The sequence below is a fragment of the Rhodococcus sp. WY5 genome (genome assembly GCF_018588185.1).
Taxonomy (GTDB): Bacteria; Actinomycetota; Actinomycetes; order Mycobacteriales; family Mycobacteriaceae; genus Rhodococcus_F; species Rhodococcus_F qingshengii.
In genome coordinates this window covers 1-57,671 of the sequence record NZ_JAAMPR010000004.1, presented here as the reverse complement: position 1 = coordinate 57,671, position 57,671 = coordinate 1, and the positions used below count along the sequence as shown (strand labels likewise).

Sequence of the window (57,671 nt, the reverse complement as noted above, 5' to 3'; positions counted from 1 at the left end):
TCTGTTCTGCCAACGTCGTCACTCGGGGGTCGATACCGTCTTTGGAGAGGAGCATGTCGCTCATCTGGACGGCCTGACTGTGATGCGGGATCATCTGCTCGGCGAATGTCACATCTGCCTGATTGTGAGTGCTCGCGTTCGCCGATGAACTGGATTCGGCACTCATTGACGTTGGCGTGGAGGTAGTTTCATCGGTATTGGAGCTGTTACATGCGGTGAGGACGAATAGTGCTGCAGTTGCTGCAGCACTGATTGCGAGGACCTTCTTCATATCGGGGAATCCCTTTCGCTGGGAGATCGGTTGTCGGGTCATGAGACGTTCTGTGAGGTGGACTTCGTAGTGCTGGGTGAAGGCCGGTGTTGATCTGGGGGAGAAGGGAGGCGTAGCCGCTTCAGCAGTAGTGCATTGACTGCGACGATGAAGCTGGACCCGGACATCGACAGCGCCGCGATCTCGGGGCGAAGTACAAGTCCGAGGGAGGGTTCGAAGACTCCAGCGGCGATGGGGAGGGCGATGACGTTGTACCCGACTGCCCATCCGAGGTTCTGTCTCATCTTGCGGAGGGTGCCTCGCCCGATTTGTAGAGCGACCGGTACGTCGAGTGGGTCCGACCGCATCAGCACGAGGTCCGCTGTTTCGATTGCGACGTCGGTACCTGCGCCGATGGCGATACCGAGGTCCGCTTGTGCGAGCGCGGGAGCATCGTTGACTCCGTCCCCGACCATCGCAACCTTTTTGCCGGCATTTTGCAGCTCGACGATCTTGGCGGCTTTGTCGCCGGGGAGCACTTCCGCGATGACGGTATCGATACCGAGCTGGCCCGCGATGCGCTGTGCGGTGGCTTCGTTGTCGCCGCTGAGCATGACGACTTCGACGCCCAAGTCGTGCAGCGCCGCCACTGCGGCGGCGGAAGTCTCTCGGACAGCGTCGGCGAGTGCGATCACCCCGACGCCCTGTCCGTCGACGGCAACGAGTACTGCTGTGCGCCCGCTGGCCGCGAGGTCGTCGCGTGTACCCATCAATGTGCCGAAGTCGACGTTTTCGGCGATCATCAGTTTGCGGTTGCCCACCGCCACTCGACGACCGTCCACCTCCGCAGCCGCACCATGACCTGGCACATTACGGAAATTTGTGAGGGGAAACTCCGGGGCGCCGCGTTCGGTCGCGTAGCGGACGATCGCGCCGGCGAGGGGGTGTTCGGACTCGCGTTCGACCGCCGCGACGAGGGAAAGGAGTTCATCGGTGCCGATACCGTCGACGACGACGTCGGTGACTTCGGGTTCACCCTTGGTGAGGGTGCCGGTCTTGTCCATCACTACCGTCTCGATGCGCGCCGAGGATTCCAGCGCGGTGGCATTTTTGAACAACACTCCTCGTTGAGCTCCGAGTCCGGTGCCGACCATGATGGCGGTGGGCGTGGCCAAACCGAGAGCGTCGGGGCAGGTGATGACAACGACGGTGATCGCGAACAGAAGCGCGGTCTGCACTCCTGCACCCGCCGCCCACCAGACGAGGAAGGTGCCGGTGCCGCCGATCAAAGCAACAAGGACGAGCCAGAACGCGGCCCGATCAGCGAACCGTTGCCCCGGCGCTTTCGAGTTCTGCGCTTCCTGGACCAACGCCACTATTTGGGACAGGGCGGTGTCGGCACCGACTTTGGTTGCTCGGACGCGAAGTGTGCCCGTCGTGTTGATGGAAGCCCCGATGACTGCGGATCCCGGTTCTTTGGATACGGGAAGGCTTTCCCCGGTCACCATTGACTCGTCGACTTCGGAAGTTCCGCTCTCGACCGTTCCATCGACAGGGACTTTGCCGCCTGGTCGGATCAGTAACAGGTCTCCGACGACAACGTCGGCGGTGGGAACTTCGACGGGTTCGCCGTCTCTCAACACGATTGCCAATGGCGGGGTCAGTTCGAGCAGTGTGCGAATCGCGTCGTTGGCTCCACCTCTGGCTCGCATCTCGAACCAATGTCCGAGCAGGACGAAAGCCGTCAGCACCGACGCGGCCTCGTAGAAGACCTCGCCGCCGCCGGTGAAGGTGACGGCGACGCTGTAGAGCCAACCCGCCCCGACGGCGACGGCAACGAGGACCATCATGTCGAGGGTGCGGGCCTTCAGAGCCCGATAAGCGCCGTCGAAAAAGATCCAGGCCGAGTAGAACACCACTGGCAAGCTCAGTATCAGGGTGAATACGTCGTCGCGGAGTCCGAACGGGGCGGGAACTGTGAATCCGAACATGTCGCGCCCCATCGGGGACCACAGCATGATCGGAATGGACAGAACGAGAGCGACGAGAAAGCGATTTCGCATGTCCCGGACCATGTCGTCCATCGACATTCCGGCGTGGGCGCCTCCGTGCCCCATCATGTCCTGTGCAGAGTGTTGAGCATGTGGTTCGTGCGCTGTGTGTTCGCCGTGAGGAGATTCGCCGGGGTGTTCGACCGGTGCGTCGGTTGATGTGTCGGCGTGGTCTGAATGAACGTGGTATTCAGAGGGCGTGGCGCTGGTGCTGTCGTTTGGTTCGGAGAGGGGGTCGCAGCTGTGGGAGGGCACTGATCGCCCTGCGCAGTGATAGCCGCAGTCCCGGATCCATTGGGACAGTTCGGGTATCGAGGTTGCAGCCGGGTCGTAGGTGACCGTGGCAGTTTGGTTGAGGACGTTGGCCTCAGCAGAGACGACGCCACGTCGGCGAAGGAGAGTTGATTCGACTGCGGCTTTCGATGTCGCCCACTGCAATCCTTGTACTTCGAGAACGGTGGTTCGATTCATCTCTGCGCCCTCTCGTTGTGACCGCCATTCTTGCGGCAGCGACTGTGCGGATACCTCGGTGGCATGTTCCCGTGTTGTGGCAGATCGTCGGCACCTCTGGGGCGTGATGTTGTGGGGTCCACGTGTGTCTCAATACTGAGCCTGCCGGTGGCGGATATGCCTTGGTTAGATGTTTGGTGAAGATTCGATGAAGGACCATGGTGTCCCAAGCAGTCGACGACTGCCCTCGTCCGTGATGGTGGTCGTCGTGAAGTGAAACCTTTGGATTCGTTGCGGGTGGACAGTGGGACCTCTCCCGCACATCGCGTCCGAAGAGTTCAGGGCAGACGGAAGGTCATCGGGGCAGTCGAATTCGGGATCAAATCAGTGATCGGAGCTTGTGGCATGACTGGTGAATCGTCGTAGGCGCAAACTGTTCGTGACGACGAAGATGGAGCTGAAAGCCATGGCAGCGCCGGCGATCAGCGGGTTCAACAACCCCAGCGCCGCCAGAGGCAACGCCGCCACGTTGTAGGCGAAGGCCCAGAAAAGGTTCCCTTTGATGGTTTTCAACGTCGAGCGCGACAGACGGATCGCATCTGCGGCGGAGCGCAGGTCGCCTCGGACAAGGGTGAGATCGGAGGCTTCGATGGCGACATCGCTGCCGGTGCCCATGGCCAGACCTAAGTCTGCTTGTGCCAGAGCAGCGGCGTCGTTGACACCGTCACCGACCATAGCGACTGTATACCCACGGCTTTGGAGGTCTTTGACGGCGCTTACTTTGTCCGCGGGCAAGACTTCGGCGATGACATCGGCGGCTTCGATCCCCACTTGTTTTGCGACGGCGACGGCGGCGCGAGCATTATCGCCGGTCAACAGGATGGGACGTAGTCCCAAGGATGCTCTCCTGAGAGTCAAGCTGCTTTTCGATGGTGTCGGGTGTTCGGGGTGATGGTCTGCGGTCCAGGGTTGAGGAGGTAGTAGACCTCGCGAGCCAGGTAGCGTTTCAGGCACCGAATGGTTTCCAGTTTCGAGTGGCCTTCGCTGGTTTTCTTCTCTACGTAGGCCTGGGTTTTCGGGTCGAGTCGAATGCGGCCGATGACGGCCAGATGCAAGGCTCGGTTGGCTTGGCGGTCACCGCCGCGATTGAGGCGGTGGCGTTGGGTCATGCCAGAAGATGCGGGTAGCGGCGCGACACCGCATAGCATCGCGAACGCGGCTTCGGATTTCATTCGATCGGAATTGTCGCCGGCGGTGACAAGCATTTGTCCGGCGACTTCGATACCGATTCCGACGCGCTCGAGTAGTTGAGGTGCGAGGGCTTTCACGATCGGGTTGATCAGTTCGTCGAGATCGGCGATCTCGTCGGTCAATTCGAGATAGCGGCGAGCCAGGGATTTCAGCGAAACCCGGTAGGCGGTCACAGGATCGGTAGCGTTCGAGACATCCGGCCGCCACGCGGCGAGGAGGCGTATCAGCTGCATCCGCGTCAGATCGCGGACCTGCTCGCGCAGCTCGTCGGGAGCGGAGATGATCGTCATCCGCAATAGTTGCAGCGCACTGCGCCGCTCTCGTACCGAATGGGCTCGGGTCACCCTCAACACACGAAGTGACTCGACGGCACCGTCTTTCGATTTCGGGGTGGTGGTGCGCCGGTTGGTTTTGGCTGCACGCGCTGCGTTAATGGCATCGAGGTCGTCGTTTTTGCCCTTACGGCGGCGGTCCGAGCGATCGGGGCGGTCCACCTCGAGTACCGTCACGCCGGCTTTCGCGAGGTGGCGGGTCAGCCCAGCTCCGTAGGAGCCAGTGCCCTCAATACCGATCCGGATCAGATTGCCGTACTCGCCGATCCAGGTCAGCATGGTTCGATACCCGTTTCGGGTGGTCGGAAAACTGCGAGTTCCGAGGACGTTGTCGTCGGTATCGATCACCGCGGCGACGTGCAGTTCTTTGTGGGTATCGACTCCGGCGAACACTTCCCGGTCTTGATCGAGATCGGCTTTGTCAGGCATCCTTGTCATGTCGCTTTCCTCTCCGTTGACCGATGAGCAAGGCGGCGCCGCGCATCGACCGAACCGGCGGACAAGACAGTGATGAGCACCTGGTGGTGCAGGCTCTCCTCAGGTCACCCCGACGGTGAGGCGTAGCGCCTCACCGGGGGTTCCCAGGAACCGACAAATCCAAGGAAAGACATACGATCGTCGATCGGAGTGCGGGTCAGGAACACTGGGAACTCCCGGCACCAGCATTCTCTCGTCTCCATGCGTTAACGGTCAGGAAATCCGAAAACACCGGCACAAACAGTCTCACTGTTCGGAATGCAGTGATGGCCTCTTTCGAGGTGTCCTTGACAGTGTCCGACACGACCACGATTCCGCGGATCGAACCGTCCCACGCAACCCACACCGGGGACTTTCCGTCGGCTTCCGCGTCGTGTGCGGCCACTTCCAGATTCTTGGGTGCGACGAGAGACCAGTCCTGCTCCAACCAGGTTCGCCGACCTATAGCAACGGCTCGGCCGTCTACGACACCGGAGACGCCTCGGCCGTCGTGGTTGGAGAAACCTTCGATTCTCGGCAACGGCCGGCCGTCAGCCCGAGCTGCAAGAGTGATGGCCTGCGCGATCGGGTGTTCGGAGCCGTCCTCCAACGCTCCTGCGACAAAAAGTAATTCGTCGATATTCTCGCCATCTGCGCCGACTGTCGAATCGACACTCATGCGCCCGGTGGTGACGGTCCCGGTCTTGTCGAGCACGATGGTGTCGACCTGACGGGTGGATTCGAGAACCTGGGGGCCTTTGATGAGAATCCCCAACTGGGCGCCGCGGCCCGTTCCGACCATCAGCGCCGTCGGTGTTGCCAACCCCAATGCACAGGGGCACGCGATGATCAGCACGGCAACGGCGGCGGTGAACGCCGTCACCATCGAGTGACCGGTCAAAAGCCACGCACCCAACGTCATCAGTGAGAGAACGATGACGACCGGGACGAAGATTCCGGAGATGCGGTCGGCGAGACGTTGGACCTGAGCCTTGCCGTTCTGTGCATCTTCGACCAGTCGTGCCATCTGAGCGAGCTGAGTGTCGGCGCCGATACGAGTTGCTCGAACGAGGAGTCGCCCTCCAGCGTTGACGGTGGCGCCGACAACGGCGTCGCCAGGGCGCACTTCGACTGGCACGGATTCGCCGGTCAGCATGGAGGCGTCCACCGCAGATGTGCCGTCGGTGACGATGCCGTCGGTCGCGATCTTTTCGCCGGGGCGTACGACGAAGATGTCACCGACCACCAATTGTTCGGTGGGAATTCGGATCTCGGTGTGTTCCCTCAACACCGCTACGTCTTTGGCTCCCATGTCCATCAGTGCGCGTAGGGCTGCACCCGACTGCTTCTTGGCGCGGGCTTCGAAATATCGCCCCGCCAGTATGAAGACGGTGACCGCAGCAGCGACTTCCAGATAGATGTGGTCCGCTCCGCCCTCCTGCTGTGGGAACAGGCTGAACTCCATCTTCATGCCGGCCATTCCGGCATGACCGAAGAACAACGCCCACAGTGACCACAGGTAGGCCGCCGACACCCCCACCGAGATCAGAGTGTCCATTGTTGCCGCGCCGTGTCGGGCATTCGTCAGTGCAGCGCGGTGGAAGGGGAGTGCGCCCCAGACGACGACGGGAGATGCGAGCGTCAAGGCCAGCCACTGCCAGTTCGTGAACTGCAATGGCGGGATCATCGACAATGCGACCACAGGCACAGTCAATGCGAGCGAGACGAGCAGTCGGGTCCGCAGTTGCGAAGCCTCGTCCTGGATTCGGGCGTCCACCCCGTCGGTAGTGCCGACCTCCCCGGACGAGCCCTTGGGGGCAGGCAAGGTGGCGGTGTATCCCGTTGCCTCGACGGTGGAGATCAAGTCTTCAGGTGCTACCGCACCCGTGAAATCGACCTTCGCCTTTTCGGTCGCGTAGTTCACTGTCGCGGTGACGCCGTCGATCTTGTTGAGCTTCTTTTCGATTCGCGCGGCGCAGGAGGCGCAGGTCATGCCGCCGATGACCAGTTCGACACTGTGTGCGGACTCGGCAGCGACGGTCGTGTTGTCCAGGGTGCTCATCAGATGTACCTCTCCTGACCTGCCTACGCTGGCGGTGTGGGCGCCCGGTCAGATGTTCGCGAGATGATAGTTGCCGGCTTCGTCGAGCGCGGCAGTTACTTGTTCCTCGGTCAGTGGCGCTGAAGCTGTGACGGTCACGGTGGAGACTCCTCCGGCGACGAGATCGATCTCGACCTCGCTCACTCCGGGGAGGGCGCGCAGCTCGTCCGTGACGGCGCCGACGCAATGCCCGCAGGTGAGGCCGGTGACCGCGAACGTGTTGTTGGTTGCAGACATGATGTCCTCCGTAGGGGTGGGCGCGGATGTCGTGGGTGATTTCTTCGTCGAGTTGCATCCACAGCCGCGTTGCGTCTTATCGAGTAGATTCGGCTGCGAGTTAGTCTGACCGCTCATGATTCCCTTCCCGTCTGGTACCCCAGGGGGGTACCTGTTTCTACTATACTCGCGTTAGGAGAAGGTGAGTCAAGGCTGCGCCTCGACTACTTCCGTCGGACATTTGGTCGGATTCTCCCTCGTGTATTCGCCCGCGCAGAGAACGTCGAATTTCGAGCGCCCGTGGAGTGTCGCCAGGTGTACACCGGAGCCATGGGCAGTTGCGCCGTTCGCGGGATTTCGATCCCAGTCCAGCGGCAGGGCAGAGGCCGGGGATTCCGGGACGCTGACCCGATGCCGGGGCGGCCACAATCTCACCTCGCCGAACGGGGTAGGAAGAGGCATCGAATGAGATGCCGGCCCAATCAGGTCGCGCCTCCCGTGCTGGTGTGATCGTGTGTTCGGACGTCTCCACGTGTCAGACGATGTAGCCCAAGCGGGTCATCATACCCGACTCCTGGTGATATCCGTTGTGGCAGTGGAGCATCCAGTCGCCCGGGTTGTCGGCGATGAGATCGACAGCGACAGATTCCATCGGACGAACGATGACTGTGTCCTTACGAGGGCCGACACCGCCGTCACCTTTGACCACTTGGAACGTATGCCCGTGCAGATGCATGGGATGCCACATCATCGTCATGTTGGTGAACGTGAGCCGGGCTCGGTCCCCTTCTTTGACGGTCAGAGGTTCGGTTTGGTCGTAGTTCCGACCGTTGATCGTCCATTGGTAGCTCATCATGTCCCCCCCGAGGTCTGCCACGAGATCGACACCGGTGCCATCGCTTCGCGGCAGAACGACACTTTCGGCTGCAGTGAACGACTCGACCGTGCCCACTCGACCTGCCAATTCCCGAGGGAGGAACGACGCGTCGGGCGCAGCGCCCGAGCCTGTACGCAGCAGCGTCCGAGCCTGAGCGTTCTTACCCTCGGCCGCGGCGACGAGCGGGAATACACCGTCCTTGACCGTGACGATCACGTCGTAGCGCTCACCCATGCCGAGGAGAAGCGCATCGACTTCTGTCGGTACGACCGGAAAACCGTCCGTATGGGTCACGGACATCACGTGATCGGCAAGGGCGACTCGAAAAGCGGTATCCGCACCCGCGTTGATGATGCGAATACGCACACGCTGACCGGGAGCGGCCGAGAAAGTTGTCGGTGCAGAAGCTATCCGCCCGTTGATCAGATAGTACGGATAGCTGACGTCACCCGCGTCCCCACCGAGCAGAGCGCTTGATTCTACCGAGTTAGGGCCACCCGAGGTGGCGGGCAGCGTGGTTTCGGCCGACCCGTGGTTCATTCCACCCATGCCAGGCATGTTGCCCATCCCGGATCCGCCCATCGAACCCATGCCGTTTCCGGACTGAAGGTCGGAGAGGATCTGTTGCGGACTCGTGCCGACTCCATCCGTCCAGTCGTCGAGAACCACGATCCATTCGGCGTCGTAGTCGACGGGCTCGCGGGGGTCGTCGACGACGATGGGGAGATACAGGCCGTAGTCGGTGTCGAGACCGACATGCGGGTGAGCCCAATACGTTCCCGAATGAGGTACTGAGAACCGGTATGTGAAGTTCTGCCCCGATTCGATGTTCGGGCTTGCCGGCATGGCGCCGTCCATGTCGTTGCGAAGCGCGATGCCGTGCCAATGCACCGATGTCTGATGATCGAGTCCGTTGTTGACGGTGATCGCCAACTCGTCACCGACATTCGCGCGAATCAACGGACCGGGAACACTGTCGCCGTATGCCAGAGTGCGCACCGTGATGCCGCCGAGATCGATATCGGCACCCTGCGGATTGAGCGTGTAGTCCACGGTGCGACCGGTATGCGGGCGCGCTGCCTCAGCGGACGTGATGGCATTCTTGTCGAACGGCGGGGGGTTCGGGTTGGACGATCCGCTGGTGGTGCATGCGGTCAACGCCAGGCCACCCGCCCCCGCCGCCGTGGCGGCGAGAAACGTACGTCGACTGAAAGCCGATCCTGTGAACGGCGCAATAGCCATGATTGTGATTGTCCTTGTCTAGTCGTTGTGGAGAAACGGAACTGATACGCCACCGAGCCCGGGGCGCGCGTGCGGCAGAGGTCAACGACTCTCGTGTCGACGAGAGGATCGATCCAAAGCTTCACTGCGGGAGCGATACTCGTCATCGTCGATCTCGCCGCGGGCGTAGCGCTCATCCAACAGATGCTGCGCATTCGTACCACGGAGTTCGCTGCGGGTACTGCGCCTGGGACGAAACAAAGCAAGTAGGGCCGCAATGACCAACCCCCAAAATGCGATCATCGCCAGCGCCATCAGAATCCAGCTGACCCAACCCATTCCATAACCCGAATTCTCGCTCCACCACATCATGTCCGTTCACTCTCCTCACCTTCGACAGTGCTCGCCGAACCCTCTGGGATCGGTGTGCTTTCTATGAAGATTCGCTGAAGAGGTGACCGCATACCGTGTATCGCGTGCGCAGCGGCGACTGAGCAGTCCACGATGGTGGCATGGACAGTACGTCAACACGGTCAACCGACGGGTACGCAGGTTTTCGGGCACTGGTCGTCGACGACGAACGCCCACTGGCCTCGATCATCTCGAGTTACCTCGAACGAGAGTCATTCGAGGTGAGTGTGGCCTACAACGGTTTCGACGCTCTCGCCCTGGCACGTGAGGTCGATCCTGATGTGGTGGTCCTCGATCTCGGGTTGCCCGGTATCGACGGCATCGAGGTATGCCGGGAACTTCGTACATTTTCGGATGCATACGTGGTGATGCTGACTGCTCGCAGTGAGGAAGTGGACACCATCGTCGGGCTTTCTGTCGGTGCCGATGATTACATGAGCAAGCCGTTCAGCCCCCGAGAGTTGGTAGCGAGGATCCGCGCGATGATGCGCAGACCCCGCAGCGGAGTCGCGCACGGTACAACTGCGAGAGCGGTAACCCGAGACGAGGAGAGTCCGCCAATGACGTTCGGGGTGCTCAGGATCGACGTTGCCGGGCGAGAGGTCTCGGTCGCCGAGAAACCGGTTCTGCTGACTCGGACGGAATTCGACGTGTTGGCGGCATTGGCCGCTCGGCCGGGGATGGCGTTCAGCCGTCGGCAACTGATCGAAGCAGTGTGGGGTCCTGCGTGGACGGGGAACGAACATCTTGTCGATGTTCATATCGGTCATCTGCGCCGCAAACTCGGCGATGATCCCGCCGCGCCTTTGTATGTCAATACCGTGCGCGGCATCGGGTACCGAATGGGTTCCGGAAAATGACTACCCTGGAAGAACTTTCGTCTCATCAGGGGCGTACCCGCCGAGGACTCGGTGTCGGCGTGCGTTTGTTGATGGCCCAAACGCTGGTCTTGGTGGCAGGAGCGGCCACCTCATGGGTCGTTGCAGTCACTGTCGGTCCGAGTTTGTTCCGCGAGCATCTGCGCCGCGCGGGCGTGCCTCCGATGTCTGAGGAGCAAATGCATGCCGAGCAGGCATATCGCTCGGCAACTGCGGTCTCGTTGTCCGTGGCGATCGGCGCAGCTGCGTTGTGCGCGCTGGCTGTGACCTGGTATCTCAGTCGTCGGCTGCAGCGGTCGGTGACTGCGGTGTCAACTGCCGCCACGGCAGTCTCGGCGGGAAACTACGCGGCCAGAGTCCCGCCGCCGCAGCTCGGTGACGACTTCGACGCACTTGCGACGGCCTTCAACGAAATGGCGGTCCGTCTCGAGTCTGCCGAGTCGATGCGTCGACGGTTGCTGGCAGATCTCGCGCACGAGATCCGGACGCCGGTAGCTGTTCTCGAAGCATTCATGGAAGCGCTCGAAGACGGAGTGGAAGCTCTCGATGATCACACCATTGCGATGCTCAGAGATCAGACCCGACGTCTGGCACGGTTTTCCGGCGACGTCTCGGCGCTGTCCGATGCCGAGACGAATCGAGCTGCAATCGAACCGACATGGACCAGACCTGAGGTACTGGTGAGCTCAGCGGTAGCGGCGCACGAAGAACGATACGACACGAAAGCAGTCATTCTGAGCGTGGACGTCCCCGGAAATCTGCCGTCGGTGTGGCTGGACCCGGAGCGCATAGGGCAAGTGTTGAGCAATCTGCTCGACAACGCACTGCGCCACAGTCGATCACAGAGCACAGTGAAGGTGCGGGGACGGGTGAAAGGGGATCGGTTCATCCTCACACTCACCGACGAAGGCGATGGAGTCGCCGCCGAGCACCTCCCCTATCTGTTCGAGCGTTTCTATCGCGCCGACGCAGCACGCGATCGTGCTCACGGAGGGGCAGGGATCGGACTGTCCATCGCGAAAGCACTCGTCGAAGCACACGGTGGACAGATCACCGCCGCGAGTGACGGAGCCGGGCAAGGCACCACCTTCGTTATCGCGTTGCCAGTACATCGTCCGAAAGGGCGGCACATCGACTGCCGGGGAACTGTCGATGCGTGACATTCGACGCGACATTCGAGGTAATGGAAACGCTCCGGGAACACCCACTCACCCCGCCGCTACCGGCACACCTGGTCAAGAACTCGTGAGGTGAACCGATCAATGACGATTCAAGAGACCAGAGCGCAGAGGTGACCCGGCCCGGGGACTTACACTTCGATCGCTGTGACGTAGGCACTCGCGCACACCGAACCCGAGACCAGGAACCAACTACTCAGGCTCTCCCCTGAACTGTGATACCGCACGGTCACGTCGTTTCCCGCGGTGATGGGAGAGCGATATTCGAGAATCGCTCGGTAGGGGAGTGGATTTCGGGGTCCGGCCCAATCTCTGATCAGGTCTTCGACAGGCTGCCAATACGTGGCGTTGTTGACGTGGTTGAACGGATCGATATCGCTCGATCGTAAGACGAATGTCGTTTCCTCCCCATCGCCCGGATGAGCGGTGTGCCAGGGTTTCCACTTCAATCGGTGATCGTTGGCGGTCGAACCGAGTCCGGCCATGAAACTCTCTTCGATCCTGGAAGGCATCCCGTTGACCGGATTGAGATTTATCCAGAATCCTTCGGTCTCGATCAAGCCGCCGCCGTCGGATTCGATGCGGACACGCATCGTGCACCACCTGCTCGACAACCCCGAGCACCATCTGCGCATGCGCACACGAGCCGGCCAGCTGACCGGACGAATGACATCGATGACTGTGCGGCGCACGACCCACACCGGGTGGGCAGCCGCTGCGCCGCTCGCATCGAGATCGTCGAAACCGATGTCCTGCAGATAACGTGCAACGCCATCGAGTCGCACCGTCCCGGAGACGTCGATATCTCCCGTCCGTACCGGCCGAGAGGTTTCGAACACCGCGCCATTGGTCGGCAAATCCACCAGGCGGTGGTTGCGCATCGCGTCAGCTTCCATTTTGCAGATCCCTTAGATGTGATTGTTCGCTTCGATACTTTGCACACCCTTGCTGCAACGTAGTGCGATCCCTACGCCCAGTCCCGCATCAGCCGCCGGGTCTGCCGCAGTCGTACCCAGTAGTCCGTGCCCGGTCTCCGAACATGGTGAACAAGGAGCCTATCCAGTCTCGCAAACTACTACACTGTCCGCGCGATTGCCGGTTGACGTTCGATGTCCTTTCCAGGTCCTTCTTGAGTGTGCCCAAGATCGTTGCGGCACCATGGAATTCCCATATTCCTCGGCTCGGCCTCGAAGCGCCTCGTCTCGCCGCAGTGCCCACCCGCGCGTTCGCGCTCGACCTCTACCTACTATCCAGGTTCGTAGTTCAGCTACTATCGACCTTAGTAGTTCGGTGGGCATCCGCGCCAACCGAGAGATTGGGGCGACGGTGAGCAAAAAATCAACCAAAACCCGCGCGAAACAGCGGTCTACGACGCAGAGTCGAGCCCGACGCGCCACGTCACCGAAGCGGAACCCCACTTCACGACCGCACGACGAAGTCGGCACAACACCCCGTGCTAGGCCCAGTCCGGCCGGTAGTGCCGTGGAAGAACTGGCCGCAGCGGCCGCAGCGGCGTATCTGAGTAAAGCAGCGCCGACGCCAGCCTCGGCCTTGGCTCAAGCACCGCCGGCGCCGGCCATCGCCGAAAAGGCGATGCCCACCAAGCCATCGGGCACTGAACGCGTTGCCCGGCCATTGGGTGACGACGAGTCGACCGCTGCAACGGAACTCGCTGCGCCCGGCGGTGGGTGCGCTGAAGCGTTCACGCAGATAGAACCACAGGGGCTCGCAGCAACGTACTGGGGAGAATCGCCCGAGGTTACTTCCGATCTGTCGATTCTGTTCCGAGGAGCCCGCAACAGCCCGGGCAGCGAACCGGAACGTTTCGAGAGGGTCACCCACGTCAACGGTGTTCCAGCGGGGGAACGCTTCGCGGTGACTGCGAGAATCCGCGGAATCGCCACTGGTAGTTGGACTGTCAGTGCCGAGCGCATCGAAACTCCGGACGACACCACCGGGCAGTTCGACATCGCAGCTCCGCAGACCGCCACGGCCTGGACTACCGCAGCGCCATTGGTGCACGGGCCCGGCGTGCGACTCTGGACGTGGCCGCTGTTGGTCGGTTTGGGTGCAGTGTTCGCCATCGTCATGCAGGCACTGCTCTTGACCCGTATGAGCGAGAACGCCACTGCGGCAGTTCTCATTTCGATCCTCGGCTGCCTTCTCGGCTACGTGGGTGCGAAGCTCTGGTACTTGGCACTTCACCGCCAGAGCCTTCGAAAATTCGTCTCTGCCGGCGCATGCATACAAGGATTTTTGGTGGTGTCGCTCGCGGTATTGGTGCTCGGCGGAGCAGCCTTCGGTCTGGGCGTCGGTGTGTTACTGGACATGACAACGCCCGGGTTGTTTCTCGGGATTGCGATCGGGCGCCCGGGATGCTTTTTGACAGGATGCTGTTCGGGTCGACCTACCAGGTCGAGATGGGGAATGTGGGCTTCGGACCGGACTCTCGCGGTGCGCCGAATCCCCGTGCAACTGATCGAAGCGTTCGCAGGCTTGATCATCGGCCTCGCGACACTGATTTTCGTCCTCTACGGCACCGAAACGCCCTATGACGGAGCAGTATTCGTTGTCGCCGCGGCTATCTACACGTGGGTCCGTCAAGGGTTGTTCCCCTATCGTGCGGACCCTCATACACGGCGCGGGCGGCTTCTGACCAGCGCGGCATGCGGAATTGTCATCGTCGCGACGATTCTGCTGGGCGTGGTGTGATCGTGACCCAGAGTAGTAGCCTTTTGCGCTTTTCTGCCGATGCCACGTGCGCAGAAGGTGAGTCTCACGAAAATTGGGATGGCCACGAATCAAGTTTCGCGCGGGATCTGGCCAATTCGATTGGCGCCGCGTTCGGTGCATGAGGCCGGTTCAGTTCGAGGAGGGGGTGAACCGGCCTTGAGCACTGGCCCCCTGCGGGCCGGACTCCTTGTTCGTCCACGACCCGGTTTCGCACTGTTTCAAGCACCTGCTGCGCATGAAGCCATCGCCATCGCACCCAGTAGCGCCAGAAGAGGCGCCGCAGGTAGGACGATCGCCGTTCCGCAGGCAGCAAGGGTGCGGAGGTAGCGAATGGGCGCCGGGTGGTGGGTGCGGTGGGAGGACAGACGATCAAGTCGCAACGCCAGGCAATCCTGCGCTATTCCCAGAGCCGCCACGGGCACCTCGTGAGGTGTCATACTGCAGAGTGCGCGGTGCACGGATTCGCGCCCATGCTGACGAACGGCTCGGGAGTCGGCTTCGATTTCCACCAACGCACGGACCAATGGGGGCGAAGATCGCATGATCGGAAGCCACGGAAACGCGTAGGCGAGCGTTTGAGCTGCGCTGACGAGCAGATGGTGCCGCCCCGTGATGTGTGCTCGTTCATGTGCGAGTACTGCAGCAAGAGCCTCGGTGTCGAGTTGATCTCTCAATCCGTCGCTCGCAACTACAAGCGCGGGGCGCCCAGCGATACTGTAGGCGAAGGGCACAGAAACCGGGAGCCAGAGCAGTGACGAGGACCGTGCACCCCCCAGAATGCGCAGCAACCCGAGGTGCTGCTGGTGTAGCTCGCGGCGAGTGCGGGAGAAGCTGAACAGATGGACGGTGCCTCGCACCGCCCCGATGACCAGGGCTGACCCACCGAGTACACCCACCGCCGTCTCGAGCCTGGCCGGCGCGTCGTCGTGAAGGGCGAGCCAACAGCTGTGGGCGAATTCGATCAGCGACGAGACACCACCGTGACTGGGTAAAAGGCTCAAGATCACCGGGACACTGATACTCACTACAGTTCCGAGTGCCAGAGCGCCCCACAAGACGAGGACGACATGCGGATCAACGCCGCGACGCATCATCGATCCGAGGAACAGCGGGGAGAGTGCGGCAACGAGAAGGCCACCGACCGCCCACGCGAGGACGGCTGTCACTTCTTGCCTCGTTCACGCAATCCACGCGCCAGGATCTTCGATTCGACGTCGGATGTCCCGCGAACAAAATGCAACAGGACCCCGGTCGGGTCTCCGGTGGATTCGAGAAGTGCGCGCAACCCGTCAGCTGCCGCTTCCTCGCGGCTTCGCGTGGCTTCGTACCAGTACGCGCGCCCGTTTCGCTGACGATGCACCCAACCTTTGCGATGAAGATTGTCCATGACGGTCATCACCGTCGTGTACGCCGGTTCACGGTCGTCATCGAGGCCGTCGATGACGTCGCGCACACGGACCGGTTCGGTGGAGCGCCACAGCACATCCATCACCAGCGCCTCGAGCTCTCCCAGACCTTGCATTTTTCCTCCTCGTAGAGCTGCATTCGTCACCGCACCGTGCGAGTGCCCAACCTGCAACCTCCGTCGCTTTCGTACGGGGCCCAACCAGCGCTGTCGGTGATTCGTCGGTCACAGTGATGTGGGACCGCTCGATGAGGGTGTCGTGTCGACTCTGCACGCTGGAGGTTGCCGAGACGGCGAACCGAAGCCCTGTAGAAATACTATCTGTTCTGCTTCCCGTCGCCGCCCCGATACGGCGGCGGTGTCTGGCGACCTCCTCCCGTGACGATCTGCCGAACCCCTGTCAGCTCTGACAGTGTCAAAAGGTTTATCCAGCACTTTCGCGTCGACTACGGGAGAACGTCTCGCGCGGAGCTTCTGTTTGCGATTCAGCATCGTTTGCCGGCAGGGCGACAGGTCTTACAGCGCGCTGCCTTCCGACCATCGGTCCCACGGCACACTCCAGTCGCCGTTCTGCCACAATTCGAGAGGGGCGCCGCCGGTATTGCGTATCTCCACGACATCTCCGGGAAGCGAAAAATCATAGAACCATTGAGCATTGGCGCGACTGAGGTTCAAGCAGCCGTGTGAAACATTGGTATTGCCTTGCGCCCAGACTGTGTCTTCGAGTTCGTGAAGGTAAATTCCGTCGGTGCTTATTCGGGTGGCGTAGTTGATTTTTTCCTTGTACCCCAGCCGGGAATTGACGGGAAGTCCGTAGGTCGACGAGTCCATGATCACGGGGTTGGCCTGATCGAGGACGGTGTAAATGCCTGGTTGGGTCCAGAAGGAGATCGTTTGGCCGTTGACGAGCTCGGTTCCTCCCATGCCCATCGATGTCGGCATAGTGCGCACAGTTTTGCCGTTGCTCGTGACCGTCACTTGCTTGGTCGTATCGTCGGCGACGGCGATATGCGAGTCGCCGATGGTGAATGCAGTCGTGGCGTCTTCCTGTCCGAACAGTCCGCCACCGAGCGGGACGCCGAAGACCGCAGCCCGGACCGTGACCTCGGTGCCGGGGGGATAGTACGCACGAGGTCGCCAGTGAACATTCTGGTCATCCACCCAGTACCACGAGCCTTCGAGCGGCACCGACGTTTGCACAGTCAGGCTTTTCTCCGCCGCTGCACGATCGAGGATCGGCTCGTCGAAATGCGTGACAATAACGATCCCTACCCCGAAAGTGCCACCATCTGTGAGGAGGTTACCCCCGGCCGTCACGAAGGATGGTTTGGTCAGGTTCCGCGGCTTGACTGTGGAGAAGGTGCTGGACTGATCGAGACGTGAGCCATCGTTTTGGGTGGCTGACGCTGTCATCGTGTAGGTCTTCCCGTAGTCCAAGGACGCGCCGGGTTTCCACACCTGCCGGTCAGGGGTGAAGATGCCATCGACCACAGCCCCGCCCACTTCGGTGAGCACTACCGAGTCGAGCCTCCCGCCAACAGATTCCACCGTGACCGGATCAAGGGGGTTGACGGTATCTGTCCCCCCGGAAGGAGTCATCACCAGCGCGGAGACAGGAGAGTCGTTCTCGGCGGGCGCACCCGTGTCACTCGGTGCGGACTGCGGTGCTGTGGAGGTGCATCCTGTCAGCGTTGCGACCATAAGGACAAGGACGACTAACCCTGTATGCCGTGTTGAGGCCATAATTGTTCCTTCACGTCAGTGGGTGGGGAGCGCCGACGAAGACAGTGATTCGCAAGGGACGCAAGTAATCAGATGGAAGATCAGAGCGGACAACGAGAAGAGAGGCTTCGACGGACAGGCCTAGCCACTCGCCAGTTTCCGGATCAGTTCTGTTGCAAAAGTGCTTGCATCGCGGTGATCTCGGACTGCTGTGCGGCGATGATATCGGTAGCCAATTGCTTGGCGTCGGCGTTGTCGCCATCGGATAGTTCCGATTGGGCCGTCGCGATCGCGCCGGAGTGATGTTCGATCATCATCTTCAGCCACGCGGTGTCGAAGTCCCCATCGCGCAGTCCCTCCAATTGAGCGATCTGCTGCTGGGACATCATTCCTGAATCAACCCCGCCGTGGTCCATTTCATCCATGGAGTCCACAGGGGAGGTGGCGTCGGACGTAGGTTGACCCCATTGTTCGATGAGCGCTGCAATCTGATCCATTTCGGGCCCGCGAGCGGTTTGGATCGAAGCGGCGAGTTCGAGTATTCGAGGATTGGTGGTGCGACTGTCAACCATCTTTGCAATCTCGACGGCCTGTGCGTGATGTGGATACATCATCGCGACGAACTGCATATCCGCGCTGTTGGCGCCGTTGGGCTGCGAGGCCGCGGAGGAGTTGGACATGTTTCCGCTGTCGTTGCTCGACATTTGGCTCATGTCATGGCCGCCGCAGCCGGCGATCAGCATCAGACCGGCGGCAGACCCCGCTGAGACTGCGATACGTGTGGAAACAGCACGTGTAAGCATCATATTTTTCTCCTGGAATGTGTTGTTGTGCAAAAAATTCTTCTGGGGAGGGGCCGTCGACTCGGATGGTCAGTAGTTCCGCTATGAGCGTCTGTCGTATCCGCAGCGCCGACAGTTGGTTGTGTAGGGGCAAGGTGTCGTGCACGATGCACGTCTGCGGCAACAGGGGAACGTGCAACCCTCCACTCACGCGTGCCGGTATGATCCTTGTCTTCGCGCTCGATGACGACTGTCGCGGTGATCAGCGTGGTGTCGTGCGCGCCGGGCAGGACCAGCGAGGTGACGGTGGAACCTGCAATCAGAAGGTTGCGGTGATCAAGACAAGCGACAGCAGGGGATGAGTGGTTGAACAGACTGCAGGCCAGAGCCACCGCTACCGGTTCGTCACCCTGCGTATGCCGTAGGAATTTCGAAGGCCTGGGCGCGGCCAGTGCGCGGGTGCGACAGAACTGGCAGGGGTGAATGAACGAGTAAGGGGAGATCATCGCAGCTTCCGTTCCTATTGCACGGTGACAGTTCACTGTGGACGTGAATATCTCGTCAGTTCTCCCCCATCAGTTCACTTCGGGGTAGACGAAGGTGCGGGTGATGAGATGTTTTGCATCGCTTAGTGTTTCGGAAACTATTCGTCCAGTTTGGTCGAGGTCGAGCAGTACGTTCATACCCGCAGCCGGATAGCCCAATGCCAGACGGAGTTGCCGTCCGGCGCTGGGTAAGCGCACCGCGATGGGCGCAGTCCCGTCCGCATACGGCTCCTGGGCGAGGAAGAACTCGCTGGACAGACTTAGTTGCTGAGGTTCGGGTCCGACGTTTGCGGCATCACTGGTCACCGATTCGTAAAAGGTCAGATTCTTCTGAGTGCGGGTGATATCTACGGCTCGAGCGAGATCGGTGTCCCCGGACTGAACAGGCCATGGAATTAACATGCTGACCGTCCCGCCCAGCCACCCTGTCGCCGCGGCCTCGAGCGTGAGCATGCTTTCACCCAGTGGCCAATCGGCTTGCGCCACGAAGCATCCGGATCCGCACCCGCGCAAGGGAAGGGAAGTGTTCTGCCCGCTCGCCCGCAGTGCGCCGATCAAGGTGTATTCCTGGTCCGGTTCCTGAGCGTAGTAGTCGACGCGGCGCGGAGTCGACAGTCGAACCACCAGCTGCCCTTCGCTGGCGGCGACGCTCACCCCAATCTGTCCAGCCAATGTTCCCAGCGGCAGAACCGGACCGATGGCTGCAGGTGGTCCCGGCTGGGCGGGTGAATTGGCAGGCGCCGTCGAGACTAATGCAGCACTGATGGCGAGCACGGAGATCAGGAGGATGCTCTCGATACGAATCTGATTGCGCAGTTTGCCCACTTGTTCAGTTCTGCGCATCGTCCGCCGTGCAGATATCGCCACACCCGAGGCGGCGATGACGAAGAGTAGTTTGACCGTCAGAAGTTGCCCGTACGGGGTGGAAAACATTGCGGCAACGGGGATCAGCAACAATGCCGAGATCGTACCGGTGGTCACGACGACGATGAAGGTCCACAGCGCAAGTCGTGTGTAACCGGCCACGACCCACCGAACCGGGGCATGCTGACCCCGCCACGCGAATGCAGTGCGAACCGTGTGGAGCAAAGCGCCGACCCAGATTGCCGCTGCCGCGAGATGAACGGCGGTGAGAAACGCGCCCCATCCGGGAGCGACGACGTTTGCGTGCGAGCGCAGCCCTTCGGCGGCAATGACCAGCAGAAGGGCTGCGCTCGCAAGTCTGGGGCTCCCCGCGGCTTTCAGCGCCAAGGCCAACATGAGCCCACACGTCTCTACGAGCAAGATGATGCCCGCACGTTCTTGCCATAGCGCAGCAACGCTGGACGAAGCGGCGAGCGAAACCATAAGGCCTGCAACACCTACCAAAGCAATACAAGCGCCGGCCGGAAACCAGGTGCGCAACTTCTTCAACGAAGGGTTCTCGGCGTGCGGTACAGACGACAATCTCTCCGCGACAAGTGTCCCGAGCGCGAGGGCGAACCCGACGAACAGCAGCCACCGGAGCACGGTTTCCGTCCACGAGGTCGAGGCGCTGTCGTCGCCACCGCCACCGCCGCTGTCGGTCAAAGCGAGGCCGACGGCAAACCGAAAGTCTTCCTCGACGAGGTCACCATCTGCGCCGATCACTTGCCACCGGACGGTGTAGGTGCCCGGCGACGGAGCATCCGAGAGCCGGGAAGTGATTGCACGGCCACCTTTGGACGACTCTGCTGCCTCCATCGGGCTCTCACGGCCTGCGCCGTCCAGGACTTTGATCGCATCGGTCCCGGCGGTGACTTGTTCGTTGAAGATCAGGGTGATGGCTTGCGGAGGCTCGGAAACGGCAGTCTCCGAGCCAGGTTCGGTAAAGAGCAGCGTGGGGTGAGCGTTGGCGATGCCGGCGCCCAGAACCACAAGGACTCCCGCAACGAGCACAAGTGTGATGCTCTGGAACATTCGAACGAACAACGACATGTTCAGGTCAGTTCAAGGCATACAGAGACTGAGAAGTCGCCGCGTACGCGCTGTCGTAACTCGCCGCAGTCAACGCTTCGACTGCTCCGACATTAGCGCGCTTCTCCCAGCCTTTTCCCTCCCTGCTCCGCCAGGCGAATCCATCTTGATCGACCCCCCACAGTGCATCCGAGGAGCCCGCGATCAGCACCATGGACGGCGCTCCAGCGAACTTTGTGAAGGTGCGCCCGTCGTCGCTGCTGTACTGCAGCCCTGACGAGGTGACAGCCCATGTCCCACTCTCGGTGAGAGCGAGGGACGCCACACCCAGGGCACCGCCGGATTCCCACGACTTTCCCTGATCCTTCGACACCGTGACACCTCTGGCCCCGTCGAAGCCGACGAGTGTCGTGCCATCTGTAACCAGAGAATGAAAGTCGACCTGTCCCGCGAGCGAGCTATCCGTCCAGGTTCGGCCGCCGTCGTTGCTGGTGCGTAGGCCAAGTGGGTTGGCTGCGGTACTGGACGGTCCCGGGTGCCCTGAGGAAAAGAGCGTGTCACTGCCCGCCACGCCCGCCAACCCCATCAAATCGTCGTCGGAATCACCCACTCGCACTGTGTCGCCCGAATCTCCGATCGCGAACAGTCCGCGATGCGTACCCGCCAAGATGGTGCCATCGGCGTTGATATGCAACCCGTGCAGATGGTCAAGTTCGGGTGTGAGCTCCACCCCTGGTATGGGCGGGACGATGGACTGGCCGGCCTTGTCGTCGTTTCCCTGCGTCGAACAAGCCGCAAGAGAAACGGCGATGAGAGCGGCGCCGACGAGCCCCACGATTGGGGACGTTCGCGCACGACGACTATTGGGCATCTGGGTGTCTCGTCCTGTATTCGAAGGGATGGCAACATTTCCGGGCGACTGGTACCTTATCTACTAAGATGCATAGTAGATGAGGGTGTTGGCTGGCTGCGAATTCACCCCCTGCAATGGTCTAGTGCAAGGGAAATGCTCGCCGTCGAAGCCCCTGATCTGATACGGCAGGGAGGTGCAATTGGTCTGGTCCCACGCACGGGTCGACGGGATGACGGCGCATCGCGTCATTGGTGGCGCAACCGGCGGTGGGCAGGAAGTTTGAACACAGGGCGGGTGCAGCGGTACTGCCTAGCCCTGGTGGCAGGAATGATTGAGAGTTCTTCTCGTGTGGTCACTTACCCGGAGATCTTGCAGTTGGCGAAGCGCCCATACAGACGGGATGCTGCTCAACGTGCCTTCGTGTGTGCCACTGCTGCACTACACCGTAGCCAGGGCAGGTCCAATCGATTGTCGCCCACCATGGAGACGACGTGATTTCGCGTCTGGCCCACTACGGGCGACGAGACCAGGGGAATCTCGTGGGCACAACTAATCCGGTTGGTCCAGGCCGTCGTGACTATGCGACCCACGGATACATCAGCGCAAAGGACTTGTACCTCAAACGCCTCAAGCGTATTGAGGGTCAGTCGCGAGGGCTGCAGCGAATGGTTGAAGAAGAAAGGTGCTGCATTGACATCCTTACCCAAATATCGGCGATGAAAAAAGCGCTGCATGCAGTAGCTATGGAATTGCTCGAAGACCATCTCAGTCATTGTGTCGTCGATGCCGCCGCAAGAGGGGGCGCCGAATCCGACGCCAAGATCAGGGAGGCCGCCGAGGCGATCAGACGGCTCGTGAATTCGTGAGGACCCTCCCATCTGATGTCCGAAACGATCTACTAGTCGGTGGGGCGGAATTTCGATGCCGTTTTATCGAAAGTCATTTACTTAGAATGTAGTTACGATCGAATCATGTTTTTTGAATGCGGGAGCGGGCGGCACATAGGGAAGCACTCCGCATGTTCCGTATTCCGGAGCGATTTCTGCTCGCCACAACCGGGATCCGAGGTCCTCGACGGGAATCGAGTTCATGATGAGCGCGTGCGGTGGCAGTCCCCACCGGGTGGGGATCGCCGAAGCATCATGGTGGCGCACCCGGGCTTATCGTGGGCCTGGGGTATCTGACGGTGATGGGCTCGTCGTGGTGGTGCTCGGTGTCGAGGATCCGTCACTTATGTACAGGGTGATGGTGGAGCCCGGAAGTGCCGCTCCCGACGGAGCTGTCGCGGTTGCTGTCCCTCTCGCGCTCGGACTTGACGTGAGGGAGACCGTCACTTTGAACCCGGCGTTCTGCAACAGAGATGTTGCGGCGGACTCGGTCATCCCGACCACGTCGGGTACCTGATCCCCGGCCGAACCGCGAACATATTTCTGGTCCAGCGGGGGTAGCGTGATGGGTCCGAAGTTGCTCGCGATCGGTCCCATCGCGTTGTACCACGTTCGGGCAGGTTCATTGCCGCCGTACAAATCGTCATTGGTGAACTCGTTTCGCTTGTGCACTGGCACCGACACTGAATTACTATCATGCATAGTAATTCATGTTCTCGTTCTTTCACCCCGCCGAACCCGGTACATGCCTCTGAAGAGTGCCGAAGCGGCGAGAGAAAGCACGATCGCAGACAACGCGAGTTCCGGAATCGAACCCACACGTGTTGCCAACGTGAGATCGGAGCGAACGGCGATCTCGTCGGTCAATGCTTGTGCTGTGAAGATCTCGCTCTGTTGACGCACCACACCCGCTGGCGTGATGATTGCGCTGACACCGCTGGTTGCTGCGATCAGCACACTGCGGCCGTGTTCGACCGCCCGCACCCGCGACATGGCCAGCTGCTGAAAGGTCATCTCGGTCCGGCCGAAGGTCGCGTTGTTGGTGGGAACCGCGATGACGGTGGCTCCTGCCTTGACGGACTCGGTCACCAGATCGTCGAAGGCCACCTCGTAACACGTGGCAACAGCTACCTGAATTCCGTTGAGGTCGACGACGCCGTTCCCGTTCCCGGCAACGAAATTGCCCGCAGAATCGGCATATGACGACACCGCACTAACGATCGATCGGAGCGGCAGGTACTCCCCGAAGGGCACAAGCTGCCGCTTGATGTGTTGCTGCCCAGGGCCATCCGTGGGATCCCAGACCATGGCACTGTTGATCGATGTTCCTGGCTCGCCCTGCAGGACCGTACCGACCAGGATCGGGGCGCCGATAGAACGGGCTGCTCGGTCCAGTCGATCCGCCGCATCCCGATTCGTCAAAGGATCTATATCCGAAGCGTTTTCGGGCCAGATGACAAGTCGTGGCCGGGCTGCTCGGCCCGCTGTGACCTCAGCTGCGAGTTGTTCGGTGCGGGCAACATGATTGTCGAGCACAGCTCGGCGTTGGGCGTTGAAATCGAGGCCGAGTCGCGGCACGTTGCCCTGAACGACGGTCGCAGTGACGACCTCGTCAGGGGCGGCACCGGGAGAACCGGTCACCAATGCACTCACAAAGATGAGGACGATGCAAGCGCCACCTTTCGCCAATGCTTGCCATCGAACATTCAAGGGCCCAGCCAGTGACCAGGCGATGAGTGTTCCGATCAGTGCAGTCACGAAGGAAAGACCTGGCGCCCCCGCGATCGAAGCCAACGGCAGCAGCGGGCCGTCTGCCTGCCCGAAGGCCAAACGCCCCCACGGGAAACCGCCGAACGGAACTCGGCTACGAAGTGCTTCTGCGGTGACCCATGCACCCGCAATCCACACCGGGGAAAGCGGAGCGTGGCCGACGGCCACCGCCAGTACGCCGAACACTCCGAACGCGAGCGCTTCAATCGCCGCCAACGCCAACCAAGGCGTTGCACCCACGTACGCTCCGACCCATGGCAGCAAGGGAACGAAGAATCCCAGTCCCGCGGCATAGCCGAATCCGAAACCCGCACGGAGACTGCGCCCCTGGAGAACGACGGTCAGCAGGGCGATGGCTACAGGGGCGAGAAACCACAGCGTGCGCGGCGGAAAGCTGAGAAACAGCAGCCACCCAGCGCCCACCGAAAGAGCGAGACGCAAAGCGATCCCACCGTGGTGCCGTTTGGGGCGACCACTCTTCAGGCATGCATCTAATTCACTGTCGGCAGTGATCGCACGGTCGACCGAAAGGACCCTCACAGGCCCGCTCTCGTAGAAGGAGAACTGCGCTGGTCAGTCAACAATTTCTCACAGAGATCGTCGAATTCGCCGCCCCAGCCGGCATGATCGGTCCGCGCGAGTCCACCGAGTTCGAGATCAGCCTGCTCCGGTCCCGTCCCCGGGCGTAGGCGGATCCACACTCGCCGCCTCCTGATCACGAGCGAGATCAGAAGTCCGAGCATCATCGTGATCGCAAAGACGAGAACCCACTGTTGCGCAGGGTCGTACGACACCTGCAGATTGGCGAATTCCTTGGCGCCGTCGAACCGAACCTGTGTTCCATCGGTGAGAGTCCGCGTCTCTCCAGGGCGGAGGTTCACACGATCTTGTTTGACCAGCCTTCCTTGGTTGATCATTTCCTTGTTCAACGAGAAGATCGATTGCGGGATGCCGGTGTCCAGACCCGTATCGCCCTTGTAGATGTCGATCGCGACCGCAGGATCACGCGCATCGGGAAACGACGAAGTCAGAAGCGTCCCGCTGAAGGAAGCGGTCGGCGCGAAGAGTCCCTCGATGGCGATCTGATTCTTCCGGCGCTCGTCCGGATTCGGAAACGATCCACCTGGCGGATCGAACCGCAACGCCCCACTGCTCAGGAACGTGACCGCATCGTCCGGTTGAAACTGCATCGTCTCGGTACGGGACTGTCCGTCGGGAAAAGTGACGGTGAACTGCGGCGCGTACCCATGGCCGGTCAGATAAACACGGGCACCGTCGGTACGCAGCGGTTCGTTGACCCGAAGACGATAGTCTTTCCAGGTATTGGTCGCGATATCCTGCCCGCTCTGATACGAAATGTTGGAGGTGAACATTTCGGCCTGACCAGTATCGAGATAATCTGCGGAAAAGTCGTTGACCTTGATGCAAAAGGGCGCGAGACCCGTGCCGTCAGTAGCACTTCCCGCGCGGAACGAGTCGTACACGGCAGGTGACGTATTACAGAAACCGGGGCCGCCGTCGGCAATGACGATCACCGAACCCTCGTACCCCACCAACTTGCCGATCGCGACGGTGACGAGCAACCCGATCAGCGAGAAGTGGAACACCAGATTCCCGGCCTCACGCAGATACCCCTTTTCCGCGGAAACCGATACCTCGGAATCCTTTTCGGACCTGACGGCTACCCGCCAGCCCTTGAGCGACTGCCGCACTCTGGTGAGGGCCTCGTCATGCGAGATGTCAACTACGCCGTGGAAATGGTGCGGCAACCTGGACAGATTCCGAGGTGCTCGTACAGGTTGGCTCCGAAGCGCGCCGAGATGCGCCTGCAGGCGTGGAACAAGACAGCCGATGAGAGAGAGAAACAGCAGGACGTAGATCGCAGTGAACCAGAAGCTGGAAAAGACGTCGAACAACTCCAGCTTGTCGAATAGCGGGCCGAGGGTTGGCTGCGCCGCGATGTACTGGGACACTTTCTGCACGTTGAGATTTCGCTGAGGCAGCATTGCTCCGGGAAGTGCTGCGAGTGCCAAGAGGAACAGGAGCACGAGCGCGGTGCTCATCGACGTCAACCGGCGCCAATTGTGGCGCAGTAGTCGAACGCTTTCTCGGATAATCAGTCTCGGGAGGCGGCGGATGCGACCTCCCGCGGTGGCGTTATCTGTCATATCGGCAGCACGACCGAACTGACGAATTCGTTGCGTAACCAGCCGACGAACATGCCCCACACGCCGGTGACCAGTGCGAGCCCGACAGCGACGAGCATTATTCCGCCGACGATCTGAATCGTCCGTGAATGGCGTTTGAGCCACCCGACGCCGCGGAGAGCTTTCGCCGACCCGAACGCAAGCACGATGAACGGCAGTCCCAATCCCAGACAGTAGGCGACAATCAGTATCACGCCCCGCGCTGCTGTCGTGCCTTCAGTTCCGGCCGCCACCGAAATAACTCCGGCGAGGGTGGGGCCGAGACATGGTGTCCAACCCAACGCGAACACGCCCCCCAACAAGGGCGCGCCGGCAAGGGAGGAGATACGCCGCGGGGCGAACCGTGTGTCTTTCTGCAAGGCAGGAATCAAGCCGATGAAGGTCAACCCCATCACGATGGTGATCACACCACCCACCCGTTGGAGCAGGTCTTCGTTGATGCGCAGGGTTCCGATCACCCCGAACACCGACGCGGTGGCGAGAACGAACACCACGGTGAATCCGGCAACGAACATCGTTGCCGCGCCGGTAACCCGCCATCTGCCTGCAGGTTCCGAGGTCTCGTCGCCACGGGTCACCGATGGAGAATCAGCTCCGGAAATGCCGGCTAGATACGACAGATATCCGGGAACGAGCGGCACCACACACGGCGATGCGAACGACACCAGACCGGCCAGAATGCACGCTGCTACGGCGAGCAGTAACGGGCCGCTCGCGGCGGCGGTCTGGAAGCTGGAGCCGACACCTTGGGCGAGTTCGTTCACCGCTCGGCCGCCACGCGCTCGATGACCGGTTGCAGATCCTCGGTGAGAAGTGCGCGAAGAAACACAGCGGCGACGCGCTGTCTGCGATCCAACACCAAGGTGGAGGGAATCACGCTTGTCGGATAGTTTCCGCCGAGCGCTGTCAAAGTTCTCATCGACGGGTCGTAGATCGAGGGGTAGCTGACGTTGTTGTCGACGACGAAGTCCTGGGCTTTGTCTCGTTGAGGATCTCGAACGTTGATCCCGAGAAACTGAACACCGAGACTTTCGGTTGCTTCGTACGCGCGCTCGAGATCGTCGGCCTCGGACCGGCACGGGGCGCACCATTGCCCCCACAGATTGATCACGACGACCTGACCGGCGTAATCAGTGAGTGAAATATCGCTACCGTCGGCCATGAGGTCAGGTCCGGCCAATACACCGATCATGTTTCGCGATTCGGGCGGGTCGTACAAAATATCGGTTTGTCCTCCCGGTGACACGAAATCGAAATTCGCACCCGAAGCGACTGCATCGGTGCCGGTTGCACATCCACTCGCGGCGACGACGATCGCAGTGAGAATAGCGACCAGTGGGAGGATGCGGGTCGGTTTTCCGAGTACGCGTTGTCTCGATTTGCGAGGGAGTGCGGGGGCATTCATTTCATCAACTCACTTACAGCGGAGCGTATTTGGTCAGTGTTTTCGAAAACCATGGGGGTTGTAATCTGTTCGACGGACCCGTCTTGTTGGACGAGAAAGCTCAGCGGCAGAACTGGCGGCGCCGATAGCGCAATTCCGATGTCGTCGACCGCAGCGAACGAGGGATAGTGCACGCCTGCAGCGGTGAGAAGCGCTAGTGCTGTGGACATGTCGTCCTGGACGTTGATCCCGACTACTCGGATGGAGCCCGGAGTACCTGCATAGTCATTCAGGACCGGGATTTCCGATCGGCACGGCCCGCACCACGAGGCCCAGAGGTTGATCAGGGTCGGCTCCCCGGACAGCGCTGCACCGAGGTCGACCACAGTATTCTCGCCAAGACACGTCGCTTTGATTCCCAGGAGTTCTCCTCCAGCGGGCGGTACTGCCGGGGCCACAGGACAGGGAACCGCTGCTGCCGCGGACTTCGAGGAAAACCCCGAGTCGACGCGATCTTCATCTGCCTGGGCGGCCGGAGGCACTTGAGGCCGGGTCGAGGAATGGGTCTCGGTTGACGTTGATCGAGGCCAGATCGCCACGACGAGAAGACCGATCACAACCAGGAAGAGCAGGAACCACCGAGACTGTGCCTGCATGCACTTCCTCCAAGCGTGGTGCGGTGAACCGGGACAACACTGAACTACTATTGTGCATAGTAGACATATGGTTCGTTCTGTCGCCCCCGCCAACCAGAGGCGGGATCCGAACCCGAGAATCGAGCATCGTGAAACGCCAGTCCGCTCCGAAGGGCCGTATCAATCCACCAGTCAGCCCAGAAATTGCGGCACTGGGTGCCCATCAAGCACCGCAGACGCGCGTGGCGCGGATCAACCGTGTAGCACGGTCAAAGCTCGTGCGTCTGGTGATGTACTACACCGCGGTTCGACTCGCCCTGATCGCCGGCCTCGCAGTGATCATCATGGGAATCAACGCCATACTCGAACTCGAAATCCCCGGTGTGTTAGCACTGTTCGGGGCGGTGCTGCTCGGATTCGCCATCTCTGCGATCGCGTTCCGGTCATTGCGCCGCCGGATCAATGAAGAAGTGATGGTCGTAGATGAAAAACGGCGTGCAATGCGCACCCGGTGAAGGGTTCCCTCCGGTTAGGTGCGCGTGAAAGCTCCAGTAACGAAAATGCCCAGCATCGGTGCCACAACCTGTCTTTTTTGGACGTATGACCGCTCAAAGCTGCCTTCCTGGGTGATGCCGAGGGCGCGCGATCATGCATTGATTGGCATTGGGATGAAGATGTCAGGTGACGGGATCAGGTGCGGAGTCGGCGGTATCCGTGGTGGTCTCGAGTTTCGGAATCGGTACAAGCTGCGGGATCAGGCGGACGAGACTCGAGCAGGCGCAGTACGGAGGACCGTTGAGTCAGCTCGCCCTTGTGAGGAACCCCGGGGCTGCTGCTGGAGACGACCCTGTTGGGACCACCGGTGGGTGGCCGATACTTTCACTCATCGCCCTCTACATCAGCTGTGGGCGCAGCCATACCGAACGCACCCCTCAGTGCAGCAACGGTAGGAGCGCCACCGACCTCGCCCGTGGAATCTCGATAGAGCCTGCATGACACGTTGGGGACCTGGTCCGGTTCGGCAAACGGATCGCGGCCGTCGACGAGCAACGTCGGCGATCCGGTCATGCCCGCAAGCCTTGCGGATCGAGGATCGTCGACGATTACGTGGCGCAGTTCCCAATCGATGGACTCCTCCGCGAGAACGTGCTCGATCCGTTGTTCGAGGAGCTGCACGTTCGGGCAGTCCGGGACTTGCAAAATTTCAAGGTGCATCATGGTGTTCCTCCGTCGGCGTGTGGTTTCGAGTATGCGGCAGTGCAGGACAGCTCGCGGTAAACGAAACCCAGGACTGGTAGGTCTGCATTTTCTCGGCAAGATCGTCAGGTATCGGCATCGGTGTCATAAGACCGGCACGAGTTCGTTCGGTGTTGCCCTCCGGATAGCGGCCCAGTGCGGATCCCGGGGCGGCGACGACGATGATGCGAAGAACCTGCCCGACGGCTTCGCGGCAGTCACGCTGATGTAAGGCCAGGGGAGCATGGCGAGGTGGTTTGTGTGGCCATGGACAGGGCTGGGAGAGGACATGTGTGCGTTCGAGGTGATGCCAACGCTGGGTGTCATCGCTGGTGCGGCCGGCTGCGGTCCTCTTTGCGGGCCGAAACGCGACGGCGCTGTGTCGGTCGTGCAAGCGATGCGCTTCGTGTAGACACTGCGCAATTGTGCGAGCATTCGGTTCATCGGATGCAGAGCCGGCGGCAGGTGCTGCAGGTCTTCGCCCATCAGAGCAACATCGGCGGTCTCGATGGCCACGTCGGAACCCATCGCGCCCATGGCAATGCCCAAGTCGGCGGTGGCCAGGGCGGGGGCGTCGTTGACACCGTCCCCGACCATTGCCGTCGGGCGGTTCGCACGCAAGGTTTCCACGATCCGTGCCTTGTCCTCCGGGCGCAGGTCGGCGTGCACGTCGTCGATCCCGACGTCGGCGGCCAGCGCCTGGGCGGTGCGTTCGTTGTCGCCGGTGAGCATCGCGACGGTGTACCCGCCGCGTCGTAGCCCGGCGATCACCTCATGTGCTTCCGGTCGGAGCTCGTCTCGTACGGCGACTGCCCCGATGACGGTTCCGGCGCGCTCGATCCACGCCACGAGTTCCCGAGACCTCTCACCGATGGCGTGGCCGCCGCACCCGGACTGAGTCGTCTCGACGGATGCGCCGACGTGTGCGTCGGCTACCCAGAAAGCGGTACCTCGCCTGGGCACTCGACGACCCGGACGGCCCACCCCCTCGGGTGGGCGCCCGAGAGGAGCGAACGGCCTACCCGAGCGTATACCCCCAGGGGTACTTGCATACCCCCCTGGGTATATGCAACAGTGGGTAGACGCTCGTCAGAAAGGACTGTCTATGTGTTACCCCGTCCCGTGCCCGATATGCGACAAGATCGCGTGGGCAGGTTGCGATCGACATGTCGACGACGTCACGAAGGATGTTTCACGGCCTCGGCAGTGCACCTGCTCTGCTGAGACCGTTGGTCCTATCGATCGGCGCCAGCGCCTCGCGATCGCTGTTTCGCCGCCAATCCCGGTCGCGAGTGCAAGGGCCTAACCTTCCAATTGGGTCAGGTTTACCGAGGTCTAGCTCGCTCATTTGAATACCCCAGCCCGTATTTTAGGAGAAGTTATGTCTGTGCCCGACACCGTGACGGCCACCGGTCGTGACGATCGTGATCGCGTATCTACACCCGGCATACTCGGACGCCTGGGAAGCGCGATGGTCGCACGCCGCCGATGGGTGTTCGGTGTCTGGCTGATCGCGCTTGTCGCGCTCGGATCTGCAGCGCCGTCGGTTTTTTCGTCACTGGCGGGTGCTGGGTGGCAAGCCAACGGATCCGAATCGGTCCAGGTCCGTGAACTCGCGCAACAGCATTTCGGCGGGAACTCCTCGGCCGCGGTTCAGGTGGTGGTCCATTCGGACACCGCGTCGATCGACGATCCCACCGTGCAGCAGAGACTCATCGACGTCACAGCTGTGTTCGACGGTGACACCCGGTTCGGTGCCGTCATCGCCCCACAGCCTGGTATGACCATCAGCCCCGACGGCCACACCGGCATCCTCATCGCCGGCGCCAACGCAAACGCGGACGACATGGTCAAAGCCGTCGACGATGTCAAAGACGAGCTGACCGCACTCTCCGGCGACGGTATCGAGGTCTATCCCACCGGATCCTCCGCGTTGTGGTCCGACTTCAACAAAGCCAACCACGATGCGATGATTCAGGCTGAACTATTCTCTTGGCCAGTCACTTTGGCGATCATGGTGCTCGCATTCGGCTCCCTCGTCGCTGCCGGGCTGCCGCTGTTGCTCACAGTGGCCGGACTCGTCGCCTCCGCCGGCGGTTTGGTGCTGCTCAACGAGGTCACACCGATCTCGGTATGGGCGATGAATTTCGCGATGATGTTCGCCCTCGCTCTCGGCATCGACTACGCCTTGTTCATCGTCGCCCGCTTCCGCGACGCCCTCCGTACGGCCGATCCACGAGCAGCCGTTGCCGAAACCATGGACACCGCAGGCAAAGCGGTGCTCCTGTCCGGACTTACCGTCCTGGTCAGCCTCTCGGCAGTGCTGCTCGTTCCCGCACCGGCCGTGCGCACCATGGCCGTAGGCATCATGCTGGCCGTCACGTTCGTTCTGATCGCCACCATGACACTTCTTCCGGCCACGCTGGGCGCACTCGGCCCCAAGGTCAACGCAGCATCCCTGCCTTACGCGAAACGCCAACAGCACCGATCCCCGAAGTTCGCTGCGTGGGGCGAATTGCTTCACAAGTACCCATGGCCGTTCGCGCTGGTCTCCGTCGGCATCCTCGTCGCCCTGGCCTTACCTGTCCTGGGACTGAAGGTGGCAATGCCGTCCATCGCTGTCGTTCCCGACGATGCGCCCGTTCGGCAAGGTTACGAGTTGGTTCAGGCCCAGTTCGGTGACGGGGCACCCGGCGCGCTGCAGATAGTTGTCCCGTCTTCCGATGCGGCTGCTACCGCCGCGGCAGCGAGCAGCGTCGACGGGATCTCGATGGTCACCCCGCCCACACCATCAACAGACGATTCGAACTACACACTGCTGCAAGCGTTTCCTGCCGTGGACCCTTCCGCAGAGGCCATGGGCACGATCCTCGGTGACCTACGCGCACAACTACCGGAGTCCGCGCTCGTCGGCGGCGCGCCAGCGGAGAACCTCGACCTGCAGCAAGCCCTGAACGACTACCTACCGTTGGTTATCGGGATCATCCTCGCCCTCGGCTTCATCCTGCTGCTCGTCGCTCTGCAGGCACCACTGATCGCGATCCTCGGCACCGCCGTCAGTTTGCTGTCGACCGCCGCAGCGTTCGGGGTTGCGAAGCTGATCTTCCAAGACGGACACGGATCGTCGCTGCTCGGCTTCACCCCTCAAGGTTTCCTCGACGGCTGGGGGCCGGTGTTCTTCTTCGCGATGATCTTTGCCATCGCCATGGACTACACCGTGTTCCTGCTCGCCACCGCGAAAGAACACTACGAGAAGACCGGGGACCCGAAGGCTGCTCAGGTCGACGGCCTCGCGCACTCCGGACGCGTCATCTTCGCCGCTGCGGCGGTCATGGTCGCCGTGTTCTTCACCTTCGCGCTCTCCGATCCGCTCCCACCCAAGGAAATGGGCATCATCCTCGGCGTCGCGGTGTTGCTCGACGCCTTCCTGATCAGGCTGATCCTGCTCCCGGTCCTGCTCCGGCTGAGCGGTCACGCTGCATGGTGGGCACCGGGCTGGCTGCGCAGAATGTTGCCGTCGATCCGCTTCTCGCACTGACCATTACAACACCTCACGGAGGAATCATGACCGATCCGAACATCACGCATTCGAGCACGTCTGCCGGGTGGCCGATCGAACGTATCGTCCCCGCACTGGCCGCCGGCGTCACCGCGACGGGCCTGACCCTCGGCGAACTCCACGCACCACGGTGGAGGCTGCTCAGCGCCTTCGCCGCCGCGAACCTCGCCCTCTACGCCGCGGTCGGCTGGTGCCCGGCAAGTGCGCTTCTCACCAGAGCGGGCGTACCAAGTCTTCGCCACCCCCGAAGCGGATAGGCACACAATTGCCGCAGTTCGACGAACGGAAGGAATTCTCCACCATGACCATCGCACTCTCGACCACCTTGACCGACACCGACTTCGAGACGGCGGTCACCGCCACCAAAGCAGCACTGTCCGAGCAAGGCTTCGGTGTGCTGACCGAAATTGACATGCAGGCCACCCTGAAAGCCAAACTTGGCACAGACATGGAGAAGTATCTGATCCTAGGCGCGTGCAATCCCACGCTTGCACACCGCGCCGTAGGAATCGTGCGTGAGATCGGCCTGCTACTGCCCTGCAACGTCGTCGTCCGTGCCGACACCACCGCCGGATCGGTCATCGTCGAGGCGATGAACCCGGACCTCATGGTCCAAGTGACGGGCGAACCAGCACTGTCAGATGTCGCGGCCGAGGCCACCACCAAACTCCAAGCCGCCCTGGACACGCTCGGCAGTCGGGATGCAGTGCGCAGTTGATGACGTTGACCCTGGCGCTGGCGCTCGGCCTCACCGTCGGAATCCTGCTCGGTCTCCTCGGAGGCGGTGGATCGATCCTCGCTGTCCCGATCCTCGTGTACGCTCTCGGGTTCCCCCTGCCGGAGGCGATACCGACTTCGCTGTTGGTGATCGGTGTCGCCTCCGCGGTCGGGGTCATCTCCAAGGTGCGGGCGCGGCTCATCGAATGGCGACTCGCGGCAATCTTCGCCGCCACCGGAGTCCTCGGCACCCTGGCCGGCACTGCCCTTGGCAAGCATCTACCTGAAACTGCCGTGATGATCGGCTTTGCGATCGTCATGATCCTCGCGGGGGCACGCATGCTGCGCAGCCCCGACAATCCCGGAACCGCCTGCAGGACGAGCAATTCCGGGATCAACTGGCGCCGATGCGCACCTCGGTCCATACCGACCGGATTCGGCGTCGGTGTCCTTACCGGACTGTTCGGCGTCGGCGGGGGCTTCTTGATCATCCCCGCATTGGTTCTGCTGCTGGGAATCGAGATGAGTGTCGCCGTCGGAACCTCTTTGGTGGTCATCGTCGCCAACTCCGCCGCCGGACTCATCGCTCAGGCCGACGGCCTAGGTGGAAACTGGCCCTTGACGGCAGCGTTCGCAGGTTCAGCCATTGCGGGTTCGTTGGTGGCCGGACGATTCGGTACACGCATCGCCACGGACTCACTTCGGCAGTGGTTCGCCTACCTGGTGTTTGTCGTGGCAGGTTACGTCCTCATCGACACTCTCGTTCTCGGATGATCTACCGTGCACCCCGTTGGATGCCCCCGGGGGTAATCTGGCAATTTCTGGCATCATCATGCATCTGAAGGAGACCCCATGATCGGCGACGAAGACAGCATCGCATTGGTCCTCAACCGCCTCCGCCGCGCACACGGCCAACTCTCGGGAGTGATCGGCATGATCGAGAACGGACGCGATTGCAAAGACGTTGTCACCCAGCTCGCCGCTGTTTCCAGGGCCCTCGACAAAGCTGGCTTCAAGATCGTCGCTACCGGTCTCCGAGAGTGCATGACAGGCGAAGCGGCAGACAACAAAGAACCCATGACCGAAGCAGAACTGGAAAAGCTCTTCCTGGCGCTGGCCTGAACGCCCGCTTCACATCAGGAACGAGGCCGACCGACAACATGTAGGAGCTCCCCATGAGCACGACCGACCCGGACATCGCCATCATTGAAACTTCCAGCCTCGGCGACCGCAGCTATCTGATCAGCCACGACGGTATCGCCGTGGTGATCGATCCACAACGCGACATCGACCGCGTCCGGGCGCTGGCAGCAGAAAAGAACGCTGTCATCACCCACGTGCTGGAAACTCACATCCACAACGACTACGTCACTGGCGGCCTGGAACTTGCGCGCGCCACGGGTGCCGAATACGTCGTCCCGGACGGCGATCCGGTCGAATACGAGCGCCGAGCAGTCGTCGACGGCGATGTCGTCGACGCGGGATCGACGACGTTCGAGGTCATGCACACCCCAGGGCATACTCATCACCACGTCAGTTACGTTCTGCACCGGCGCGGCGAGCCGATCGCAATCTTCACCGGCGGCTCCATGCTCTACGGGTCCACCGGGCGCACTGACCTGCTCGGCTCCGAGCACACTGATGAACTGACCCACGCGCAGTACCATTCGGTCCGCCGTATCGCGGCCGAACTGGCCGCTGAGGTGGAGGTCTACCCCACACATGGGTTCGGTAGCTTCTGTGCCGCAACTCCGACCAGCGGGGACTCATCCACCATCGGTGAACAGCAGCAGTCCAACCCCGCACTGACTCAGGACGAACACACCTATGTCGACGAGCTGATCGCGGGCCTGTCTGCATATCCCGCGTACTACGCCCATATGGGCGTCATCAACACCAAAGGGCCGGCCCCGATCGACCTGTCCATGCCCGAGCCCGTCGATCCAGACGAACTACGTCGCCGCATCGACGCCGGGCAATGGGTCGTTGACCTACGAGCACGCACCGCTTTCGCCGCCGGCCACGTCGATGGCTCTCTCGGGTTCGAACTGTCGACCAGCTTCGTCACCTATCTCGGATGGCTTTATCAGTGGGGCGTGCCGTTGACGCTGATCGGTGAAACAACCGACCAGATCGCCGAGGCGACCCGCGAGCTGGCTCGGATCGGCATCGACAGTCCCTCCGGATCCGCCGTCGGTGAGATTCACTCGCTCGTCGGCGACGGAAAGGTCCGCTCCTACGATGTATCCGACTTCGCCGGACTCGCGGCGGCCACCGGCGAACGTGAGATAAGCGTCCTCGATGCGCGTCAACAGTCCGAGTACGCGGACAGCCACCTTCCTGGTGCCGTGAACATCCCCCTCCACGAGCTACCACACCGACTCGAGGAAGTTTCCGCGGCCGAAGTGTGGGTGCACTGCGCATCCGGTTACCGCGCATCGATCGCCGCTTCACTTCTCGACCGCGAACACCGCACAGTGGTCCTCATCGACGATGACTACGAGCATGCCGTGCAGCTCGGCCTCCACACATCGCCCGCCTGACGAATGCGCCGCCGCTGCGCAAGCCGCACGATGCGAGTGGTTCACGGGGCTGATCTCCCCGATTTCAGCAAACGGCCATCGGATAATTCCGACAGAGGGCAGGAAGCCCAACCCCTGCCCGTGCCGACGTCCGAGAAGGCGGCCACCGCTGGTCCAACGATCATTCGGGCGCCGTCCGAGTTTGTCGTTCTGCCAATTCGCACTGGATCTTCCGCTCGCCTTTGCTTCGGTGGCCGGACCGTTGTGACGCGCCATGCACGGTTCCGGCCGGGATGCGGTGCGCGGAGTCGCAGACATCCGCGTGCCCCGGCGACCGCGAGGAGCCGGGACGGATCAAGGTGCCACCGTGCCAGCAGTGTCGGTCATGCCGCGGCGGCGATCAGGCGGCCGATCACACCGGATTCGAGCAGGATGATGACGCCCAGCCCGATGAAGACTGTGGGCACGAGCCAGTGCTCGACGCGCTCGAGGGTGTCGATGACCTTCTTGTGGGTGCCGAGCATTCTGCCGGCGGCGCACCAGAGTCCGACACAGATCAGGAACACGGCGATGGTAACGATGGTCTGGGGCGCACCGAGAGTGCGGAAGACCGGGGTGTAGACGGCGATGTTGTCGGCGCCGTTGGCGATGGTGATGGCGGCGACGCTGATCGTCCCGGCCGCGACCACTACGGGTTCACCGTCTCCGTCGCTGCGTAAGCCCTGGATCAGTCCCCAGATTCCTAGCGACAGGGGAAGTAATCCGAGTAGTCCAACCCAGTCCTCGGGCACGATCACCAACCCGAGGGCGGCGACCACACTGATCGCGACGAGGGTGATCAGGCCGAGGTACTGGCCGGCAACGATCTGCCATGCCCGCGGCCGTCCTTGACTGGCGGAGGCGACGAACAGGACGGTCAGTACGACGATGTCGTCGATGTTGGTGCCGGCGAACATCGCTACCGCCGCGGCGATGGTGCCGATCATCCTCGCATCCGGCGGCTGCCGCGGCGCGGCCTGATCTCGGGTATTGCTGTCATTTCGAACTCTCCTGTGCGGGCGGGGGATCGGCCGGGTCGTGGGTGGACTCAAAGATCAGTGATGCGACGAGCAGCACGACGCCGCAGGTGATGTAGGTGTCGGCGAGGTTGAAGGTGGGCCACCAGCCGGTGTGGAAATAGTCGGTGACCTTTCCGTCGACGGCACGATCGATCACGTTGGCGGCAGCTCCGGCGAGGATCGCCGACCAACCCACCGTCCCCACCAGTGAAGCGGTGGGGACGGTGCGCCAGGCGTAAATTCCGACGCCGAGAGTGATGGCGGCGGTGACCGCGAGGATGATCCAGGCCGGAAGCTGTTGGCCGATGCTGAACGCGACACCGCTGTTGTACGCCAACTTCAGTTGCAGCAATCCCATATCGACGGTGCGTGCACCGGAAAGGGTACGGCGCGCAACGGGTTCGGCCGACAGTGCGATCGCGATGAGAGCGAGACCGACGACCACGAGAATCACCCGCCGCGTGCTACCTGTGCGGATTGATCGAGCCGCTAATTCGCTCACGTGCGGGCCTCGACCTTCCCCGCCGGTGCGGGTACCGATCCGGTGGGGAAGGCTTGCGCGCGGCCGGCCCGGACACCGTTGGCGATGACCACGATCTCAGCGACCTCGTGCACCAGGACCACGGCGGCCAGGCCGAGGACCCCGAACAAGGCCAACGGCATCAGGACGGTGATGATCGCCAGCGACAGTCCGACGTTCTGCAGCATGATGGTCCGGGAGCGGCGCGCGTGCGCCAACGCCTGCGGCAGGTGCCGCAGGTCTTCGCCCATCAGAGCAACATCGGCGGTCTCGATGGCCACGTCGGATCCCATCGCGCCCATGGCAATGCCCAAGTCGGCGGTGGCCAGGGCGGGGGCGTCGTTGACACCGTCCCCGACCATTGCCGTCGGGCGGCGCGCACGCAAGGTTTCCACGATCCGTGCCTTGTCCTCCGGGCGCAGGTCGGCGTGCACGTCGTCGATGCCGACGTCGGCGGCCAGCGCTTGGGCGGTGCGTTCGTTGTCGCCGGTGAGCATCGCGACGGTGTACCCGCCGCGTCGTAGCCCGGCAACCACCTCACGTGCTTCCGGTCGGAGCTCGTCACGGACGGCGACCGCCCCGATGACCGTTCCGGCGCGCTCGATCAGCACCGCAGTGGCGCCGGCATGCTGCATCCGCTCGATATCCCCTGCCAGCGGACCCGGGTCGATCCAGCCCGGTCGACCGAGGCGCACAGGTATGCCGTCGATGTAGCCGGTCAAGCCCGCCCCTGTGACCGCGTCCACGTCGTCGGCAGGCACATAGTCCTCGACGGCGGCGAGAATCGCGCGAGCGAGAGGGTGCTCGCTACGCGCTTCCAACGCTGCGGCCACCGCGAGAACGTCCCCGCGGTCGGCGCCGTTCGCGGTCGCGACGTCGATCACGGCGGGTTGGTTGCGGGTAAGGGTGCCGGTCTTGTCCAACGCGACGGTGCGGATCCGGCCGAGCGCTTCGAGGGCAGCGCCGCCCTTGACCAGGACGCCGAGCTTGGATGCTGCGCCGATTGCGGCGACAACGGTGACGGGGATCGCGATGGCCAGCGCGCACGGCGACGCGGCGACCAGTACCACCAGGGCTCGTTCGATCCACACCAGCGGATCACCGAGCATGCTACCGACCGCGGCGATAGCCGCGGCGACGATCATCACGCCCGGAACCAGCGGCTTGGCGATCTTGTCGGCGAGGCGTTGCGCCTCGCCCTTGCGGGACTGCTCGGCCTCGACGATCCGCACGATCTTGGCCAGCGAATTGTCCTGCGCATCTGCGGTGACCTCGACTTCGAGGACGCCGGTGCCGTTGATCGACCCGGCGAACACCTCGTCGCCGGGACCGGCTTCGACGGGCATCGACTCTCCGGTGATCGCGGAGGTATCCAGGGCGGTGCGCCCGCTGCGAATGATGCCGTCGGTGGCGATCCGTTCCCCGGGCTTGACGATCATGACCTCACCGAGCTCGAGCTCCGAGGGCGGGACGGTTTCCTCCCGGCCGCCGCGGAGCACTGTCGCGGTGTCCGGGACCAGGGACAGCAGGGCGCGCAGGCCACGGCGAGTGCGGGTGACGGCATACTCTTCGAGTCCCTCGCTGATCGCGAACAAGAATGCGAGCATGGCTGCTTCGCCGACCTCGCCGAGCAGTACCGCGCCGACGGCCGCGATCGTCATCAGGGTGCCGACGCCGATCTTGCCCTTGGCCAGGCGTGTGAGAGTGGACGGGACGAAGGTGTAGCCGGCAATGATCAGCGCGCCCGCTTCGAAGCCGATCCCGAGAGCATCAGGCCCGCCGGCCAGCCGGACTGTCAGGGCCGCGATCAGCAGCACGCCCGCTGCTGCGGCCGCCCGGATCTCGGTAACCTGCCACCACTTTTCGATCTCGTGTTCTTCCTCGCCCTCGGCGCGGGGTTCGTCGTGGCCGCAGCCGCACGCGTCACTCACGGCTATCTCCGGTGTCGGTGCCGTAATTCGGGCACAGGGCAACCGCGTTCCCTGTCGCGGCAAGCAGCGTCTCCGCCGAGGCGAGTAGGTCCATCAACTCCGGTCGGGCCAGCGAGTAGAACACCTGCCGACCTTCTGGTCTGCCGTCGACCAGACCGCAATCACGTAGGCATGCGACATGTGCGGACACCGTCGACTGGGCGAGGCCGAGTTCACCGATCAAATCCGCAACCCGCGCTTCTCCTTCGGCGAGACGGCGCACGATCGACAACCGGGTGCCATCCGAGAGACTGTGGAACAGTGCCACTGCCGCATCCAGACTGGACCCGCTGCCGGTTGCAGCGAGGCATCCCGACTCGTTATTCATCGTCATAAAACGATGATAGCAATGTAGGGCGATTCGAGGAAGGGTGATGCACCGGACTTGGAAGTGAATGCGGTACGCCAGCCGAACGGTGGCCGGCCGACGTACCTCACCAGGAACGGCGAAGTGACATCGGTAGATTCCGAGTTGCTCGCCACGGCATCACATGGGGGGACAGCAAGGACCCATCGCTCGACACAGCCAGTCGCACAACATCTCCAGTGGGTTCATTTCACACCTCCTTCTGAGCGTTCGCCGTCAGCGCGACGACGAGCGGTCCGAGTCACCTGCGGTTCCCGAACGTCATCCATAATGGACATTCCAGTGCGATGGAAGGTCAAGGATCTCGTGAAAATTGGTGAACTGGCCGCTCGGAGTGGCGTTGCCCCGAAGACGCTGCGTTTCTACGAGGACAGTGGGGTGATTCCCGTCCCGGTCCGAAAGTCCAACGGCTACCGGGATTTCGGTCCGGAATCTCTTTCGCGTTTGCGGTTCGTCCGCAGCGCCCAGTCTGCAGGTCTCACCTTGCGAGAGATCCGCCAGATCCTCACCACCCATGACCGCGGGGCGGCTCCTTGTGAGCAGGTCGTGGAGATGCTCTCGGAGCATCTCTCCCAGGTTCGTGGCAAGATCCGCGAACTTGCCACCCTCGAAACAAACCTTGTTGCGCTGCTGGGTCGAGCGGAAAGTGGGATTCCGCCGGAAACCGACGATGTCGGTGTGTGCTGGATCCTGGAATCTGAGCCTCAGGACGGTGTTGCTGAATCGTGAAATCGATTGCGGGTGCACCCCCCTGTTTCAGCAGGTTCGGCGCTCAGCAATGTGATGAGGTGAGCGAAGCGGTTGTAGCGGTGTTGCCGGTGTGTTGATCAGTCCGGTGCAGAAGTAGTGGTGTCGGGATCTGTCGGGAACATCGATTCGGCGGATTCTCCGGGTGCGGGAATTGACAGGCGCCGCCACTCGGGGGCCGAGGTCACCATTGAGCGTTTCCGGAACTTTCGTTCCCAGGGAGCCATGTGCACTTCGCCTTGCCTTGGAAAGCAGGAATCCTCTGCGAAACCTGCATCGCTGTGATCCAAGGTTGCTGGCGAGCATGAGTGGGGTTGTCTTGCGACGGTTCACTTGCCGGGTTTACTCGTGCTGTTTGTCGTCGATCCAGCGCCAACCTGGAAGTTGTTCGAGTCGTGCGGAGCGGGCGTCGGACAGAATTCCTCGGTGGTGGTGTTTTCGTTGGGTGCTGACCCATTCGCCGAGGGGATAAGTTCCGGTGACCGCGCTCTTGGATGGTCGAGCATGACCGGAGTTCGCGACGAACTGAGTCAATACGGAAAACCCTCTCTCCCATTGTGTTTGGAAAGGATCCCAGTCCCAGCCGGGCAGCGCTTCGAGGGCGGCGATTTTCTCGATCGCCAGGGTGCCGGTTTTGTAGTCGCGGCGCCGGTGGTGGACCCACTGTCCGAGGGAGAACCCGTCGAGGATCTCTGATTGTCGGGGGGAGGCTGTTCCGTGGATGGCGGTGTAGGCCTTAAGGGCCGAGATCCCCTGTATCCACGCGTCGCTCTCGCGGCCCCATCGCCACCCTGGGAGCTTGTTCAGTTCGGCGATACGATCCGGGGGCAGGGTGCCGGCGCGATGCTCTTCTCGGCAGCGGAACACCCATTTGCCCACGTCGAAGCTGTTGGCGCGCGCTGAGCGAGGGACATCGGCACCATCGTGCTCTCGGAGGTACATCTCGAGTGCAGAGCGCCCGGTTTCCCAACGAACGGTGTCGTTGTCCCACATCCAGGCGGGTAGGGCTTCGAGCATGAGAATCTGGGTGTCGGTGAGCTCGCCATTCTGGTGGGCTGTGCGCTGGGCGTTCGCCCATGCGACCAGATCGATACCATCGATCACGAGAGTCGACGACAGGTCCGTGTCGGGGCGCGCGGCGAGCTCGTCCGATAATGCGGACAGTGCTGCTCGCCAACTTTTGCGTCGCGGTTTCCCCCAGGTCCAGCCGGGTAGGTTTTCGAGGAGGTCGGCTTCACCGGCGGAGAGTGTGCCGTCCCAGTATGCGATCCGTCGACGTGCCACCCACCCGCCGAGGTCGATTCCGAACGCATGGACTCGACCTGCGGGGCCGGCATGACCTTTGAGTTCGACGAACTTCGTCAGCGCTCGGAATCCTGATTCCCAGTCGTCTGTGGGTGCGCCCATCACACGACCTGGGAGTTCTTCCGGGTTCTGCTACCGCAGAGAGCTGATGGGTTCATGCACATAAGGAAGGAGCGAGGCGGTAGCCGGCGCCGCGGATGGTGCGAATGAACTGTCCGTGCTGCGCATCCGAGCCGAGTTTTTCACGTAGCCGCTTCACGTGCACCGCGACGGTGTTCGTTTCGGCGCTGTGACCCCATACTGCGAGGCTGATCTCGCTTTGGCTGGCGACGTGGCCGCGGCGTTTGATCAGGTAGACGAGCAGTTCGAGTTCCCGCTGAGTCAACTGTACTTCGCGGTTTCCGACGCGGGTCTCGTAGCCACTGGGGTTGACCCGGATCGGTCCGGCGGTGACGACACTGTCTTCGGCGGGTGAGAGTGTGGTGATGCCGGCGAACGGAGCAATGGTGGTGATGTCGTACGGGCGGGCAACGACCGCCGAGGCGCCCGCGGCGAGGACTTCGCGCACGATGCGCTCGTCGCCCGACTTGGCTGCACCGACCAGGATCGGAACATCGGACCGGCTTCGAATCGTGGCCACCACTCGTGCGGCGTCGACGTTGTCGGTGTGAGCAGCCAAGATCAGGACGGTCGGCACCTCTGCACCCACCGCCAGTAGAGTCTCGGCACCGTCACGGCACCAGTCGGTGCGAATCCCCATGTGGTCGGCGGCCGCCATGAACTGCGCAGCGGTGGCTGGGTCCGGCTCCGCCAGAAGCAGACGCGTATGCGAATCGGCCAAGGAGTAGCCGTAATGCGCTCCCGCAGCGACCTCCCGGTCCGGCTGACGCAATTCGATAGTCAACTGTCGACCCCCTATTTCAGAACGTACCCATTGTCTCACCTGAAGTAGCCGGTGAGGAGGAGGTCGACTGCCCGCACAGCCACAGTGTCGCTCAGCCGAAGCGACCGGAGATGTAGTCCTCGGTGGCTTTTTGTGTCGGGTTCGAGAAGATCTTCTCGGTGTCGTCGATCTCGACGAGTCGACCGGGCTTGCCGGTTGCCTCGAGGTTGAAGAAAGCCGTCTGGTCACTCACACGCGCAGCCTGCTGCATGTTGTGCGTGACGATGACGATGGTGAAGTCCTTCTTCAGCTCGGTCATCAGGTCCTCGATCGCGAGAGTCGAGATCGGGTCGAGCGCGGAGCACGGCTCGTCCATGAGCAGGACGTCGGGCGAGACGGCGATGGCACGCGCGATGCACAGACGCTGCTGCTGACCGCCTGAGAGGCCACCACCGGGCTTGTCGAGGCGATCCTTGACCTCGTTCCACAGGTTGGCGCCGCGCAGCGAACGCTCGGCCACCTCGTCGAGCTTCTTCCTGTTGCGTTCACCGCTCAGTTTCAGGCCGGCGACGACGTTGTCCTTGATGGACATGGTCGGGAAGGGGTTGGGTCGCTGGAAGACCATGCCGATGGTCTTGCGAACGCCTACCGAATCGACGCTGGAATCGTAGATGTCCTCGCCGTCGAGCAGGACCGAACCCTCGACGCGCGCACCGGGAATTACTTCGTGCATGCGGTTGAGAGTGCGCAGGACCGTCGACTTTCCGCAGCCGGACGGACCGATGAACGCGGTCACGCTCCGGGGCGGGACGGACAGGCCCACATCGGCGACAGCGTGAAACTTGCCGTAGTAGATGTTGAGATCTTTGATGTCGAGGCGCTTGGCCATGTCTGGTGTTCCTGTCCGTTTCTAGCGCTTGTTGGTGAGGAAGCGGGTCGCGAGCGCCGCAAGAAGGTTGAGGAGTGCCATGACGATGATCAGCGTCAGGGCTGCGCCCCACACTCGGAGCTGGCCTGCAGGCTGCGGGTTGATCAGCTCGGTGTAGATCAGCAGCGGGAGCGAGGCCATGTTGCCTTCGAAGACGTCGAAATTGATCGAGCGGGAGTAGCCGACGAGCACGAGGACCGGAGCTGTTTCACCCATGACTCGGGCGATGGAGAGCAAGACTCCGCTGATGATGCCCGGCATCGCGGTCGGGATGACGATGCGCATGATCGTCTTCCACTTCGGGACGCCCAGTGCGTAGGAGGCTTCCCGAAGCTCGTCCGGGACGAGCTTGAGCATTTCCTCGGTGTTGCGTACGACGACCGGCAGCATCAGCAGCACCAGCGCCAGCGAGACGGCAAAAGCGCTCTGTTCGAATCCGAGGGTGGCGATCCACAGGCTGAAAACGAACAACGCCGCAACGATCGAGGGCACACCTGCGAGAACGTCGACCATGAAGGTCACTGTGCGAGCGAAGGCTCCGCGCCCGTATTCGACCAGGTAGATCGCGGCCATGATGCCGAGCGGGACGGAGATGAGCGCTGCGATCGCTGCTTGGATCAAGGTGCCGTACAGCGCGTGGTAGATGCCGCCGGCGAACTGTTCCGGAAGCACACCCTGCAGAGAATTCGTCCACCAACCGGAGGAGGTGATGGCGCGCCATCCCTTTTCGATGACGGTGAACAGCACCCACACCAGAGGAATCAGCGCGATACCGAAGGCAGCGTAGAACAGTACGGTGGCGATACCGTTCTTGGCTTTGCGGCTGGTGCTGATGCTTTGGAACGTCGGCGCCTTGGCCGGCGCATCGAGGAGATCGGCGCTCATCCGTTGACCTTGCCTTTCGCGACCATGCGAGCGAGTGCGTTGACGACGAAGGTCAATGCGAAGAGGACGAAACCAGCGGCGATGTACGCGCCGGTCGGAAGGGGAGCACTGAACTCTGCCGCTGCAGAGGCGATCTTCGAGGCGAAGGTGTAACCGCCGTCGAAGAGCGACCAGGTCGAGGCATTGGCAGCCGAACGCAAGATGATCAGCACGGCCACGGTTTCACCGAGAGCGCGACCCAGACCGAGCATCGACGCGGCGATGATGCCGCTGCGCCCGAAAGGCAGCACGGTCATACGCACGACTTCCCATTTGGTGGCGCCGAGGGCCTGTGCCGCTTCGATCTGCGAGCGCGGTGTCTGGCGGAATACCTCACGGGTGACGGAGGTGATGATCGGCAAGATCATCACCGCGAGAACAATTCCTGCGGTGAAGATGGTTCCGCCTCCGGTCAAGGAGACGTTGCCTTCGCTGAAGAGGAAGAACCAGCCGAGGTTGTCGTTGAGGAACTCCGCGACCGGGCTGAGCTTGGGGGCGAGGATGAAAATTCCCCAGAGACCGAACACGATCGAGGGCACTGCGGCGAGGAGATCGACGATCGAGCCGAAAGCGTGGGAGAGACGCGCTGGCGCGTACTGCGTCAAGAACACAGCGATACCCAGTGCGATCGGCACCGCAATCGCCAGAGCGAACACCGAACTGAGCACGGTGACCGTCAGGAGGTCACGGATACCGAAACGCAGATTCGATGCATCGCTGGTGACGAATTCGGTGCTGGTGAAGAAGTTCGCGTTGTTCGCTTGCAGCGACGGGATGGCGCGAATGAGCAGGAAGATGGCGATCAGGCCGATGGAGACGACGATCGTGGCACCGGCACCGGTGGCCAGCCACCGGAAGACCTTGTCACCGAACTGGTGTTTTCCGGTCGAAAGAGACGAGGGAATGGTCGGGGAAGTCTTGCCGCTGTGATCAGGCATGCCGGGTATCTTTCCGCCCGCCCCCGGAGCCGCCGCAGTGGGCGTCTCCGGGGAGCGGGTTACGTCGTCGGGGTGCAGAGCCATCGCTGATCAGGCAATCAGGAGATCGCGTTGACTGCGGTGGTCAGCTTCTGCTGGAACGCGCTCGGGAGCGGGATGTACCCGTTTTCCTCGAGACCGTTCTGGCCGGCGCCGATCGTGGACTGCAGGAACGCGCGGACAGCGGTGCCGACCTCGGCGTCGGGGTACTTCGAGCACACGATCTCGTAGGTAGCCAGCACGATCGGGTACGCGCCGGTCTCGGCGGGCTTGTAGAAGGTGGACGTGTCGAGCACGAGGTCGTTGCCCTCACCCTTGATGGTGGCGCCGGCGATGGTCTTGCCGACGGTCTCGGTGGTGATCTCGACCGGTTCGGGACCGGCGGAGGTCACGATCTTGGCGGTCTGCAGGTTCTGAGCCTTGGCGAAGGACCACTCGTTGTAGGTGATCGCGCCTTCGGTGCTCTTGATGGCGGCGGAGGTGCCCTCGTTGCCCTTGGCGCCCTCACCGACGCCACCGACGAACGACTTGCCCGCGCCTTTGCCCCAGGCGCCGTCCGAGGCTGCGTCGAGGTACTTCTGGAAGTTGTCGGTGGTGCCCGACTCGTCGTTGCGGTAGATCACGTTGATCTTCTCCGACGGCAGCGAAGCGCCCTCGTTGAGAGCCTTGATCGCCGGATCGTCCCAGGTGGTGATCGCACCGTTGAAGATCTTGGCAGAGGTGGGGCCGTCGAGGACGAGGTCGTCGACACCCTTGACGTTGTAGGTCACCGCGAGCGGGCCGAAGACGACGGGAAGGTTCCAGGCGTCGCTGGTGCAGCGTTCTTTCGCGCGGTCGTACTCGCCCTTGTCCTTGCTGAGCGGAGAATCGGAACCACCGATGTCGGTCTGGTTTCCGATGAACTCACTCACACCGGCGCCGGAGCCGTTGGAGGTGTAGTTGAGGGTCTGTCCGCTGCACGCCTGCTCGAACGCATTCACGAAACGCGTCATGGCGTTGGCCTGGGCGGTGGAACCACTGCCCTTGAGTGCCGACTTGCCGCCGCACTCGACATTCGAGGTCGAGCCCGCGCCAGTAGCTCCGGTCGAACCCGTCGCGCCGGTGTTGTTGTCGCTGCCGCACGCTGAAAGCAGGAGGGTGCTGGCCGCCAGCACACTGAGGGCGGCGCCAGATCGCTTGAGCTTCACGTAGTTCCTTCGAAGTATCGGGGTTGCTCGCGCGGCGCGCGGCCACCGAGATCGAGTGACACTGAGCAGCGCTGATTGCCGCTCGGGTGATGAACCTAGAGGCCGGGGATGAACGGATATCGCTGCGAAAATGAACGGAACATGAATCCATGGGCGAAAGTTGAATGAACAGCCCGGCTACCGGCAGGTATTGCTTGACAATCTCAAATTAACTCAGTGATTATTGACTCAATGAGTATTGAGCAAAAGTTCTCGCTCGAACAACGCGCCGCTCTCTATGGCGCCCTGGCCGATCCGGCACGGTTGTCGATCGTGGACATGCTCGTCCTCGGCGACGCATCGCCGTCGGAACTGCAACGCCGACTCTCCATCTCCTCGAATCTGCTCGCCCACCACCTCGGGGTCCTCGAACGCGCTGGTCTCGTGCACCGATCGAGATCCGAAGGCGACAAGCGCCGTACCTACCTACGACTCGAGCCCACCGCGCTGGAGGTGCTCGTTCCTACCTCGTCGCCCTTGGCTGTGACGCGGATCGTGTTCGTGTGCACCCACAATTCCGCGCGCTCGCAACTGGCCGCGGCGTTGTGGAACAAGCAATCCCACATCCCGGCAGCATCGGCCGGCACCCACCCCGCTCCCCGAGTTCACAGTGGAGCCCTCGCCGCCGCCCGCCGCCACGACCTACCTCTCGACGCCACGCGCCCGGCCGATGTCGCCGATGTCCTCGCGCCCGGGGACATGGTCATCGCCGTGTGCGACAACGCCCACGAAGAAATGCGCGAAAACCCGAACTCTCTTCACTGGTCGATTCCGGACCCTGCCCGCACCGGTAGTGCCGCAGCGTTCGACCGAGCCTTCGACGACATCGACCACCGAGTCGCTCGACTCGCCCCCCATTGCCTCCCGAACGGAGAACTCTCATGACCGACAACCTCAGCACCACAACACATCACCGCGACGACCTGACCATCGATCAACGGTTAGCCCTCAAAAGCGCCGCCGCACACCTGGCCACGGAATTCACCGACGTCTTCAACACCGAAACCATCGAGCGTTTCCTGCATTCTTCCTACGACCAGTTCGCCGGCCGCGCCTCCGTCGTCAACTACCTCCCTCTCCTGGCCGAACGCTTCGCCCGGCAGCGACTACGCGCCCTGGCCAAGGTCGAAGGACTCTCCAACGACGGCAAACCCACCGTGTTGTTCTTGTGCACGCACAACGCCGGACGCTCCCAGATGGCCATGGGATTCTTCGAAAAACTCGCCGGGGAACGTGCCGTCGCATGGTCCGGCGGATCCGAACCCGGCACCAGCGTCAACGAAGCTGCCATCGAAGCAATGGCCGAACGTGGCATCGACATCAGCGGTGAATACCCCAAGCCATGGACTGACGAAGTGGTCCGCGCAGCGGACGTCGTCATCACGATGGGCTGCGGAGATGCATGCCCGATCTTCCCCGGACGCCGCTACGAAGAATGGGTCCTTCCCGACCCCGCAGGTCTCGGGGTCGACGCGATCCGCCCGATCCGTGACGAGATCGAACGGCGAGTACTCACATTGCTCGACGAGATCGACATCGCCGCCCAGCACTGATGCTCGTCGATGAATTCCTTGCGAAGAAGGTCTCTCATGTTCATTCCGGCAGTGGTCACCGCTTTTGTGCACTGGCTTCGCAGCGGCTACCCGCAGGACGCACCGAGATACGGTCACAGCCCGCTACTGGCTCTGATGGATCAACGGCTCTCACCTGCGCAGATCAGTGAGATCGTGATCGCGCTCGACTGGGAGCCGGCCACCGAGGCCATCGACATCCAAGTGGCCATCACGGCTGTCGCACGGCGGATGCCCTCACCCGCCGATCTGAGTGCCGTATGCGCGGCCATCGAGAAATCCGCGTCCAGGGAAGGGGCCTTCCCGTGCTGCAGAACCAGAGGCGTGCCCCATGTTGCGAACTGATTTGATCGATGTCAATATTGATGTATGTCGAATCAAGATGTGGCGGAGACCGGCGCCTGTTGTTCGCCACTCAACCGTGAACCGTTGACCGAAGACTGGGCTGGTGATCTGGCCCGGATGTTCAAAGCGCTCGGCGATCCCGTCCGGCTGCGACTGCTGAGCCTGGTGGCCAGCCACGAGGGCGGTGAAGCCTGCGTCTGCGACATCTCCGACACCTTCGACTTGTCCCAGCCGACGATTTCGCATCACCTCAAGGTGTTGCGCCAGGCCGGACTCCTCGACTGCGAACGTCGCGGGACCTGGGTGTACTACTGGGTGATACCCGCAGCCCTGCAACAACTTTCCGCCGTTCTGCTCGTGGAAGCATCATCCACTGCCGCCGACGTCCCACAGGAGACCGCCGTATGAGCGCCCCGTCCAGTACCGAACACCCCGAAGTCGTCGGAAAACTCTCCACCCTCGACCGCTATCTGGCGGTCTGGATCGGCGTGGCCATGGTCGTCGGCCTGCTGGTTGGACGCTGGATCCCCGGCGTGAACACTGCCCTGGACAAGGTGCAGATCGACGGCATCTCGTTACCGATCGCCCTCGGCCTGCTGATCATGATGTACCCGGTGTTGGCGAAAGTTCGCTACGACCGCCTCGACACTGTCACCGGGGACAAGAAACTCCTCGCCGGCTCCCTGTTCCTGAACTGGGTTCTCGGCCCGGCGCTGATGTTCGCCCTCGCCTGGCTGTTTCTGCCTGACCTGCCGGAATACCGAACCGGTTTGATCATCGTCGGCATCGCTCGCTGCATCGCGATGGTGATCATCTGGAACGACCTGGCCTGCGGAGACCGCGAAGCCGCCGCGGTGCTGGTCGCCATCAACTCGGTGTTCCAGGTGATCATGTTCGCCGTGCTCGGTTGGTTCTACCTCTCGGTCCTGCCCGGGTGGCTCGGCCTCGAACAGACCACCATCGACACCTCGCCCTGGCAGATCGCGAAATCGGTCCTGATCTTCCTCGGTATCCCGCTGCTGGCAGGTTTTCTGTCCCGCTTCTTCGGTGAACGCGCCAAAGACCGCGACTGGTACGACAACAAGTTCATCCCCAAGATCAGCCCCTGGGCGCTCTACGGTCTGCTGTTCACCATCGTCGTGCTCTTCTCGATGCAGGGCGAACAGATCACCTCCCAGCCCTGGGACGTCGTCCGGATCGCGCTGCCCTTGCTCGCGTACTTCGCGCTCATGTGGGGCGGAGGCTACGTCCTCGGCGCCGCAATCGGATTGGGCTATGAACGCACGACGACCCTGGCGTTCACCGCCGCGGGCAACAACTTCGAACTCGCGATCGCCGTAGCCATCGCCACCTACGGCGCCACCTCGGGGCAAGCTCTTGCCGGCGTAGTCGGCCCGCTGATCGAGGTACCGGTGCTCGTCGGGCTGGTCTATGTCTCCCTTGCTCTACGCAAACGCTTCACACCCACTGACGGAAAGGTTTCAGCCCCATGACCGACAAGCCCAGCGTCCTGTTCGTCTGTGTCCACAACGCCGGCCGATCGCAGATGGCCGCGGGATTCCTGAGCCACCTCGCCGGCGATGCCATCGAGGTCCGCTCCGCCGGATCTGCCCCCGCGGAGACCATCAACTCCGCCGCGGTCGAGGCGATGGCCGAGCTCGGAATCGACATCTCTGCCCAGACCCCGAAGATCCTCACCACCGACGCCGTGCAGGATTCGGATGTCGTGATCACGATGGGATGCGGCGACACCTGCCCGATCTTCCCCGGCAAGAGCTACCGCGACTGGGTCCTCGACGATCCCGCCGGCCAAGGCATCGACGCGGTTCGCCCGATCCGCGACGAGATCAAAACCCGCGTCCAAGCCTTGATCAGCGAACTCACCGCCCCGTCGGTATCGCGCTGACCGCTCGTACTGCCCGTATTCGATCCCGTGAAAGAGACACTATGACCATCCCGTCCGCGGTCCATGACGTCATCATTGTCGGTTCCGGACCGGCCGGCTACACCGCTGGTGTCTACACCGCGCGCGCTGAGCTCGCGCCCCTGCTCTTCGAGGGAACCCAGTTCGGTGGCGCCCTCATGACCACCACCGAGGTCGAGAACTTCCCCGGATTCCGCGAAGGAATCATGGGCCCCGATCTGATGGAACAGATGCGCGAGCAGGCACTGCGCTTCGACACCGACATCCGCACCGAGGACGTCGAGGAGATCGATCTCAGCGGCCCGATCAAGACGGTCGTCGCGAACGGCGAAACCTACGCCGCGCACGCGATCATCCTCGCCATGGGCGCAGCAGCCCGCTACCTGGGCATTCCCGGTGAAGAACGCCTCCTCGGCCGCGGCGTCAGCGCCTGCGCCACCTGCGACGGCTTCTTCTTCCGTGACCAGGACATCGTCGTGGTCGGCGGCGGCGATTCCGCGATGGAAGAAGCAACCTTCCTCACCCGCTTCGCTCGCTCGGTCACCCTGGTGCACCGCCGCGAGGAGTTCCGCGCCTCACGGATCATGCTCGAGCGCGCCAAGGCCAACGAGAAGATCCGCTTCCTGACCAACGCAGAGCCCGTCGAGGTGCTCGGTGAGAACAGCGTCACCGGCCTCGTCGTGCGCGACACCGTCACCGGCGAAACTTCCACACTCGAGATCACCGGCATGTTCGTCGCCATCGGCCACGACCCGCGCAGTGAGCTCGTCAAGGACCAGGTCGATCTCGACGACGCCGGATACGTGCGCGTCGCTCCCGGTTCCACCGCGACCTCCGTCGACGGCGTCTTCGCTGCCGGTGACCTGGTCGATCACACGTACCGTCAGGCGATCACCGCTGCCGGCACCGGATGCTCCGCAGCAATCGACGCCGAACGCTGGCTGGCCGACCGCGGCGACATCACCGCCAACACGCTCGACGCAGCCGGCCACACCGTAGACGCCGTCTGACTCCCACACCCAGCGAAAGGAACTTCGATGAGCAAGCCTTCAGTGCTGTTCGTGTGCGTCAAGAACGGCGGCAAATCCCAGATGGCCGCCGGCCTCATGCGCAAAGCCGCCGGCGACCAGGTGGACGTGTACTCGGCCGGCACCAAACCCGGCGACGCGGTCAACGCCCTGTCCGCCGAAACGCTCCTCGAGGTCGGGGTGGACATCTCCGGTGAGACCCCGACGTTGATCGATCCGCAACTGGTGCGCAATGTCGACCTCGTCGTCACCCTGGGCAGCGAAGCGAAGGTCGATCCCGTCGCCGGTACCGACTTCGAGAACTGGGACACCGACGAGCCGTCCGAACGCGGCATCGACGGAATCGAACGAATGCGGCTGGTCCGCGACGACATCGCTGCCCGCGTCGACGCCCTGGCCGGGCGTCTGACCACGTAATCGACGTATCACCCCGGCTGTCAGCAGAAGATCTGGATAAGGAAAGGACACTCGTGCACTCGCAAGGGACACCGATCACGGTCGACGTTGTCGTGATCGGTGGTGGTCAAGCCGGAATGGCCGCCGGGTACTACCTGCGCCGCTCCGGCCGCGACTTCGTCATCCTCGACGCCGAAACAGCGCCCGGTGGATCCTGGCAGCACTACTGGGACTCACTGCACCTGTTCTCACCAGCCGAATACTCCTCGCTGCCCGGCTGGCCGATGCCGGGCTGGAGTCCCGGTTTCCCGCCCGCCTCACACGTCGTGGATTACCTCACCGCCTACGAGACCCGATACGACCTACCGGTCCGCCGCCCGGTCCGCGTCACGTCCGTGACCCGCTCCGGTGACGGGTATCTCGTCGAATCCGATCACGGCAGCTGGTCCGCGCGGGCCGTCGTCAACACCACCGGGACGTGGCGGCAACCATTCTGGCCGATCTACCCCGGTATCCGCGAGTTCACCGGCACCCAAATCCATACCACCAGCTACCGTTCGCCGACCCCGTTCGCCGGTAGCAAGGTCGCCGTGGTCGGCGGCGGAAACTCTGCCGCGCAGATCGTCGCCGAAGTCTCCACCGTCGCCGAGACACTCTGGCTGACGAGCCGGGAACCGCGGTTCCTGCCCGACGACGTCGACGGCCGGATCCTTTTCGACGTCGCCCGTGAACATGCCCGTGAAATCGCTTCAGGTGAAACCGATTCCGGTGGCATCGCCGGCCTCGGCGACATCGTGATGGTGCCCCCGGTCCAAGCCGCCCGCGAGCGCGGCGTGATGGTGGCGCACCCGATGTTCGACCGCCTCACCGCCACCGGATTGGGATTCGGCGATCACGTCGAACAGGTGGACGCCATTATCTGGTGCACCGGATTCCGCCCCGCACTACGGCACCTTCAGCCCCTTGGACTCCGAGACGGCGACACCGGACGCATCGAACTCGACGGAGCGCACGTCGCCGGTGAACCCGGATTGATTTTCCTCGGATACGGCGACTGGACCGGTCCCGCATCGGCCACCCTGATCGGAGTCGGCCGCACCGCCCGCGACGCCATCACCGCACTCGACGACGACCTCTTCACAGTCCCGGCCATCTGAGCAACATCCGAAACAAAACAGAGGACACATCATGAGCACCATCGAAGTATTCGAACCCGCCCTGTGCTGCAACACCGGCGTCTGCGGCGACGACGTCGACCAAGCGCTGATCACCTTCACCGCCGACCTCGACTGGGTCGCGAGCAACGGCGGCACCATCACCCGTCACAACCTCGCCAACGACCCCCTTGCCTTCGCCGGAAACGACACCGTCGCAGCATTCCTCAAAATCTCAGGCTCCGAAGGACTCCCGCTGGCGATCGTCGACGGAGTCACCGCCCTGACCGGTACTTATCCCACCCGCAACCAGCTCGCGAAATGGGCCGGCATCACCGAAGCCGGAGCCGCGGACGCGCCGGCCGGGATCGCCATGCTCGGACTCGCCGACGGCTCAGCATGCTGCTCCACCGACGACGCCGACTCCACCACCTGCTGCTGAAAGCACCCACAACGCAATGAAGTTCCTGAACGATGCACCCCGATTCCTGTTCTTCACCGGCAAAGGCGGTGTCGGAAAGACCTCCATCGCCTGCGCGAGCGCGATCACCCTCGCCCGCGCCGGGAAGAAAGTGCTGCTCGTGAGCACCGATCCCGCCTCCAACGTCGGGCAGGTCTTCGGCGTGAGCATCGGCAACACCATCACCGACATTCCCGCCGCTCCCGGATTGTCGGCGCTCGAGATCAACCCGGAACAAGCCGCCGCCGCCTATCGCGAGCGGATCATCGGCCCCGTCCGCGGACTGCTCCCCGAGAAGGAGATCGCGGCGATCGCCGAACAGCTCTCTGGGTCCTGCACCACCGAAATAGCGTCGTTCAACGAGTTCACCGGACTGCTCTCCTGCCAAGGCGACATCACCGCCGACTTCGACCATGTCCTCTTCGACACCGCTCCGACGGGGCACACCATCCGGCTGCTGCAGCTTCCCGGATCGTGGACCGAGTTCCTCGACGACGGTAGGGGCGACGCATCGTGCCTGGGGCCGCTGTCCGGGCTCGAGAAGCAGCGAGCCATCTACGCTGACGCTGTTGCCGCGCTCGCAGATCCGCAGCGGACCCGCCTCGTCCTGGTCTCGCGCGCCCAGCGTTCGACGCTCGCCGAAATTACCCGCACCCACCGCGAACTCGCCGACATCGGACTGACCCATCAGCATGTCGTGATCAACGGTGTCCTCCCGGCACCGGGCGACGACACCGATCCACTCGCGACCGCGATCTACCGGCGTGAACAAGCCGCGATAGCCGGCCTGCCCGACGAATTGGCGCAGCTGCCCACCGATCAGGTCCCGCTCAAAGCGACCAATATCGTCGGCATCGACGCACTCGAAAGCCTCTTCACCCCCGACCTCAGCCCGGTATCCGCCGCCTCAGCGGACCCGGCCCTGCAGCTACCCAGTGCTCCGCTCTCATCCCTGATCGACGAACTCGACACCGACGATCACGGCCTGATCATGTGCATGGGCAAAGGCGGAGTCGGCAAGACCACCATCGCAGCCGCCATCGCTGTCGCCCTCGCCGAACGCGGCCACCAGGTGCACCTGACCACCACCGACCCGGCCGCACATCTGACAGAAACCTTGAACGGGGAACTCGACAACCTCCAGGTCTCCCGAATCGACCCCGCCGAAGCCACCGAGCAGTACCGCACCCGGGTTCTGACCACCAAAGGCAAGAACCTCGACGAACGCGGACGCGCGAACCTCGCCGAAGACCTCCGATCACCCTGCACCGAGGAAGTGGCGGTCTTTCAGGCGTTTTCGCGGGTGATTCACGAATCGAGCCGCAAATTCGTCGTCGTCGACACCGCCCCGACCGGGCACACTTTGTTGTTGCTCGACGCCACCGGCTCCTACCACCGGGAAATCGCCCGCCAAATGGGTGAGAACACGAACTTCACCACCCCGCTCATGCGGCTCCAGGACCCGAACGCCACGAAAGTCCTACTCGTGACCCTCGCTGAAACCACACCTGTCCTCGAGGCCGCCGGTCTGCAAGCCGACCTGCAACGCGCAGGCATTCACCCTTGGGCGTGGGTGGTCAACAACTCCCTCGCGGCAGCCGAACCGACCTCGACGCTCCTGCAGCAACGCGCAGCCGGAGAGATCACCGAAATCGACAGCATCACAAACAAATACAGCCAGCGAACCGCCATCGTCCCGATGCTCGCCGAAGAACCCGTCGGCACAGATGCATTGGCGGCGTTGAGTAAGGCCTGACGGGAGTAGGAATCGACTTCTGGCTGGTCATTTTCGTTGGCTGGATATGGTGGCGACGGCTTCTCTCGCCGCGCTCCGGTATGCCGTGATCCGGGGTCGGACCACACGACTCTCGGTGATACACACTCGCCAGGAAGACAACAGCATCTCGGTTTCCCCTCTGCGGTCAATGACCGACGGTACACAAGCTCGCCGGAGTAACCGTGCGCGTCACCGATGCCGGCGGAACCAATGTTGTTGAGATCGACATGCTGGTGACCGCTGATGCTATCGCCGAAGCCCGGGATTGAAGTGACCCGAACTCCCGGGGCTTTGCTTTGCGATGTGCGACTATAAGTTCATGCTCGATCCGGGCGCAAAGGGCAGTGACGTAGTGGTGATACCGCAACGAACTTTATGGTGGGCGGTCGACGAGCTCTGCCGTGCGTTGCCGCACGAGGTGCTTCGAAAACTGAAAGTGAGATCGGGCGAGGACCTAGCCGCCATTTCAACGACTGCATTCCTAGCCTGTGCGCCGACTAGCGTTGATTGTGCTGGCGAACCAGACTTGATCTTCGATCTTTCGCATTCGAAATCGGAGCGCAGCCCCATATCGTCGATGGGTTTGGCGAATAAGAGGTTTGCGGACTTCGAAGTGAAATCGATTGGTCTTTGGTACCGAAAGTTTGACGCCACGATTGATCAATCCCTTGGGCGTGGCGAAATTCCGATGGTGACGACGTTCACCGCAGCTGTTACGACTGTAAACGAGGTCCTGGCAGGTGAAGGCCTCAATCAGATTGATCGCGCGCTCCGCCAACTAAACAAGAAAGTGAGGGTTGCGCACTCGAAGAACATATTTCTGATTGCCCATCCCTTTGACTATCCCGTCGTTGAAATGGACGTTGCTCCTATCGTGGCACACCTTCTGAACCCACTGGACGGGATTGTTGGCGTAGACACCGTCTGGGTGATGTGGCCGGATGTCTTCTTTGTGATGTGGTCATCCCACAATGCCCGGTGGGTGAATCTGTTGTTTGACTCTCGAGAACAGAGCAAGGATCACTCATCTGCTTGGGACGACCTCGAGTTGCTGCAGCAAGTCCAAGTTGAGTTTCAGCGTCGTATCGACGGTGAAACGAACTCTCCGTACATATTTCGACTTGAGTAACGGGTTGTTTGAGGTGTTGTGGGTCGGCGAGCTCAAGAGCTGACAGCCAAGCCCGGACATCGTTTGCGGTCTATCCGCTTTTTAGCGTGGCGTTTCGCAGGTTTGACTTCTTGTGTGCAGATGCCGGCCCGAAAAGATGTCGTAGAGGTCGGCATGCTGGGGACCGCTGATCGGAGGTCGAAATCGCGGTCTTGTAGCCACCTTTCCTTCGCCTGTCTGCGGTGGTGCCGGCGGCCGGTGAGGTAGTGGTTTCTCACGTCCCCGGCACAGGGTGCGCCGGGGACGTGAGAAACGATTCTAGCGCCTATTTGCGCAGGTCAACCTATATAATTGGGGAGTCTAATTCGGTAGCGGACCTGACCAGTTCGCTCGATTCTGGAGGATTCCTGTGGCTGATTTGGCTACTGCTGTGACTGTG

Annotated in this window: 55 protein-coding genes and 3 pseudogenes (1 of these 58 running past the window's edge); 24 read left to right on the top strand and 34 right to left on the bottom strand. The window is 62.2% G+C overall.

Annotation, left to right across the window (positions count from 1 at the left end):
• From G4D79_RS32030 to G4D79_RS31995, 8 genes and pseudogenes are all read right to left on the bottom strand, one after another.
• Positions 1–271, bottom strand: partial view of a DUF305 domain-containing protein gene (locus G4D79_RS32030; RefSeq protein WP_047270628.1) — the 5' end (the start) only. Its footprint begins 416 nt before the window's first position; only the first 271 of its 687 coding nucleotides appear in the window; its start codon is at positions 269–271; its stop codon lies off the left edge, out of view.
• 38 nt (positions 272–309) lie between these two features.
• Positions 310–2,772, bottom strand: coding sequence for a cation-translocating P-type ATPase (locus G4D79_RS32025; RefSeq protein WP_058228111.1), 2,463 nt, complete (start codon positions 2,770–2,772; stop codon positions 310–312).
• A 363-nt stretch (positions 2,773–3,135) separates the two neighbouring features.
• Positions 3,136–3,648: pseudogene (locus G4D79_RS32020) on the bottom strand (HAD-IC family P-type ATPase); the annotation flags it as partial.
• A gap of 17 nt (positions 3,649–3,665) precedes the next feature.
• Positions 3,666–4,772, bottom strand: a complete 1,107-nt coding sequence (locus G4D79_RS32015; RefSeq protein WP_082920510.1) for an IS110 family transposase — start codon at positions 4,770–4,772, stop codon at positions 3,666–3,668.
• Positions 4,773–5,052: 280 nt separating this feature from the next.
• A pseudogene (locus G4D79_RS32010) lies at positions 5,053–6,852 on the bottom strand (heavy metal translocating P-type ATPase); the annotation flags it as partial.
• A gap of 48 nt (positions 6,853–6,900) precedes the next feature.
• A complete protein-coding gene (locus G4D79_RS32005; protein WP_030537788.1) occupies positions 6,901–7,128 on the bottom strand; it encodes a heavy-metal-associated domain-containing protein in 228 nt (75 codons plus the stop codon).
• 514 nt (positions 7,129–7,642) lie between these two features.
• Positions 7,643–9,226: a multicopper oxidase family protein gene (locus G4D79_RS32000; RefSeq protein WP_030537787.1), complete on the bottom strand. Its 1,584-nt coding sequence runs from the start codon at positions 9,224–9,226 to the stop codon at positions 7,643–7,645.
• 81 nt (positions 9,227–9,307) lie between these two features.
• The gene (locus G4D79_RS31995; protein WP_030537786.1) at positions 9,308–9,577 is read right to left on the bottom strand and encodes an SHOCT domain-containing protein; all 270 of its coding nucleotides are present in this window, start codon (positions 9,575–9,577) and stop codon (positions 9,308–9,310) included.
• A gap of 140 nt (positions 9,578–9,717) precedes the next feature.
• Here G4D79_RS31995 and G4D79_RS31990 point away from each other — a divergent pair, with 140 nt between their 5' ends.
• Both G4D79_RS31990 and G4D79_RS31985 read left to right on the top strand, forming a co-directional pair.
• Positions 9,718–10,476 (top strand): response regulator transcription factor, encoded by a 759-nt coding sequence (locus G4D79_RS31990; protein ID WP_030537785.1) that lies wholly within the window; start codon positions 9,718–9,720, stop codon positions 10,474–10,476.
• Positions 10,473–11,654 (top strand): ATP-binding protein, encoded by a 1,182-nt coding sequence (locus tag G4D79_RS31985; protein WP_030537784.1) that lies wholly within the window; start codon positions 10,473–10,475, stop codon positions 11,652–11,654. The genes G4D79_RS31990 and G4D79_RS31985 overlap by 4 nt, the downstream gene beginning before the upstream one ends.
• Before the next feature lie 149 nt (positions 11,655–11,803).
• Here the strand turns inward: G4D79_RS31985 and G4D79_RS31980 are convergent, their stop codons facing one another.
• Complete coding sequence (locus G4D79_RS31980; protein ID WP_030537783.1) at positions 11,804–12,568, bottom strand: acyl-[acyl-carrier-protein] thioesterase; 765 nt, start codon at positions 12,566–12,568, stop codon at positions 11,804–11,806.
• Positions 12,569–13,154: 586 nt separating this feature from the next.
• Between G4D79_RS31980 and G4D79_RS31975 the strand changes: the two genes are divergently transcribed.
• Positions 13,155–14,384, top strand: coding sequence for a prolipoprotein diacylglyceryl transferase family protein (locus tag G4D79_RS31975; protein ID WP_051720982.1), 1,230 nt, complete (start codon positions 13,155–13,157; stop codon positions 14,382–14,384).
• A 239-nt stretch (positions 14,385–14,623) separates the two neighbouring features.
• Here the strand turns inward: G4D79_RS31975 and G4D79_RS31970 are convergent, their stop codons facing one another.
• From G4D79_RS31970 to G4D79_RS31945, 6 genes are all read right to left on the bottom strand, one after another.
• Complete coding sequence (locus tag G4D79_RS31970) at positions 14,624–15,571, bottom strand: M56 family metallopeptidase (protein ID WP_019747376.1); 948 nt, start codon at positions 15,569–15,571, stop codon at positions 14,624–14,626.
• On the bottom strand, positions 15,568–15,927 hold the full coding sequence (locus G4D79_RS31965) for a BlaI/MecI/CopY family transcriptional regulator (RefSeq protein WP_019747377.1): 360 nt from the start codon (positions 15,925–15,927) through the stop codon (positions 15,568–15,570). Before G4D79_RS31965 ends, G4D79_RS31970 begins: the two co-directional genes overlap by 4 nt.
• 399 nt (positions 15,928–16,326) lie before the next feature.
• A complete protein-coding gene (locus G4D79_RS31960) occupies positions 16,327–17,511 on the bottom strand; it encodes an Ig-like domain-containing protein (RefSeq protein ID WP_019747378.1) in 1,185 nt (394 codons plus the stop codon).
• 185 nt (positions 17,512–17,696) lie between these two features.
• Complete coding sequence (locus G4D79_RS31955; protein WP_231917494.1) at positions 17,697–18,368, bottom strand: DUF305 domain-containing protein; 672 nt, start codon at positions 18,366–18,368, stop codon at positions 17,697–17,699.
• Positions 18,369–18,889: 521 nt separating this feature from the next.
• Entirely contained in the window at positions 18,890–20,815 is a 1,926-nt protein-coding gene (locus G4D79_RS31950) for a copper resistance protein CopC (protein ID WP_030537779.1), read from the bottom strand.
• Positions 20,816–20,822: 7 nt separating this feature from the next.
• Positions 20,823–21,665, bottom strand: coding sequence for a F510_1955 family glycosylhydrolase (locus tag G4D79_RS31945; RefSeq protein ID WP_030537778.1), 843 nt, complete (start codon positions 21,663–21,665; stop codon positions 20,823–20,825).
• A gap of 521 nt (positions 21,666–22,186) precedes the next feature.
• On the opposite strand from G4D79_RS31945, the gene G4D79_RS31940 reads away from it, so the two are divergent.
• Complete coding sequence (locus tag G4D79_RS31940) at positions 22,187–22,513, top strand: metal-sensitive transcriptional regulator (protein WP_051720984.1); 327 nt, start codon at positions 22,187–22,189, stop codon at positions 22,511–22,513.
• A gap of 294 nt (positions 22,514–22,807) precedes the next feature.
• Here G4D79_RS31940 and G4D79_RS34850 read toward each other — a convergent pair whose 3' ends face one another.
• The 6 genes from G4D79_RS34850 to G4D79_RS31910 form a co-directional block, all read right to left on the bottom strand.
• Positions 22,808–23,029 (bottom strand): PASTA domain-containing protein, encoded by a 222-nt coding sequence (locus G4D79_RS34850; protein WP_232354281.1) that lies wholly within the window; start codon positions 23,027–23,029, stop codon positions 22,808–22,810.
• A 213-nt stretch (positions 23,030–23,242) separates the two neighbouring features.
• A complete protein-coding gene (gene lnt / locus G4D79_RS31930; RefSeq protein WP_231917504.1) occupies positions 23,243–24,751 on the bottom strand; it encodes an apolipoprotein N-acyltransferase in 1,509 nt (502 codons plus the stop codon).
• 89 nt (positions 24,752–24,840) lie between these two features.
• Positions 24,841–26,472 (bottom strand): cytochrome c biogenesis protein ResB, encoded by a 1,632-nt coding sequence (locus tag G4D79_RS31925; protein ID WP_058228113.1) that lies wholly within the window; start codon positions 26,470–26,472, stop codon positions 24,841–24,843.
• Positions 26,469–27,275: a cytochrome c biogenesis CcdA family protein gene (locus G4D79_RS31920; protein ID WP_054827613.1), complete on the bottom strand. Its 807-nt coding sequence runs from the start codon at positions 27,273–27,275 to the stop codon at positions 26,469–26,471. Before G4D79_RS31920 ends, G4D79_RS31925 begins: the two co-directional genes overlap by 4 nt.
• Positions 27,272–27,916 carry a TlpA disulfide reductase family protein gene (locus G4D79_RS31915; protein ID WP_003944594.1) on the bottom strand — a complete coding sequence of 215 codons (645 nt, stop codon included), beginning with the start codon at positions 27,914–27,916 and terminating at the stop codon, positions 27,272–27,274. The genes G4D79_RS31920 and G4D79_RS31915 overlap by 4 nt, the downstream gene beginning before the upstream one ends.
• A complete protein-coding gene (locus G4D79_RS31910) occupies positions 27,913–28,551 on the bottom strand; it encodes a TlpA disulfide reductase family protein (RefSeq protein ID WP_003944602.1) in 639 nt (212 codons plus the stop codon). The genes G4D79_RS31915 and G4D79_RS31910 overlap by 4 nt, the downstream gene beginning before the upstream one ends.
• A gap of 128 nt (positions 28,552–28,679) precedes the next feature.
• Between G4D79_RS31910 and G4D79_RS35350 the strand changes: the two genes are divergently transcribed.
• Entirely contained in the window at positions 28,680–29,045 is a 366-nt protein-coding gene (locus G4D79_RS35350) for a DUF4229 domain-containing protein (protein ID WP_019747393.1), read from the top strand.
• A gap of 364 nt (positions 29,046–29,409) precedes the next feature.
• On the opposite strand, the gene G4D79_RS31900 is transcribed toward G4D79_RS35350, so the two are convergent.
• The 3 genes and pseudogenes from G4D79_RS31900 to G4D79_RS34835 form a co-directional block, all read right to left on the bottom strand.
• Entirely contained in the window at positions 29,410–29,745 is a 336-nt protein-coding gene (locus tag G4D79_RS31900; RefSeq protein WP_234552760.1) for an alkylmercury lyase, read from the bottom strand.
• Positions 29,735–30,160 (bottom strand): DUF3703 domain-containing protein, encoded by a 426-nt coding sequence (locus G4D79_RS34840; RefSeq protein WP_087503898.1) that lies wholly within the window; start codon positions 30,158–30,160, stop codon positions 29,735–29,737. Before G4D79_RS34840 ends, G4D79_RS31900 begins: the two co-directional genes overlap by 11 nt.
• A gap of 56 nt (positions 30,161–30,216) precedes the next feature.
• Positions 30,217–30,603 (bottom strand): annotated as a pseudogene (locus G4D79_RS34835) (HAD-IC family P-type ATPase); the annotation flags it as partial.
• A gap of 544 nt (positions 30,604–31,147) precedes the next feature.
• Here G4D79_RS34835 and G4D79_RS31890 point away from each other — a divergent pair.
• The 6 genes from G4D79_RS31890 to G4D79_RS31865 all read left to right on the top strand — a co-directional run bounded on the left by G4D79_RS31890 (position 31,148) and on the right by G4D79_RS31865 (position 36,585).
• Positions 31,148–33,304 carry an MMPL family transporter gene (locus G4D79_RS31890; protein WP_030538075.1) on the top strand — a complete coding sequence of 719 codons (2,157 nt, stop codon included), beginning with the start codon at positions 31,148–31,150 and terminating at the stop codon, positions 33,302–33,304.
• 26 nt (positions 33,305–33,330) lie between these two features.
• Positions 33,331–33,582, top strand: a complete 252-nt coding sequence (locus G4D79_RS31885; protein WP_003944652.1) for a YgaP-like transmembrane domain — start codon at positions 33,331–33,333, stop codon at positions 33,580–33,582.
• Between the two features lie 44 nt (positions 33,583–33,626).
• Positions 33,627–34,043: a DUF302 domain-containing protein gene (locus tag G4D79_RS31880; RefSeq protein ID WP_011133463.1), complete on the top strand. Its 417-nt coding sequence runs from the start codon at positions 33,627–33,629 to the stop codon at positions 34,041–34,043.
• Entirely contained in the window at positions 34,043–34,816 is a 774-nt protein-coding gene (locus G4D79_RS31875) for a sulfite exporter TauE/SafE family protein (protein ID WP_003944622.1), read from the top strand. Before G4D79_RS31880 ends, G4D79_RS31875 begins: the two co-directional genes overlap by 1 nt.
• A 78-nt stretch (positions 34,817–34,894) precedes the next feature.
• Positions 34,895–35,164 (top strand): metal-sensitive transcriptional regulator, encoded by a 270-nt coding sequence (locus G4D79_RS31870; RefSeq protein ID WP_003944639.1) that lies wholly within the window; start codon positions 34,895–34,897, stop codon positions 35,162–35,164.
• 53 nt (positions 35,165–35,217) lie between these two features.
• Positions 35,218–36,585 (top strand): rhodanese-like domain-containing protein, encoded by a 1,368-nt coding sequence (locus tag G4D79_RS31865; RefSeq protein ID WP_003944677.1) that lies wholly within the window; start codon positions 35,218–35,220, stop codon positions 36,583–36,585.
• A 362-nt stretch (positions 36,586–36,947) separates the two neighbouring features.
• On the opposite strand, the gene G4D79_RS31860 is transcribed toward G4D79_RS31865, so the two are convergent.
• The 4 genes from G4D79_RS31860 to G4D79_RS31845 are packed head-to-tail and all read right to left on the bottom strand — an operon-like array spanning position 36,948 to position 40,446.
• Entirely contained in the window at positions 36,948–37,550 is a 603-nt protein-coding gene (locus G4D79_RS31860) for a cadmium resistance transporter (protein WP_003944587.1), read from the bottom strand.
• A 49-nt stretch (positions 37,551–37,599) separates the two neighbouring features.
• A complete protein-coding gene (gene lspA / locus G4D79_RS31855; protein WP_011133466.1) occupies positions 37,600–38,124 on the bottom strand; it encodes a signal peptidase II in 525 nt (174 codons plus the stop codon).
• Positions 38,121–40,073 (bottom strand): cation-translocating P-type ATPase, encoded by a 1,953-nt coding sequence (locus G4D79_RS31850; protein ID WP_003944623.1) that lies wholly within the window; start codon positions 40,071–40,073, stop codon positions 38,121–38,123. Before G4D79_RS31850 ends, lspA begins: the two co-directional genes overlap by 4 nt.
• Positions 40,066–40,446 carry a helix-turn-helix transcriptional regulator gene (locus tag G4D79_RS31845; RefSeq protein ID WP_003944657.1) on the bottom strand — a complete coding sequence of 127 codons (381 nt, stop codon included), beginning with the start codon at positions 40,444–40,446 and terminating at the stop codon, positions 40,066–40,068. Before G4D79_RS31845 ends, G4D79_RS31850 begins: the two co-directional genes overlap by 8 nt.
• Positions 40,447–40,785: 339 nt before the next feature.
• Between G4D79_RS31845 and G4D79_RS31840 the strand changes: the two genes are divergently transcribed.
• Positions 40,786–41,208 (top strand): heavy metal-responsive transcriptional regulator, encoded by a 423-nt coding sequence (locus G4D79_RS31840; protein WP_011331632.1) that lies wholly within the window; start codon positions 40,786–40,788, stop codon positions 41,206–41,208.
• Positions 41,209–41,568: 360 nt separating this feature from the next.
• On the opposite strand, the gene G4D79_RS31835 is transcribed toward G4D79_RS31840, so the two are convergent.
• From G4D79_RS31835 to pstS, 6 genes are all read right to left on the bottom strand, one after another.
• Positions 41,569–42,633: a helicase associated domain-containing protein gene (locus G4D79_RS31835; protein WP_011331631.1), complete on the bottom strand. Its 1,065-nt coding sequence runs from the start codon at positions 42,631–42,633 to the stop codon at positions 41,569–41,571.
• Positions 42,634–42,685: 52 nt separating this feature from the next.
• Positions 42,686–43,435, bottom strand: a complete 750-nt coding sequence (locus tag G4D79_RS31830; RefSeq protein ID WP_054186436.1) for a response regulator transcription factor — start codon at positions 43,433–43,435, stop codon at positions 42,686–42,688.
• A gap of 91 nt (positions 43,436–43,526) precedes the next feature.
• Positions 43,527–44,303, bottom strand: coding sequence for a phosphate ABC transporter ATP-binding protein PstB (gene pstB / locus G4D79_RS31825; protein WP_003944636.1), 777 nt, complete (start codon positions 44,301–44,303; stop codon positions 43,527–43,529).
• A gap of 21 nt (positions 44,304–44,324) precedes the next feature.
• Positions 44,325–45,227: a phosphate ABC transporter permease PstA gene (gene pstA, locus G4D79_RS31820; protein WP_003944617.1), complete on the bottom strand. Its 903-nt coding sequence runs from the start codon at positions 45,225–45,227 to the stop codon at positions 44,325–44,327.
• Positions 45,224–46,204 carry a phosphate ABC transporter permease subunit PstC gene (pstC, locus tag G4D79_RS31815; RefSeq protein WP_058228365.1) on the bottom strand — a complete coding sequence of 327 codons (981 nt, stop codon included), beginning with the start codon at positions 46,202–46,204 and terminating at the stop codon, positions 45,224–45,226. Before pstC ends, pstA begins: the two co-directional genes overlap by 4 nt.
• Positions 46,205–46,302: 98 nt before the next feature.
• Positions 46,303–47,430, bottom strand: coding sequence for a phosphate ABC transporter substrate-binding protein PstS (pstS, locus tag G4D79_RS31810; RefSeq protein WP_054827611.1), 1,128 nt, complete (start codon positions 47,428–47,430; stop codon positions 46,303–46,305).
• 231 nt (positions 47,431–47,661) lie between these two features.
• Between pstS and G4D79_RS31805 the strand changes: the two genes are divergently transcribed.
• The 12 genes from G4D79_RS31805 (at position 47,662) to G4D79_RS31750 (ending at position 57,253) form a co-directional block, all read left to right on the top strand.
• Positions 47,662–48,354 (top strand): helix-turn-helix domain-containing protein, encoded by a 693-nt coding sequence (locus G4D79_RS31805; RefSeq protein WP_058228364.1) that lies wholly within the window; start codon positions 47,662–47,664, stop codon positions 48,352–48,354.
• The gene (locus tag G4D79_RS31800) at positions 48,351–49,022 is read left to right on the top strand and encodes an arsenate reductase ArsC (protein WP_011331629.1); all 672 of its coding nucleotides are present in this window, start codon (positions 48,351–48,353) and stop codon (positions 49,020–49,022) included. Before G4D79_RS31805 ends, G4D79_RS31800 begins: the two co-directional genes overlap by 4 nt.
• A gap of 36 nt (positions 49,023–49,058) precedes the next feature.
• A complete protein-coding gene (locus G4D79_RS31795) occupies positions 49,059–49,385 on the top strand; it encodes a DUF3349 domain-containing protein (RefSeq protein WP_054186447.1) in 327 nt (108 codons plus the stop codon).
• A 24-nt stretch (positions 49,386–49,409) separates the two neighbouring features.
• The gene (locus tag G4D79_RS31790) at positions 49,410–49,793 is read left to right on the top strand and encodes a helix-turn-helix transcriptional regulator (RefSeq protein ID WP_037131620.1); all 384 of its coding nucleotides are present in this window, start codon (positions 49,410–49,412) and stop codon (positions 49,791–49,793) included.
• Positions 49,790–50,878 (top strand): ACR3 family arsenite efflux transporter, encoded by a 1,089-nt coding sequence (gene arsB / locus G4D79_RS31785; protein WP_003944591.1) that lies wholly within the window; start codon positions 49,790–49,792, stop codon positions 50,876–50,878. The genes G4D79_RS31790 and arsB overlap by 4 nt, the downstream gene beginning before the upstream one ends.
• Entirely contained in the window at positions 50,875–51,291 is a 417-nt protein-coding gene (locus G4D79_RS31780) for an arsenate reductase ArsC (protein WP_003944644.1), read from the top strand. Before arsB ends, G4D79_RS31780 begins: the two co-directional genes overlap by 4 nt.
• 41 nt (positions 51,292–51,332) lie before the next feature.
• The gene (gene trxB, locus G4D79_RS31775; protein WP_003944628.1) at positions 51,333–52,319 is read left to right on the top strand and encodes a thioredoxin-disulfide reductase; all 987 of its coding nucleotides are present in this window, start codon (positions 51,333–51,335) and stop codon (positions 52,317–52,319) included.
• 27 nt (positions 52,320–52,346) lie between these two features.
• Entirely contained in the window at positions 52,347–52,754 is a 408-nt protein-coding gene (locus tag G4D79_RS31770) for a low molecular weight phosphatase family protein (protein ID WP_003944607.1), read from the top strand.
• Positions 52,755–52,807: 53 nt separating this feature from the next.
• Entirely contained in the window at positions 52,808–53,890 is a 1,083-nt protein-coding gene (locus tag G4D79_RS31765; protein WP_003944597.1) for an ArsO family NAD(P)H-dependent flavin-containing monooxygenase, read from the top strand.
• A gap of 31 nt (positions 53,891–53,921) precedes the next feature.
• Positions 53,922–54,329: an arsenite efflux transporter metallochaperone ArsD gene (gene arsD / locus G4D79_RS31760; protein WP_003944649.1), complete on the top strand. Its 408-nt coding sequence runs from the start codon at positions 53,922–53,924 to the stop codon at positions 54,327–54,329.
• Between the two features lie 16 nt (positions 54,330–54,345).
• On the top strand, positions 54,346–56,103 hold the full coding sequence (gene arsA / locus G4D79_RS31755; protein ID WP_003944661.1) for an arsenical pump-driving ATPase: 1,758 nt from the start codon (positions 54,346–54,348) through the stop codon (positions 56,101–56,103).
• Between the two features lie 340 nt (positions 56,104–56,443).
• Complete coding sequence (locus G4D79_RS31750) at positions 56,444–57,253, top strand: hypothetical protein (RefSeq protein ID WP_128638076.1); 810 nt, start codon at positions 56,444–56,446, stop codon at positions 57,251–57,253.
• Positions 57,254–57,671 lie beyond the last annotated feature (418 nt).

Bases quoted from the DNA above. Each gene is read 5' to 3' on its own strand.
- G4D79_RS31950 (WP_030537779.1), bottom strand. From the start codon at position 20,815: ATGTCGTTGTTCGTTCGAATGTTCCAGAGCATCACACTTGTGCTCGTT.
- G4D79_RS31845 (WP_003944657.1), bottom strand. From the start codon at position 40,446: ATGACGATGAATAACGAGTCGGGATGCCTCGCTGCAACCGGCAGCGGG.
- G4D79_RS31915 (WP_003944594.1), bottom strand. From the start codon at position 27,916: ATGAATGCCCCCGCACTCCCTCGCAAATCGAGACAACGCGTACTCGGA.
- G4D79_RS32015 (WP_082920510.1), bottom strand. From the start codon at position 4,772: ATGACAAGGATGCCTGACAAAGCCGATCTCGATCAAGACCGGGAAGTG.
- G4D79_RS31750 (WP_128638076.1), top strand. From the start codon at position 56,444: ATGCTCGATCCGGGCGCAAAGGGCAGTGACGTAGTGGTGATACCGCAA.
- G4D79_RS31865 (WP_003944677.1), top strand. From the start codon at position 35,218: ATGAGCACGACCGACCCGGACATCGCCATCATTGAAACTTCCAGCCTC.
- G4D79_RS31965 (WP_019747377.1), bottom strand. From the start codon at position 15,927: ATGCAAGGTCTGGGAGAGCTCGAGGCGCTGGTGATGGATGTGCTGTGG.
- G4D79_RS31770 (WP_003944607.1), top strand. From the start codon at position 52,347: ATGAGCAAGCCTTCAGTGCTGTTCGTGTGCGTCAAGAACGGCGGCAAA.
- pstA (WP_003944617.1), bottom strand. From the start codon at position 45,227: ATGAGCGCCGATCTCCTCGATGCGCCGGCCAAGGCGCCGACGTTCCAA.
- G4D79_RS32005 (WP_030537788.1), bottom strand. From the start codon at position 7,128: ATGTCTGCAACCAACAACACGTTCGCGGTCACCGGCCTCACCTGCGGG.
- G4D79_RS31780 (WP_003944644.1), top strand. From the start codon at position 50,875: ATGACCGACAAGCCCAGCGTCCTGTTCGTCTGTGTCCACAACGCCGGC.
- pstB (WP_003944636.1), bottom strand. From the start codon at position 44,303: ATGGCCAAGCGCCTCGACATCAAAGATCTCAACATCTACTACGGCAAG.
- G4D79_RS32000 (WP_030537787.1), bottom strand. From the start codon at position 9,226: ATGGCTATTGCGCCGTTCACAGGATCGGCTTTCAGTCGACGTACGTTT.
- arsD (WP_003944649.1), top strand. From the start codon at position 53,922: ATGAGCACCATCGAAGTATTCGAACCCGCCCTGTGCTGCAACACCGGC.
- G4D79_RS31985 (WP_030537784.1), top strand. From the start codon at position 10,473: ATGACTACCCTGGAAGAACTTTCGTCTCATCAGGGGCGTACCCGCCGA.
- G4D79_RS31805 (WP_058228364.1), top strand. From the start codon at position 47,662: ATGAGTATTGAGCAAAAGTTCTCGCTCGAACAACGCGCCGCTCTCTAT.
- G4D79_RS31790 (WP_037131620.1), top strand. From the start codon at position 49,410: ATGTCGAATCAAGATGTGGCGGAGACCGGCGCCTGTTGTTCGCCACTC.
- G4D79_RS32025 (WP_058228111.1), bottom strand. From the start codon at position 2,772: ATGAATCGAACCACCGTTCTCGAAGTACAAGGATTGCAGTGGGCGACA.
- trxB (WP_003944628.1), top strand. From the start codon at position 51,333: ATGACCATCCCGTCCGCGGTCCATGACGTCATCATTGTCGGTTCCGGA.
- G4D79_RS31900 (WP_234552760.1), bottom strand. From the start codon at position 29,745: ATGCACCTTGAAATTTTGCAAGTCCCGGACTGCCCGAACGTGCAGCTC.
- pstC (WP_058228365.1), bottom strand. From the start codon at position 46,204: ATGCCTGATCACAGCGGCAAGACTTCCCCGACCATTCCCTCGTCTCTT.
- G4D79_RS31870 (WP_003944639.1), top strand. From the start codon at position 34,895: ATGATCGGCGACGAAGACAGCATCGCATTGGTCCTCAACCGCCTCCGC.
- arsA (WP_003944661.1), top strand. From the start codon at position 54,346: ATGAAGTTCCTGAACGATGCACCCCGATTCCTGTTCTTCACCGGCAAA.
- G4D79_RS31910 (WP_003944602.1), bottom strand. From the start codon at position 28,551: ATGCAGGCACAGTCTCGGTGGTTCCTGCTCTTCCTGGTTGTGATCGGT.
- G4D79_RS31995 (WP_030537786.1), bottom strand. From the start codon at position 9,577: ATGATGTGGTGGAGCGAGAATTCGGGTTATGGAATGGGTTGGGTCAGC.
- G4D79_RS31960 (WP_019747378.1), bottom strand. From the start codon at position 17,511: ATGGTCGCAACGCTGACAGGATGCACCTCCACAGCACCGCAGTCCGCA.
- G4D79_RS31885 (WP_003944652.1), top strand. From the start codon at position 33,331: ATGACCGATCCGAACATCACGCATTCGAGCACGTCTGCCGGGTGGCCG.
- G4D79_RS31875 (WP_003944622.1), top strand. From the start codon at position 34,043: ATGACGTTGACCCTGGCGCTGGCGCTCGGCCTCACCGTCGGAATCCTG.
- G4D79_RS31890 (WP_030538075.1), top strand. From the start codon at position 31,148: ATGTCTGTGCCCGACACCGTGACGGCCACCGGTCGTGACGATCGTGAT.
- G4D79_RS31795 (WP_054186447.1), top strand. From the start codon at position 49,059: ATGTTCATTCCGGCAGTGGTCACCGCTTTTGTGCACTGGCTTCGCAGC.
- G4D79_RS31925 (WP_058228113.1), bottom strand. From the start codon at position 26,472: ATGACAGATAACGCCACCGCGGGAGGTCGCATCCGCCGCCTCCCGAGA.
- G4D79_RS31835 (WP_011331631.1), bottom strand. From the start codon at position 42,633: ATGGGCGCACCCACAGACGACTGGGAATCAGGATTCCGAGCGCTGACG.
- G4D79_RS31980 (WP_030537783.1), bottom strand. From the start codon at position 12,568: ATGGAAGCTGACGCGATGCGCAACCACCGCCTGGTGGATTTGCCGACC.
- arsB (WP_003944591.1), top strand. From the start codon at position 49,790: ATGAGCGCCCCGTCCAGTACCGAACACCCCGAAGTCGTCGGAAAACTC.
- G4D79_RS31800 (WP_011331629.1), top strand. From the start codon at position 48,351: ATGACCGACAACCTCAGCACCACAACACATCACCGCGACGACCTGACC.
- G4D79_RS31945 (WP_030537778.1), bottom strand. From the start codon at position 21,665: ATGCCCAATAGTCGTCGTGCGCGAACGTCCCCAATCGTGGGGCTCGTC.
- G4D79_RS31860 (WP_003944587.1), bottom strand. From the start codon at position 37,550: ATGATCGGCACCATCGCCGCGGCGGTAGCGATGTTCGCCGGCACCAAC.
- G4D79_RS34850 (WP_232354281.1), bottom strand. From the start codon at position 23,029: ATGACCGAGTCCGCCGCAACATCTCTGTTGCAGAACGCCGGGTTCAAA.
- G4D79_RS31880 (WP_011133463.1), top strand. From the start codon at position 33,627: ATGACCATCGCACTCTCGACCACCTTGACCGACACCGACTTCGAGACG.
- G4D79_RS31990 (WP_030537785.1), top strand. From the start codon at position 9,718: ATGGACAGTACGTCAACACGGTCAACCGACGGGTACGCAGGTTTTCGG.